Below are 54,520 nucleotides of genomic sequence, written 5' to 3'. Positions count from 1 at the left end.
AGGGTGTAGAGGGTGGCCAGGTCCGGGTCGTGCACGGCCTGGCGGCCCTTGCCGCGCATCTCCTCCTCCTTCGACAGCGGCACGGGCTGCTTGGCGCGGGTCAGCAGCGGCGTCATCCGGCCGGCGGCCAGGTCGTACATGCGCACGCGGTAGCGGTCGGGGTGTTCGGGCGGCAGGTGGTCCAGGACGTACATGACCTGGCCGTCGCTGGAGAAGGCCTCCGGTTCGATGTTGCCGTCGAGCTGGAGCGTCCGGTTGCCGCCGGCGCCGGTCAGGGTGAGGGTGGTACGGCTGCGGGGGCCGGGTTCGGGGCCGAGGGCGACGAGGTGGCCGGAGACGGCCTTGATGCGCCGGCCCGGGGCGCCGGCCAGGTCGCGCTGCTCGAGGAGGTGGCCCGTGGTGGCGTCGTAGGTGCGCAGCCGGTCGTGGTCGATCTGGTAGAGGCGCAGCCAGCGGGGGCCGGGCACCGCGCCGGGGTAGGTGGCCGTCACCGCGCCGGTGGACAGCTCGACCAGGGACAGCCCGGCGGCGGTCTCGGCGAGCAGCCTGCCGCGCGGGGCCGGGGGCGCCGCCTTGGGGGGCGGCTGGGTGGTGGCGCAGGCCGATACGGCGGCCGCCGCGCCGAGCGCCAGGGCTTGGCGTCTGGTGATGGTGCTCACGTCTTCCCTACACCGGTGAGCGGCCGGGGGTTCCCGTTCAGGTGGTGACGCCGAGCTGGGTACGTACCTTGGCCAGGAGATCGTGCGGGAGCGGGGCGTAGCCGTACAGGGACAGGTAGGACTGGCCGGCGTCGCTGGCGGTGTAGTCCAGGAAGGTGCGCACCAGCGGGTCTGAGCTGCGGGAGCAGATGATCTCGTAGGTGACCAGGATGATGGGGTAGGCGTCCTTGTTCTTGGTCAGGTAGTCGAACGTGACGATCAGGTCGCCGTTGTGGCCGGCGATCCGGGCGCCTTCCAGGGCTTTGGTGGCGCTCTGGGGCGAGAGGGCGACGAACTGGCCGGCGGCGTTGCGTATCTTGGCCGTGCGCAGGGCGGCGTCGCCGGCGTAGGCGTACTCCACGTAGCCGATGGAGCCCTCGGTGCGCCCTATGGCCTCGGTGATGCCCGCCGAGCCGGTCACGCCTTGCCCGGTGTCGGCGAACTTCCTGGACGGCTCGTACGGCCAGCGGCCCGCCTCCTTGAGATAGGCGGTGAAGTTGTAGGTCGTGCCCGAGTCGTCGGAGCGGTGGAAGAGCCGGATGCCGGTGCCCGGCAGGTTCGCGCCGCGGTTGTCGGCGGCGATCTGCGCGGCGTCCCATCGGGTGATGCGGCCGCTGAAGATGCCGGTCAGGGTGGTGGGCGAGAGCTTCAGTTCCGGCGTGGACGGCAGGTTGTAGGCCAGGGCGATGGGGCCCACCACCATGGGCAGGTGTATCGCGCGGCTGTGGCAGCGTCTGTCGGCCCGCAGTTGTTCGTCGGGGTGCATCGCGACGTCGGAGCCGGCGAAGGCGGTGGCGCCGGTGATGAAGTCGCGGATGCCGGCGCCGGAGCCGTTGGCGTTGTAGTCCACCCGCAGGTCGGGGTGCAGCCCTTGGAAGTCGGCCCGCCAGGCGTCCATCGCGCCTTTCTGCGCGGTTGAGCCGGAGCCGGAGATCGACGCGGTGATCGGGAGACTCGGGGGCGCTTCGTCGCGGGTCAACAGCGCGGTCCCGGTCAAGCCGGCGGCAGAAGCGGCCAAGGTCAGGGCGACGAACACAGCCGCCCTGATGATCCCTGTCAGCTTTTCCATCTCAACAAAATATGGAATTGTCCCGGCCTGCTAGTTCACCACGCGTCAAACTCATTGCCACAAATCGGTCATTTATCCCAGATTTCGGCAACCGTGCGGATCGAACTGCCAGCGGTCACACGTCCCAGGTGACCGGCAGGCTCTTGACCCCGTAGATGTCGGCGGCCTCCGGGCGCAGGGCGACCTCTTCGGCCGGTACGGCCAGGCGCAGCGTGGGGAAGCGGTTGAGCAGCGCGGGGAAGGCGACCCGCATCTCGACGCGGGCCAGCTGCTGGCCCAGGCACTGGTGGATGCCGTGGCTGAAGGCCAGGTGCCCGCCGTCCTGCCTGCGCAGGTCGAGGGTTTGGGGGTCGGAGAAGCGCTCGGGGTCGCGGTTGGCGGTGTTGAGGGACAGGATGACGGTGGTGCCGGCCGTGATGGTGTGGCCGCCCAGCTCGACGTCCTCCAGCGCGACCCTGGAGAACTGCTTGGCGACGCTCAGATACCGCAGCAGCTCCTCCACGGCCTGTTCGGTGAGAGCGGGGTCGGCGCGCAGCGCGGCGAGCTGCTCCGGGTTCCGCAGCAGGGCGAAGGTGCCCAGGGCCAGCATGTTGGCGGTGGTGTCGAACCCGGCCGACAGCAGGATCAGGGCCATGCCCTGCAGTTCCTCGTCGGTCAGATCGCTGTCGAGCAGGTCGCTGAGCACGTCGTCGGTGGGGTTGGCGCGCTTGGCGGCGACCAGCTCGGCGAGGTAGGTCTGGGTCGCGGTGTAGGCGGCGAACAGCTCCTCGTCGCTGACCTCTCCGCCGAGGAACTTGTCGATGTTCTCCTGGAAGCGGCCCCGGTCCTCGTACGGCACGCCCAGCAGCTCGCAGATGACGATGGCGGGGATGGGCTTGGCGAACGCGGTCACCAGGTCCGCCGTCGGCCCGGCCTTCTCCATCGCGTCCAGGTGCTCGGCGGTGACCTGCTCGACGCGCTCGGTGAGCAACCGCATCCGGCGCACGGTGAACTTGCCCACCAGCGGCTTGCGGTAACGGCTGTGCTGCGGCTCGTCCATGAGCAGGAACTCGCCGGGCGGCGCCGGGGGCACCTGGATGTCGCCGTAGTTGATGGTCGGGTGGTGGCTCATGAGCTCCTTGCGGGAGCTGAACCGTGGGTCGGCCAGCACCGACCGGACCAGGTCGTAGCCGGTGACCAGCCAACCCTGGTGCCCGTCGGGGAAGGGGAAGCGGCTGATCGGGCTCTGCTCGCGGGCCTCGAGGAGCTCCTTGGGCGGGTCGAAGGGACAGCCGGGCCGGCGCTCGGTCGGCATCGCGGTAAGGGTGTGTTCCATGGCGTCCACTCTCGCCGACCGCTCTGATACGAGACCGTCGCCGTGCTGACACGGCCGCTGACACCGCATGTCCGCAAGGACCGGTGAACGGCGCGGGGTCGTGTCAGCGGCCACGTCAGGACGGCGACGGCCCGATATCAGAGCGGTCGGCCAGGTTGGATCTCATGAACGGTTCAGCCATTGTGGCCTCGGGGCTGCGCAAGGCATACCAAGACAAGATCGTGCTCGACGGCATCGAGCTGAATGTCCGGACCGGCACGATCTTCGCCCTGCTCGGGCCCGACGGCGCCGGCAAGACCACGATGGTGAACGTGCTGACCACGCTGCTGACCCCCGACGCCGGGAAGGTGGTCGTCGCCGGGCACGACGTGGCCACGCAGACCAAGGCGGTGCGCGCGGCGATCGGGGTCACCGGGCAGTTCGCCTCGGTGGACGACCTGCTCACCGGCGAGGAGAACCTGCTGATGATGGCCGATCTCCTGCACCTGCCCAAGGCGGAGGGCGAACGCGTCGCCGGCCGGCTGCTGGCGAGGTTCGATCTGGTCGAGGCGGCGGGCAAGCTGGCGGTGTCCTACTCCGGCGGCATGCGCCGCAAGCTGGACCTGGCCATGACGCTGGTCGGCGACCCGCAGATCATCTTCCTGGACGAGCCCACCACGGGACTCGATCCGCGCAGCCGCCGCACCATGTGGGACATCATCCGGGAACTGGCCGCCGAGGGGAGGACCATCTTCCTCACCACCCGGTATCCGGAGGAGGCCGGCCGGCTCGCCGACCGTATCGCCGTGATCGATCAGGGCCGGCTGGTCGCCGAGGGCACCGCCGATGAGCTCAAGCGCCGCATCCCCGGCAGCCATGTCCGGCTGCGGTTCACCGCCCGGCACGAACTCGACGCCGCGGCGCGGGTCCTGCACGAGTCCACCAGGGACGACGAAGAGCTGACCTTGCGTGTTCCCGGTGACGGCGGGGTGCGGTCCTTGCGCGCGCTGATCGATCGGCTCGACGCCCATTGCCTGGAAGTCGAGGAATTGTCGGTGCACACACCGGACCTGGATGACGTCTTCCTCGCCCTTACCGCTCACGCGAACAAGGAGGCCGGCGCGCGATGAACGCCATGCCGGCTTCCCTGGGCTCGTGCGACGTTCACGAAGCGAGCGTGATCTCGGCCAGCTCACGCCAGTCCCGCTGCTGCCCGGCACGGACCGCCTCGGCGAACACCGTTTCGCCGAGGTGATCGCGCGCGTCCGCGGCGATCCTGGCGGCGTCCGGCTGCGAACGGTCCGGCGTGCCGCGCACGCCGTCGCTCGCCCCGAGCAGCCGTACGGCCTGCTCGGGGTCTCCCTGGCGCAGCGCGAGATCCGCGATCCCGATCAGCACCTGGGCGATCGTGGGGGGATGGGTGTGCTCGACGGTCGTGGCCGCGCGCAACGCCTCGGCCCGGTAGGCGCGGGCCTTGCCGAGATCCTCGGTGAGGTAGCCGTACAGATCCATGGTGTGAACACGGATGGAGTCGGCCATGTCCGCCTCGCCCAGCACCGCCCGCACCGTGGCCAGGTGCTCACGCGCCTGGTCCGGCTCGCCGCGCAAGCGCGCCAGCTGCGCCTGCGCGAGCGCCAGCTCGACGAGCGCGTCCGGCCAGACGATCCCATCGGCGATCCGCCGCGCCTCGGCCATGGCGCGGGCGCTGGATCGCTCATCGCCGAGCAGCCAGTACAGCTGAGCCTGCCGCGCCCGAAAGCCGACCACGTCCTCTCTCGCGCCCACCTCCATCAGCGCCAGCGCCGCCTGTTCGTAGTGCTCACACGCGCGGGCGAACTCGCCGCGCATGGCCAGCCGGTCGGCCAGGAAGGTCAGCGCGAGCGAGATCCCCATCCGGTCGCCCAGCGTACGGAACTCGGCAAGGGCGGTCTCGGCGTCGAGGTCCACGCCGGTCTCGTCGCCGCCGAGCGTGAGCCGCAGCCGGCCACGGCTGAGCCTGGCCTGCGCGCGCACCCACGGATCGGCGTCGGCGATGAGCGGCTCGAAGGCGGGCATGAACTCCGCCGGGCCCCGCAGCATCCGCTCATGCAGCTCGACGAACCCCAGCAGCGGGTGACGAGACCCGCTGCGCCGGGCGAAGCGATGCGCCTGCTCGATCCACTCCCGCGCCTGATACTGATCGCCGGTGACCCCGGCGGTCACGAAGATCGTCACATTGAGGTACGCCAGCGCCCGCACCTCATCGGACACCTCCCCCGGCAGCGAGGCCGCCGCGATGCTCAGCTCGGCGCCCTCGGCCCGGTGCCCGCTGAGGTACCAGTACCAGCCCGCGGCCGCCACCAGCCGCATCGCCTCCTGAGCCCATCCCTCGGCGATGGCGCCGCGCAGGGCCGTGACGATGTTGTCGTGCTCGGCCCCGAGCCTGGCCAGCCACTCCACCTGCTCGGCCCGGCGCAGGCGCGGCTCGGCCGTCTCGGCCAGCTCGGTGAAGTACGCCAGGTGCGCCCGGCGCGCCGGCTCGCTCTGCCCGGCTTCGGCCAGCCGCTGCGCCGCGTACTCCCTGATGGTGTTGAGCATCCGGTAGCGCGGCATGCCCTCGCCGTCGGCGAGCAGCAGCGACTTGTCGATCAACGCGGTCAGCACGTCGAACACCTGCTCCCCGGCGGACGTCTCCTCCCCGCAGACCTGTTCGGCCGCCTCCAGGCTCACCCCGCCGGAGAACACCGACAGCCGCCGCAGCACGTCACGTTCGGTCTCGGTCAGCAGGTCCCAGCTCCAGTCCACGACCGCGCGCAGCGTCTTGTGCCGGGCGAGCACTGTACGGCTGCCGCTGGTCAGCAGCCGGAATCGGTCGTCGAGCCGGCGGGCCAGCTGATCGACGGACATGGTGCGCAGCCGGGCCGCGGCCAGTTCGATCGCCAGCGGCATCCCGTCCAGCGCCCGGCAGATGCGCACCATGGCCGCCACGGTGCCGGCGTCGGAGCCGATGTCCTTGCGCACCAGGTCCGCGCGGTCGCGCAGCAGCCGCACCGCGGGCGAGGATCCGGCCTCGGCGAGATCGGCTCCGCCGGCGGGCAGCGCGAGTGGCTCGACCTGCCACAGCACCTCCCCGGTGATGCCGAGCGGTTCCCTGCTGGTGGCCACGATCCGCAGCCTGCGGCACTCCCCCAGCAGCCGGTCGGCGAAAGCCGCGGCCGCCTCGATCACGTGCTCGCAGTTGTCCAGGATGAGCAAGATCGCGCGCTCGCGGACCGCGGCGATGAGCCGGTCCATCGGCTCCCCGCCCCGCGAGCCGCCGAGCAATGCCTGGTCACGCAGGCCGATCGCGGTCAGCGCGGCCTGCGCCAGGTCACCGCCTTCCCCAACGGAGGCCAGTTCGACCAGCCACGCCCCGTCCGGCAGGTCGGCGAGCATCGTCCGCGCGGTCTCGGTGGCCAGCCTCGTCTTGCCGGAGCCACCCGCCCCCGTCAAGGTGACCAGCCGGTGCTTGGCGGCCAGAGCGGCGACCGCGGACACATCATTCTTCTTGCCGACGAAACTCGTCAGCTCGGCGCGCAGGTTCGTCTTGTGGTTGTCCGCCCGCTCGCCCAGCTCGCCACGCAGCAGCGCGGTGTGCAGCGCGGAGAGCTTGGCCGACGGATCGACGCCCAGCTCCTCGGCCAGCCGCTCGCGGGTGCGCTGGTACACCGTCAACGCCTCGCTGCCCCGCCCCGCCTCGGCCAGCGCCCGCATCAAGGCCGCCACGAACCCCTCCCGCAGCGGGTACGCGGCGACCAGCTCGGTCAGCTCCGAGACCAGCTCCGAGCCGCGGCCGAGGCGAATATCGGCATCCACCCGATCGCCGAGCGCGGCGACGTGGAGTTCGTCCAGGCGTGTGACCGCGGCGTCGAAGGCGTCGCTGCCGTGCAGCGCGAGGTCGGCCATGGCCGTGCCGCGCCACAAGGCCAAGGCCGAGCGCAGCAGATCCGCCCGCGCCGCGGGCTCGGCGGCACGGGCCTGGCCGACCAGCTGCTCGAACCTGGATACGTCGACGGCATCAGGAGTCACGGCCAGCCGGTATCCGCCGGAATCGGCCTCGATCACCCCGTCCGGCAACACCCTGCGCAGCCTGGACACCAGCGCCTGCAAGGCGTTCACCTCGTCGGCGGGCGGCTGTTCGCCCCAGATCCAGTCCACCAGCCTCGCACGCGTGACGATCCGGCCAGGTTCGAGGGCGAGCGCGGCCAGCAGTGCGCGCAGCCGAATCCCCGGAACCTCCACCACGGCCCCATCGCGGTTTCGGACCTCGAACGGTCCCAGCAATTCGACTCTCACAGCGGCAATTGTGCCGAACTGTGAGCCCGTCTTGCGCCATGTGTCCGTCTGGGCCTTCCGGCCGCACCCCCTGGACGCCGTCCGGGCCTTCCGGCCGCGCCCCCTAAACGCCGGGCGGGAGGGTGGCGGTGAGCTCGAAGCCGCCGCCCGGGTGGGGGCCCGCCTCGACGCTGCCGCCTGCCTGGCCTAGCCGTTCGGCCAGCCCGCGCAGCCCGCTGCCGCCCTTGGCGGGTTTGTCGGGTTTGTCGGGGGTGCTGCCGCTCTCTGCGGGTCCGTCGGGGCTGCTGTCGCTCGCGGTGGGGTGAGGGCCGTCGGGGCCGTTGTCGCGGATCGTCAGGGTCAGGCCGGTCAGGTCGATCTCGGCCTCGGTGGCGCCGCTGTGCCTGATGATGTTGGTGACGCCCTCGCGTACCACCCAGCCCAGCAGCGCCTCGGCCTGCGCGGCCGGTGGCGGCCCGGTGCGGCGGATGCGGGCGCGCACGCCGGCGGCGGCCAGGGCGTCGCGGGCGCGGGCGAGCTCGTCGGCCAGGCCGCCCGCCCGGTAGCCGGTGACCGCCTCGCGTACCTCGGTCAGTGCCTGCCGGCCGACGGCCTCGATGTCGGCGGCCTGGCGTTCGGCCTGGCCGGGGTCGCGGCGGGCCAGGCGTCGTACGGCCTCGGCCTTGACCACGATGACCGACAGGGTGTGCCCGAGCAGGTCGTGCAGGTCGCGGGAGAAGCGCAGCCGCTCCTCGGCGACGGCCGCCTCGGCCAGGCGTTGCCGGGTCTGGTTCAGCTCGCCGATGACCATGTGCAGGTGCAGGATGACGGCCACGACCAGGCCCGCGCTGAAGGTCCCCCACGAGAAGGCCAGGATCGACTCCAGGTTGCCGCCACCGGCCCACACCACCAGCGCCGTGCCGAAGGGCAGCGCCGCCGTGGCGACCCGCACCGCCCGGCCGCGCAGGGTGATGCCGCACGCCACGCCGAGCAGCGGGAACAGGTAGTACCAGCCGCCGCCCAGCACGATCGACAGCCCGAAGACCACGGCCGCCAGCCCGGTCAGCGCGAGCCGGGCGGGCAGCGTACGGCGCCGGAAGGCCATGATCACTGTCAGCGCGTACAGGGCGGACATGGCGGCCAGGCCCGCCCACGACAGCCAGCCCGGCCGCAGCGAGCCGTCGGCGGTCTCCCAGATCGCGCCCGCGGCCAGCAGGACGAAGGGCAGGAACGCCCCTGTGCCGGGCGCGTCGGGCGCCTCGTCCGGCGTGCCGTCGGGGCTCGGGGGCGGGGTTCGGGCCATCAGGCCAACGTTATCCGCGCCCGAGAGCCGCGACGAGCCGACCGCGCCACTACGGCAAGGGATCAGCCCGCCGCCGACATCGGGTCGAGCCGGGCCAGCCGGTCGGCGTCGGTGATGATGACGACGTCGGCGATCAGGCCGCCGCTGACGGTGAAGGCGACCAGCGAGACCACCCGGTCGCCGACCGTGGCGACGACTCCGGCGGCTCCGTTGACCAGTACCGGATGTCCCACGGAGCCGGCCGGCCGGAACGTGATCGCCTGCTTGGCCGCCACCGCCGCCCCGCGCGCCACCAGCACGGTCCCCGCGGCGCCGCGGTCGGAGCGGACCACGACATCCGGGTCGAGCACCCGCATCAGCGCCTCGAAGTCTCCATCGCGCGCGGCGGCCAGGAAGGCGTCGACGGCCTGGCGCTGACGGCCCAGATCCGGATCGGGCACCGGAGCCGTGCCCCGCACGCGGCGGCGGGCGCGGCTGGCCAGCTGCCTGGCCGCGGCCGGGGTACGCCCTACGATCGGCGCGATCTCCTCGAACGGCACCGCGAACATGTCGTGCAGCACGAACGCCAGCCGCTCGGCCGGCTCGAGCGACTCCAGCACCACCAGCAACGCCAATCCGACCGAGTCGGCCACCACCGCCTCATGCTCGGGATCGACGCCCTCGGCGGGGCTGACGACGGGGTCGGGCAGGCGCTCCTCCAGGGAGTCCTCGCGCCGCCGCTCGCGCGAGCTCAACATGGTCAGGCACACCCGGGCCACGACCGTGGTCAGCCACCCGCCGAGATTGTTCACCTCGCTGGTGTCGCTGCGGCTGAGCCGTATCCACCCCTCCTGTACGGCGTCCTCGGCCTCGCTCAGCGACCCGAGCATCCGGTAGGCCACGGCCCGCAGATGGGAGCGGTGCTCCTCGAACCGGCCGGCCAGAAACTCCGCGTCGCTCGTCGTCCCCATGTTCATCGTCACAATCCTCCGTCAAGGCAAGTCATAGCACTGACCGACCCGACGCCACCGATGTGACAACTCTCGCCGAGCTCACGCCTGGACCAGAGTGATCACCCCCGCGCCCACGAGGGCGAGCGCCCACATACGGTCCAGGTTGAACCAGGCGCGCCGCAGCACCGTGAGCCCGGCCAACCTCGTACACCACCACGGCGATGACGCCCGCCACCACGAACATCGCCAGCGTGTGCAGCGCCGCCACCGCCAGGCCGCCCGACAGGGCGTGACCCTGGTGGCCGGAGGCGTGCAGGCCGGTGAAGACGGGCAGCAGCATCAGACCGGCACCGTGGGCCGAGGACATCAGGAACGACCAGCCGGCCAGCTGCCACAGCGACAGCCGCATCCCCACCCAGCGGAAGTGCCGCCTGGACAGCAGCCGCCACAGGCCGAACCCGACCAGCACCACCCCGCCGCCGATCGACAGCACCCTGCCGGTGACCAGCGAGCCGGTGAGGCCGACGACGATCGCGACCACGGCGACCGAGCCCAGGTGGCCCAGCGCGATGACCGGCAGCGACTGCAGCAGCAGGTCCCTGCTGCGCTCCTGCAGGCCGCGGGCCACGGCGAACAGCCAGCCCATGGCCGGGTTCAGGCCGTGGAAGGCGCCCAGCAGGAGCACGGTGGCGATCGTCACGGGTAGCAGTAGGAGTCGGAGGAGGCGTCGCCGCCCTGCAGGCGTACCTGGTGGGGGCGCAGGCCGCGGAACGCCTCGCCGTGCGGGAAGAAGCCGGTGTCGAAGGTGAAGGACTCGGTGTCGATCTTGGCCATCCAGGCGCCGACGCCCTCGGGGTAGAACTGGTCGTCCCAGGCGCCGTACAGGGAGTTGGTGAGGTAGACGCGGCGGCCGTCGCGGCTGACCTCGACCATCTGCGGGCCGCCCCGCAGCGGCAGCGACGGCTGGGCGGGGTGGGGTGCCTGCCGGGCGATGCCGCCGATCCTGAGCGCGCCCAGTTCGGCGGGGTTGGCCGGGTCCGACACGTCGTACTGCTTGATCTCGCCGGTGCCCCAGCAGGAGACGTACAGGCGCTGGTCGTCGACCGACAGGTCGATGTCGGTGACCAGGGGCGGCACGGCGCCGAAGGGCCGCAGGACGGGCGGCAGCAGGTCGGCGCTCGCGGGCTCGGCGGGGATGGTGATCACCTTGCGGGCCTGCCAGCGGCCGTCCTCGTGGAACCAGAGCCAGACCGAGGCCGACAGGTCCGCGGTGCTGGTGACGACCCCGGCGAAGCCGTAGGTGCGGGTGGGGTCGTGCGCCGGGCGCAGCTCCAGGACCATCTGGTGTTCATCGCCCAGGTCGACCTCCTGGAGGTGCTTGCGCTTGCGCAGGTCCCAGAAGTGCAGCTTGTGGCCGTACTTGCGGCCGAGCAGCAGCTCTCCCACCACGCCGTTCTCGACCATCGACGGGGTGCCCCACTCGGAGGTGATCAGCACGTCATGGTTGATGTGCCACCAGAAGTCGTAGGCGAGGTACTGCGGCCCCCGCTCGACCTCCCAGCGCTCCAGCACCTCGAACGTGGTGTGGTCGAGCAGCGCGATCCCGCCGGGCCCCTCGTTGCCGTCGGCGCCGCCGAGCGCCGACAGGTAGATCCCGCCGGGCCCGCAGTGCACGGTGTGGGGCCGGGAGTAGCCGGCCCGCTTGGCCAGTTCGTCGGCCTCGATGACCTTGACCAGTTCCGGGCTGAGGCGGTCCTTGGTGTCGAAGACGTGGATGCGTGAGGAGCGCAGTCCGGGCACGATGAGGTAGCGGCGTTCGACATGCGGGTGCGGGGCGCTGGGGCACAGGGCGGTGCTGCAGGCGTTCCAGCCGAAGTGGTGCAGCTCGTCGCCGGTGTTGGGCAGGTCGCTCCAGCCCACCACCTGGCCGTAGTGCGGCGAGGCGGTATCGGTGTCGAGTACGGCCAGCGCGTCCGGCCTGGTCGCCGACCGGTCGAAGGCGACGACATAGGCCAGTTTCTCGGCGGGTGCGCCGGCCGCGTCCCTGGGCGAAGGATAGAACGTGGGGTCCGGGGTCCAGAGGCTCATCCCTTCACGTATCCACCAATTCCCTACACGGTCAACAGGGTATTGGGCACGTTTTCGGAATGATCCCGCCAGCTGTCGTACCGATCAGGGCCGATCGCGGGCCGGGCCTCGCCGGCCGTCGAGGGCGATGTCGATGAAGCCGTAACCCTCGCGAAGCGGCAGCGGCCACACTCGGGGCGCCGAGCGGATGCCCCAGAGCGCGACGGCGATGTAGAGGACCTGCTCGGGAATGCGCAGCCACAACGGGGACGCCTCGCCGCCGTTGAACGGCACGTCGGCCAGCGCGGCGTAGATGTTGGCCGGCAGCAGCAGGACGAAGAGCGCGATCAGCCCGATCCCGGCCGACCAGCGTGTCCTGGCGATGATCAGCCCCACCGCGCCCATGAGCTCCAGCACGCCGGTCAGGTAGACCACCGCGTCGGCGAAGGGCACGAAGGGCGGCACCATGCGTACGAGATCCCCGTGGGTGGGCATCACCGTGACGCTTTCCGGGACGAAGTGCGCGCTGGCTGTCATGAAGAGCATGACGGCCAGGGCGTGCGCCGCGCTGACCGGCCATGAGGCGAACCGGCCGACCCCGAAGGCCCCCAGCGCGCGGAAGCCCAGCAGGGCCACCACCAGAACGATGCTCGTCTCCATCACGTCTCCCTGTTGGGTAGTCGCGCTATCTAGTTATTGGATAGCACAACTATCCTATGAAGGGCATGACTGTCAAGCGGCCGGGCGCCTTGAGCGCGGGACCGTTCGCTTTGGCTTAGTTCGGCCAGTCGCCGATGAGCGCCCTTATCTCGTCGGCCACCTCTTGCGCCGACCGGTCGTCCGTGTCGATACGCAGGTCACCCGCTCCGGCGCGGTCGAGCGCCAAGGCCTCGCGTGCCGCCCGTTCGGCGACGCGGCGCAGGGCTTCGGGGTCCAGTCCCTTCAGCTCATCGCCCGGTATCGCCGGCCCGCCTCCCCGGCCGCGCCGCGTGACGCGCTCGGCCAGCGTCGCGGGCCCGGCGTGCAGACGGCACACCGTCAGCGCCGCGCCGGGAAGCAGCTCGGCGTAGGCGCGGACGGTGTCGTCCCGGTCGTCGTGCCCGGAGACGATCAGGCACCTGGCCTCGGCTGCGCGGTATCCGGCCAAGAGGGCCGCGAGGTTGCGCGCCTTGAGGCGATGGCCGTCCGGGTCGTCGTCCGTGGCGGGACGTAACACGCCGATCTGCTTCAGATCCACATAAGCAGCTCGTACGCCGGCCCGGACGATCCGCGAGAAGACCTCATAGCCGACGGTCGACTTCCCCACCGCGGTGGCCCCGGACAACCACAGCACCGGAACCGGGTCAACGGCGAGAGGCGCGGCCGATCGGGAAACGAAGCCGACGGGTGGGCCGGGACGCGGCCAGCCACCGGCTCGCTCGCGGACCATCCGGGCCGCCTCGGGCACGGTCAGCCCGTCGGTATCCAGGCACAGGTCGGCGAAGTCGCTGCCCTCCAGCGACTCCGCCTCGGCGACGGCCTGCGCCACCAGGTCGGGACGCCATCCCCGGCCGAGAAACCGCTCCTTGAGCTCACCGGTGCTCACGCGCAGCCGGCACACGGTGAAGGCGGCGTCCGGGAGACGCTTCGCGTACTCGCCGATCTCCTCAGCGGTGTCGACGAAACCCGACAGGACCACGCACTGTGCCCCCTGCTCCCGGAAGTTGGGCCACATCGCGGCCAGACTCCGGGCCCGGATCCGATGGGTGCCGATCTCCGGCAGGGGGTAGCACAGGCTGATCTGGTCGGCGTCGACGAACGCCGCCCGGACGCCGCCCCGGCTCAGCTGGGCGAACACCTCCCAGCCGAGCGAGGACTTCCCGACACCTGACGGCCCGCACAGCCACAGCAACGGCAGAAGATCGCTTCCCACCCGCGCGACAGTAGTTGGTCGCCCGCGCGATCGGCGATCGCATTTCGCCCTCTACGAGGCCTCTAGGACGGGCATCGCCCGTCAAGGGCGCTGAGGACGGCGTCGATGAACACCGGTGACGCCGGTTCGTCGGCATGCGCCACGCCGGCGAATTCGGCCCGGCACCAGACGCCGGCGATGACGTCGTTGCGCGTCTCGTCGAGCGAGCTCGTCAGCAACGTGTACCTGACCGGATCCGGCGTGGGGTCGCCGCTGTTGAGCTGGGTGATGAAGCTGCTGGTGGGGCACATCTGCCCGCCCTGACCGGCCGGCAGCAGGCAGGCGGGCCAGTAGCCGAGCTGCCCGGTGCCCATCGAGATGTAGCTGAGCGTCTTGGCGGCGCCGCCGAGGGATTTGAGGTAGTAGCGCGCGGACAGCCCTCCCATGCTGTGCCCGACGAGACTGACCTTGCCGCCGCCGTGTTCGCCGCGTGCCTGCTCCACCAGGTCGGCGATGGCCCGGGCGTTGGCGAGGTTCTCCTCGCCGGGCAGGTCGATCGCGTACGTCGGGTAGCCGGCCTGCTCCAGCGCCGTCTGCATCTGGGCGAACTCGGTCGGCGAGCCGTTCCAGCCGTGAACCAGGATGACCGGCTCCCGCTGCGCGCCCTGGGCCGGCGAACCGGGGCAGAGCCCGCCCAGCAGGGCGACCGCGATGATCAGTAAGGACCGGATGCGGTGGGGTCTGGGCGGCATCGTCGCACCTCGCTACTCGTACCGAAGGGGGGTTCACTTACCTAGTGCTCGGTAAGTGAGTTGCGTTAGGTTTAACACCGTGACCCCGAGCAGGCAAGGATCCGGCAGGCAGGAACGCGCTCGCCTGCGGCGGGAGGAGATCATCACGGCGGCCGGCGAGATGTTCGCCCGCGGCGGTTTCCGCGGCACCTCGCTCGCCGACGTCGCGGCCCGGGCCGGCATCACCGAGCCCGGTCTGCTGCACCACTTCGGCAGCAAGGCGGGCCTGCTGCTGGCGGTGATCGAGCGGCGTGACCTGGACAGTGAGGCGTTCGCCCTGGAACTGCTCGGCATGGAGCCCTCCGGGCGGCTTCGGGCGTTGCCGGAGTTCGCGCGCCGTAACAAGCAGCGGGCCGGGCTGGCCAAACTGTTCACGGTATTGGTGGCGGAGAGCCTCGAGCCGGGCTCGCCCGGCCACGAACATTTCGTCGAACGCTACCGCGCGATGCGCGCCATCGTGGCCGACAACATCCGCTCCGCCCAGGCCGACGGCGTCGCCCGCCCGGACATCGACCCGGTGGCCAAGGCCACCGAGATCATCGCGACCCTCGACGGCCTGCAGACCCAGTGGCTGCTCGACCCCGACGCCGTCGACATCGTCGCCACCGTCGAGTCCTACGCCCGCACCCTGGAACACGACCTCGCCTGCGGCCTGCCCCACCTCAGGTGACCTCATAGCGGAAACCGAGCGACGGGAAGGCGGCGCGAGGACATGCGGGTGACGATGACGAGCGTCGCGAAAGGGACCACCCGCGCGAACGAGGACTTCACCGGCGCTGTGCCGACGGCGGCGGTGCTGGTCGACGGGGCCGGCATCCCCGGCGGCGAAGCGACCTGCCGGCACGGCGTTGCCTGGTACGCAGGCCGCCTGGGAGCCAACCTCCTGTCACTCGTAGGGGACCGCGGCCTTCCGGCGCTGCTCGCCGAAGCCGTCGAGCAGGTGACCGACGAGCACCGCCACACCTGCGACGTCGCCAACCCCATCAGCCCGTCGGCGGCCGTGGCCGTCCTGCGCCTGTCCGGCGGCCTGCTCGAGTACCTGGTGCTCGGTGACGCGTTCCTCGTGCTCGACAGAGCTGACGACGCGCCGCTCGTCGTCTCCGATCCCCGGGAGGTGATCATCAGCCGGTCGTACGAGCCCGCGCTCGAGGCCGCCGCCAAGGGCAGCGAGGACTACCACCGCCTCCTGCGGGACCTGCGCGCCAACCGGAACCAGCCGGGCGGCTTCTGGGTGGCCAAGGACGACCCGCGCGCGGCGGACGAGGCGATCACCGGAAGCTGTGCGATCTCCGAGCTGAGCGGCGCCGTCCTGCTCAGCAATGGAGCCGGCCGCATCGTGGACCCCTTCCAGCTCGCCGACTGGCCGGGGGTCATGGCCGTACTGGCGTCGAGCGGGCCCGCCGACATCATCCATCGTGTCCGGCAGGCGGAGACGCGCCACGCGGTGGCGGCGGACGACGCGACGATCACCTACTGCACCGACCTCGGCCAGGCATGAGGGTCACGTGGTCCTCGCCGAGTGCGTCGTCGCCGGCATCGGCACCGCCAGCTGGGTCGACGCCGATGACCAGCACTGTCTGACCTGGGTGGATCAGCAGTGCCGGGGTCGGCACCTGTCCCGGCCGGACGTGCTGACCACCACGACGCTGCCCGCCGTGCGGGCCAGGATCCGGGAGGCCGTCGCGGCGTGGCGGCGGCTGGCGCTCGGAGACTCGCTGGAGGTGACGTACCCGCCGTCGATCAACTGAGCAAGCGCCCAGGCGGCAGCCTTTTCAATGCCTCAAGGTAGGTCAGCACGGTGACGGTGTCGTGGGCTTCGACGGTCAGGGCGAGATGGCCGTCGGGACGTACGAGCACCATGGCCTCGCCGGTGACGCCGTAGCCGTCGGCCGCGTGGCCGTCGGCGTCGGTGAGCGTGCCTGCTTCGGCGATCAGGCACGTACGTAGAGGGCCGGGCCAGGCATCGCGTACGGCGTCGAGCGAGCTTCGGCTGCTCTGGCCGAAGCCCACAAGGGTGAAGTGCGGGCCGCGGAAGATGTCGAAGAGCCGCACGGTGGCCCCCGACTTGCCGTCCCGCTCGAACCGGATCAGCCGGGTGGCGTACTCGACCGTGACGCCCAGGCGGCCCAGCAGGGAGCGCAGGATGGCCTCGGTGCGCCACTGCGGCAGCAGCAGTTGCGGGTGCGGCTCGGCCGGGCTGGTCTGCCAGTACGACGCCGGACGCTGGTCGGTGAAGGTGCCGTCGCGCCCGTAGTGCCGCATGACGACCGGCGTGGCGGCCCGCGCGGCCTCCTGGGCGAGGCCGAGATCGTCGAGGACCTCCACGGTGCGGGGGGTGACGCCTTTGGCGCGCGAGCCGGGAAACGGTCCGGGGGCCTGGTCGATGACGCGTACGGCGACGCCGCGGCGGGCCAGGTCGCAGGCCAGCGTCAGACCGGTCGGCCCGGCCCCGGCGATCAGCACTTGTAAGTCGCTCACCGGGTCGCTCCCGCCGGCTCGGCGACCAGCACCCGTATGCCGCTCACCGGCCTGCTCCCGCCGGCCCCGTGATGCCCTCCAGCAGCAGGTCCACCGCCTGGTCGCGCAGCCGCGCCCGTGCCTGCTCGCCGCTGGTGCCGCCGGCCAGGGCGGTCAGCCGCCCCGGCAGGGTGGGAAGCACCGTCAGCAGGCAGATCGCGGTGACGTAGAACAGCTCGAAGTCGCCGTCGGCCCGGAAGGCCCCCTCCCGCTGCCCGCGCTCGAACACCTCGCGCAGCGGCGCGGGCAGGTCCGCGGGCTCGATCGGCGGCCGGATCTCCCCCTCGCCCAGCCCTTCGTGCAGCAGCAGCGGCACCAGCAGGGGACGTTCGCAGACCAGGTCGAAGTACGCCCGCAACGCGACGCGCGTGGCCGCGACCGGATCCTGGCCGGTCAACCGGTCCAGAACCGGCCGCCACGCCACTCCCATGTCGCTGCTCTGCGCGTCCAGGACCGCCCGGTACAGCCCTTCCTTGCTGCCGAAGTGGTCGTAGATCATCCGCTCGTTGACGCCCGCGCGCTCGACGATCTCGCGAACCCGGGTGCCTTTCAGCCCGTGGCGGGCGAACACCTCGGCTCCGGCGTCGAGCAGCGCCTGTTTGCTCTTCGAAGTCACAAGTAAATGTTTACTGGGATGATCTCGCCGGCGCAAGTGGGTCCGCTCCGCACACGACCAGGTGCCCGTCGATGGTGGTGATGCGATCGCAGGTGGGGTCGTCGGGCAGGGCGTGGCCGAGGTCGCGGCCGGTCCTGATCAGAGGCAGCGCTCGCGATCCCGGGCCGGTACGGGGCGTTCTGTGATCGGCTCGGGCACGAAGTCCCGTGCGTAGGCCTGCCTCTTGATGTGTTTTCCTTCCGTTCCCCAGATCTCGGCCGCCCGGTAATCGGCCCACTTGACGGCCCCGGTCTTCAGATTGACGACGTAGAACTCCTCCCAGTCGCACGGTCCAGGTGGGTAGCCGTGGTCGGGCCAGGTCCGGCTCCGCTCGGCGCGGAGCAGCACGCTGTCGCGACCCAGAGGGCGGACGGCGTTGACGGTCTCCAGGTCGTACGGCAGCGCGAGATCGGCGAACGTGGCCCGGTGGGTGGAGCGCCGGAGATCCACTCTCTTCAGCTGGTAACGCAGGTTTTCCACTTCACCCAGCCGGACAACGCTCACTGCCTCATCGCCCAGCACCACGGGGTGCGTGCCGTCCTCGGCATCACCTTCACGGTGGGCCACGGTGAAGGGAGACCTCCAGCTCTGGCGGACCCGTAGTTCCTTGCCCGTCACCACGATGACGCGACCGCCGCCGGCGCGAGCGTCCAGAAGGTCACGATCGAAGTCTGCGCCGACACGGAGACGCCGCTTCGACGACAGATCGATCAGCTCGCTCCCGCGCTCGGCGTTCCACACGAACAGCAGCTCGCCCTCCCCCTGGAAGACGAGCGCGACGTTCCATGAGTCGTCATCGGGCTGATACACCCCGGTAGGGACCCGTTCGGTCGTCCCGTTGGCGAGGTCTCTGACAACCAGGACACGGTCGAAACGCCTGATATAGGCGAGATGCCGGCCATCGTCACTGATGGCGAGAGGTGAGACCGCCTGCTCGCCGTCCTTGGGCACGAAGCCGAGCGCGTCCTCGATCCGCCACTCCTGGCCGGAACCGCTCCCCACCCGCCAGGGATGGTGCGCGGCCGCGGGTTCCCGGATGACTTCCGGGTCGTACAACACCGCGTAATCGAGGCGCGGCGCCCTTTTGGCCGGTAACTCGGGCAGCCCCGCCGCCGGTCGTACCGTTGGCCGCGGATCCGGATCTCCCTCAGATCCGGTCTGTACGGCGAGCACGACACACAAGCCGCCGAGACAGATCATTGCCAGCCAGAGTACGAGACGCTTCATGCCGAATCCTTGCACAAAGCCCGGACGTCACCTTCTTGATCCATCATGTTCCGGCCTGCGGCAGAAGGCCGATGGCGGCGTCGGCGCGGTCAAGCGCGTTTGGAGCCCGCAGAGGCGATCACCTTCCCGCGCTCGTCAGAATCGCGCTCGCGATGACGGCGAAGAGATGATCGGCGCGGGGCGCGAGCGAGGGTTGATCGTTGAGCCACGCGAGAGCCCCGGCCAGCGCGAACAGGTCGGTGCCGTTGATGTCGGTCCGTGCTAAGCCCGCCGCCTGAGCGCGGGTGAGGAGCCGCGTGCCCGCCGCGCGCATCGTGACGCACGAAGCATGGAGTGCGGACTCGGCGTCTTCGATGGCGGCCACCATCAGCGCCACAACGCCCCGATACTCATGGGTGCAGGCGACGCAGTCGCGTAGCCACGAAACGAGAGCATCCCCGGGCGAGTTCGACGTTTCGAGCTCGACGGCCTGTGCCGCCAGCTCGTCGAAGCTCGCGCGGAGTATGGCCTCGAGCAACGCCTCGCGCGTCGGGAAGTGACGGTACAGCGTGCCGAGCCCGACGCCGGCCCTGCGGGCGACGTCGCGCAGCGACGCGTCGGCGCCTTGCTCGGTCACGACGGCACGCGCGACCGCGAGGAGCTGGTCGTAGTTCTTCCTGGCGTCGGCTCGCATATGCCTCCTGAATTGACAAGCGGAGCAGTGCCCCGCTTATATTTGGAGCACTGCTCCGGAAACGATAACCCATCTGCGGTGAAAGGCGAAGACAATGCCGGCGAACACGATGAAGGCCATCCGGCTGCACGAGCACGGTGGTCCTGAGGTGCTGCGTTACGACGAAGTGCCGATTCCCGAGCCGAAACCGGGTGAGGTGCTCGTTCGCGTGCACGCGGTCGGCGTCAATCCCCCCGACTGGTACGTGCGCGAAGGAATGTCCAACGTGCCTCCGGAGATGAGGCCGAAGCTGAGCTTGCCCATGATTCCGGGGACGGACGTGTCGGGCGTCATAGCGGCCGTCGCCGCGGATGTGGACGGCCTCTCCGTCGGCGATGAAGTCTTCGGTCTGCTTCGCTTTCCCAGTCTCGACGGCAGCGCATATGCCGAGTACGTCGCCGCGCCCGCGTCGGACCTCGCCCGCAAGCCGGCTCGCCTCGATCACGTGCACGCCGCGGGGGCGCCGATGGCAGGGCTCACCGCGTGGCAGTTCCTGATCGAGCTCGGACACGATCACCAGTCGCCCTTCCAAGCGGCGCGGCATCGCCCGATGGCACTGAACGCCGAGACGACGGTGCTCATCAACGGCGCCGCGGGTGGCGTGGGGCATTTCGCGCTGCAGCTCGCCAAGTGGAAACGTGCCCGCGTCATCGCGGTGGCATCGGGCGCGCATGAGTCGTTCCTGCGCGATCTCGGCGCCGACGAGTTCATCGACTACACCAAGAGCCGTCCCGAGGAACTCACGCACGACCTTGATCTCGTGCTCGACAGCGTCGGTGGTCGCGACAGCGGTCGTTTCCTGCGCACGCTCAAGCGCGGCGGCGCGTTGTATCCGGTGTTCCCCGGCGACTTCGATGACGAAGAGGCCGCGAAGCTGGGCGTCATGGTCTCGGCCACCCAGGTCCGCTCGAACGGCGCGCAACTCGCTGAGCTGGGACGCCTGCTCGACGCGGGCACGGTTCGCGTCGCGATCGACAGCACGTTTCCACTCGCGGATGCGCGTGCGGCGCACGAGCGCGCCGCCCGAGGGCATATCCAAGGCAAGATCGTGCTCACAGTCGCCTAGGACCGCTTGTGAGACATCATTGTCTCATAATGGGCCGTTAACATGGTCGAGTGGTGAAATCGGATGCCGGGATGCAGCGGACCAGGTCGGCGATCCTCGACGCCGCCGCCCGGGCGCTGGGCCGGCGCTCAGACGCGGCGATGGCGGAGATCGCCGACGAGGCCGGTGTGGGACGCGCGACGCTGTACCGGCATTTCCCGACGCGGGAGTCGCTGCTGTGCGGTGTGGCCGAGGTCGGGATGGCCGAACTCGTGGAGGCCTTCGCGGCCGCGAACCTCGACGAGCTTCCGGCCGACCGGGCGATCACCAGGATCATCGCCGTGTACCTGCGTAACGGTGCCAAATACGCGGCGGTGATCGGCCAGGCCGACCAGTTCTGCGACCATGACGCCATCGAGCGTACGGTCAGGCCCATCCGCGACGTCATCGCTCGCGGCATGCGCGACAAGGTGCTCCGCGACGACCTGCGCCCTGACGTCGTGCTCGCCATGTTCTCCGCGATCGTGGAACGTACCCTGTGGCTGACCGTCGGCGAGGTCATGACGCCCGAGGAAGCCACCGAGGCGGCCGTGACGATTTTTCTCAACGGCGCACGGAAGCCCGAGTAGGCCATCATCGCCCGCCGTCGCGCCGACGATCCGCTCGTAGGTACGGGCAGCGTCGGCCCGTAGCGGGAACGCGAGGCGCATCTCCATCCGCGCCAGCGGCGCCCCCAGGCAATGGTGCACCCCATGGCCGAAGGCGACAGGGGCGATCACCCGCCGACCCAGCTTCGCCGCTTCGACGTCCACCAGAACCTGACCGTCGCCGGGCTCCGGATCAGGGGCCTCCCCGGCGACCAGCACCGACGGAGCCCCGAACTCGGTCAACCAGATCGCTCGCATAGATCGTCAGGGGTGCGGTGCTAGGTTATAACTCGCACGCGACTCATTATGAGATGTTGATGTCTCATTATGGATGGTCTGGGTACGACCGGCTCAGCGGCTCACCGTGGTCTCCCACTCCATGTGCGACAGCTTCTCGGGATTGCGTACGGCATAGAGCCCGGTGATGAGGCCGCCGTCGATGCGTACCGTCACGACGGTGTCGATCGCGCCGTCGAGCCGGACGATCAGTGCCGGGTGACCGTTGACCTGGGCCGGCTGCAGCAACGCCACAGGGGTGAGGTTGCCCAGCACCTGGGCCACCTGATCGGCCCCCACGACGGGCGCCAGCGCGGCCTGCTTGAGTCCGCCACCATCTGTCAGGAGGACGACGTCCGGCGCGAGGATGTCGAGCAGGCGCTGCAGATCGCCCGTTTCGATCGCCCTCTGAAACGCCTTGATCGCGGCTCGGGTCTCGGTCGGGGAGACAATGTCGCGTGGCCGGCGCGCGGCGACGTGTCCCCGTGCCCGGTGGGCGATCTGGCGGACCGCGGCCGGGCTCTTGCCGACGGCGTCGGCGATCTCGTCGTAGTCCAGATCGAACACCTCGCGCAGCACGAACACCGCCCGCTCGGTCGGCTGAAGCGTCTCCAGCACCAGCAGCATCGCCGTCGAGACGCTGTCGGCCAGTTCGACGTCCTCGGCGACGTCGGGCGCGGTCAGCAGCGGCTCGGGCAGCCAGGGGCCGACGTAGGACTCCTTGCGGCGGCCGAGCGTACGCAGCCGTTTCAGCGCCTGCCGGGTGGTGATCCGGACCAGGTAGGCACGCTGTTCCCGTACCGTGCCGAGGTCGACGCCCGCCCACAGCAACCACGTCTCCTGCAGGACGTCCTCGGCGTCGGCGGCCGAGCCCAGCATCTCGTAGGCGACCGTGAAGAGCAGGTTGCGGTGGGTGAGGAACGCCTCGGTGGCGGGGTCCACGTGGCTGTCACGAACGAGGGGCCCTGCCGCGTCCGTCGGTTTCTCGTTGTGCTCGCTCATCGCTGCTTCCCGCCTGTTCGTTCTCGACCGTGGCGTGCATGAGATCCCGGTAACCCCCGCTTTGTGACACCGACGATCGGTGATGCACGTCACATCACTCCGCTGTCACAAGGATCTGGTCGCCGGGATCTTCTTGTTCGCCAGGACGCCGCGCCAACGATTGACGCGGCACGTACCACCACGAATGAGGACCACATCATGGAACAGCGTATGGATCTGATGGCCAACGAGCTCGGCGCCAAGATCGCCAAGCGCATCTACAACGTCGCTCTGGCGATCCAGCAGTCGCCGCTCCCCCAGGCCATCCAGGACCTGGTGATGCTGCGCGCCAGCCAGATCAACGGCTGCGGTTTCTGCGTCGACTACCACACCAAGGACGCCACGGCCGCCGGGGAGAGCGCGGTCCGGCTCCACCTGGTCGCCGCCTGGCGCGAGTCCACCGTGTTCACCGAGGCCGAGCAGGCCGCGCTGGCGCTCACCGAGGAGGGTACCCGGCTCGCCGACACCCACCACGGCGTGTCCGACGACACCTGGGCCCAGGTGCGCAAGCACTACGACGACGACCAGATCGTCGCGCTGGTCTCCGTGATCGCCATGATCAACGCCAACAACCGGCTCAACGTGATCGTGCGCAACCCGGGGGGCTCCTACCAGCCCGGCATGTTCGACGGCATGGCGAACTGACCGGCAGGCCGATCCCCGCCGGTCCGGGATCCCCCCATCCGGGCCGGCCCCGGCACCTCACCGCCCCCTCCTCCGGGGCGACTATCTCTGAAGGAACGTCATGAGTCTTGAAACCCTTCGCCGTGACTTCGGCGGCGACATCATCGAACCGGGCGCGGCCGAGTACCCATCGGCCAGCCGCTCGATATTGGCTTCCGGCAGCCCGGCCTACGTTCTGCGGCCCAAGAGCGTCGAAGACGTCCAAGCGGGTGTCAGATTCGCCGCCGGCGCGGGGCTTTCGCTGTCCGTACGAGGCGGCGGCCACAGCTTCGCGGGCTTCGGCACCCTGGACGACGGCGTCGTGATCGACCTCGGCAAGCTCGCGAACGTCGAGGTCATCGACAAGGAACGGCACCTCGTACGGATCGGCGGCGGCGCCACCTGGGGTCAGGTCGTGGCCGCCCTGGCCCCGCACGGCCTGGCGATCTCCTCGGGCGACACCAAGGGCGTCGGTGTCGGTGGGCTGACGTTGAGCGGTGGCATCGGCTGGAAGGTCAGGAAGTACGGCCTCGCGCTGGACAACCTGGTCACCGCCGAGGTCGTCACGGCCGGCGGACAGGTCGTACAGGCGAGCGAGGAGGAGAACCCGGAGCTGTTCTGGGCGATTCGCGGTGGTGGCGGCAATTTCGGGATCGTGACCGCCTTCGAGTTCGCGGCCCACCCGACGACGGACATCTTCTACGGCAAGATCAGCTTCCCGGCGTCGGAGGCGGCCACCGTGCTCCGGGGCTGGGCGGACCACCTGCGCACCGCCCCCGAAGAGCTCACCTCCGTCGCGGAGTTCGCCAATCCCTTCGCGGGCGGGCCCGAAGCGCCGGTCGAGATCCGCCTCGCCTTCGACGGCGATGACCCGGATCTCGCGGCACGGGCCATCGACCCGATCCGGCGGCTCGGCACGGTCATCGGCGACGATGTCGCGCTGAGACCGTACGCGGACGCGCTCGTGGACGCCGCCACCCCGCCGCCGGGCATCCAGCTGGTGACCCGAAGCGCGTTCGTCGACCAGGCATCGGTGCCCGATGTCCTTCGGATGCTTGTTGAGGTCGGGGCAGCGCAGGGGTCGCCGTTCATCGCCGTTCGCAGCGTCGGCGGCGCGGTGTCCCGAGTCCCCGACGATGCCACCGCCTACGCGCATCGCCAGGCGGAGTTGATGATCGTGACCACCATCCTGGGGCCGCAGCCGGTCGTCGAGGCCGCGCGTCCCGCTCTGGACGCGGTCTGGGCGAGACTCGCGCCTCACCTCAGCGGCGCCTACGCCAACTTCCTCACTTCTGCCGGCGAGGAGGATGTCGCCGCGATCTATCCGACACGGACCTACGAGCGGCTCGCGGCGGTCAAGCGTCAGTACGACCCCGGCAATCTGTTCGCCCGCAACCACAACGTCCGGCCTCAGTAGGCCCGGCGCCAGACAGCGGCATGCTCTGATCGGCCGCTTTACCGCGCGGGCGTGCCCGTTGCCCTCGTGGGGAACTCTTCGATACCGAGCACCCGCAGCAGCTCCAGCCGTTCGCGGGTCTCGGCGTCCGCCGGGGTGAGCACCAGCAGCTCCTGCCCCTGGTCGGGAGTGACCAGCGTCTCGCAGTCCATCGCCAGGCGGCCCACCCGCGGGTGCAGCATGGTCTTGCGGTCGGCGCGCCGGACCGCCACCTCGTGCTCGGCCCAGAGCCGCCGGAAGTCGGCGCTCGCGGCCCGCAAACGGTCAAGGAGCCCGGCGACCGTGGGGTCGCCGGAGCGGCGGCCGGCGGTCGCGCGCAGGTCGGCCACGAGCTGACGGGAGTGACGCTCCTGCTCCTCGGGCGGGCAAACGGCGCGCGCGGCCGGCTCGGTGAACCAGCGGAATGCGACATAGCGCCGGTCGCCGGAGAAGCCGGTGTGGTCGCCCATCAGCAGGACGTCCGCCCGGTTCTGGGCAAGGACCTCGCCCAGGTCCGACAGCACCAGGGCCGGGGTGTCGCCGAGCAGGTCGAGCATGCGCATCAGGCCGGCGCGAGCCAGGCGGGCCACCCCATCGGCGGGCGGGGGCCGGTGGCCGGCCAGGTGGAACAGGTGGTCGCGCTCGTCGTCGGACAAGCGCAACGCCCGGGCCAGCGCGCCGAGCAGCTGGGTCGAAGGCTGACTGCTGCGGCCCTGCTCGAGACGTACGACATAGTCCACCGACATGCCGGCGAGCATCGCCACCTCTTCCCGGCGCAGCCCGACGGCGCGGCGGCGAGGGCCGTCGGCGAGCCCCACCTCGGCCGGGCGGATCGCCTCCCGGCGGCGGCGCAGGAAGTCGGCGAGCTGGTCACGTTGCATGACCCCATGGTCTCTCACGGCGGCCGAGCCGAGCCAGGGAGCGGCTCTCCCACGATGAACGCTCCGCTCCCGCCCGTCCCGGCCAGGGCCCAAGGTTGGGGACGACATCGAGAACGAGGGAGAACGTGATGCAGATGCGAACCCTGGGCCGCACCGGACCGGCCGTTTCCGCGCTGGGCCTGGGTGCGATGGGCATGTCGGGCGCGTACGGCACGGCCGACCGCACGGAGAGCATCGCCACCGTGCACGCCGCGCTGGACAGCGGCCTCACACTGATCGACACCGGCGACTTCTACGCCATGGGCCACAACGAGTCGCTGCTGGCCGAGGCGCTGCGCGGCCGCGATCGCGACAGCTACGCGCTGAGCGTCAAGTTCGGCATGCTGCGGGGGCCAGGCTCGGAGTTCGGCGGGCATGACTGCCGTCCCGAGGCGGTGAAGAACTTCCTGGCCTACTCGCTGACCCGGCTGGGCACCGACCACATCGACATCTACCGTCCCGCCCGGCTGGACCCGGCGGTACCGATCGAGGAGACGATAGGCGCGATCAAGGAGATGATCGACGCCGGATACGTGCGCCACATCGGGCTCTCAGAGGTCGACGCGGCGACGATCCGCCGGGCGCACGCCGTGCACCCGATCGCCGACCTGCAGATCGAGTACTCGCTGATCTCCCGCGCGGTGGAGGCGGACGTGCTGCCCACACTGCGGGAGCTCGGCATCGGCCTGACCGCGTACGGGGTCCTCGCCCGCGGCCTCATCTCCGGGCACTGGACGGCCGGCCACACCGCCGGCCCCGGCGACAGCCGCGGCTTCAGCCCGCGCTTCTCCAGCGGGAACGTGGAACACAATCTCGTCCTCGTGGAGGCCCTGCGCCGGGTCGCCGAGGCGAAGGGCCGCACCGTCGCCCAGCTGGCCATCGCCTGGGTGGCCGCGCAGGGCGCCGACATCGTGCCGCTGGTCGGCGCTCGTACCCGCGAGCGGCTGGCCGAGGCGCTGCCCGCGATGGAGGTGAACCTCACCGCGGACGACCTCGCCGAGATCGAGAAGGCGGTGCCGCTGGGCGCGGCGCGGGGCGACCGGTATCCGTCCGCGTTCATGTCCTACCTCGGCGTGGGCAACTGAGTCCGACTCTCCGGCTGGGCTACGACCGCTCGTAGGTGATCAGGTCGCCCGGCTGGCAGTCGAGCGCGTCGCACAGGCGCATGAGCGTGGAGAAGCGGATCGCCTTGGCGTGGCCGTTCTTGAGGATCGACAGGTTGACGACGGTGATCTGGACCCGGTGGGACAGCTCGGTGAGCGTCATGCCGCGCTCTTTGAGCACGTCGTCCAGTCGTACGCGGATGGACGGCTCGGCCATCAGATGGTGGCCTCGACCTCTTCGAGGAGGGCGACGCCGCGCCGGACGATCTCCGACACGCCCAGCACCGCCACTCCCGTCACGACCCCGGCCAGCACCTCGCCCACCTCCAGGTGGAACGGGTAGCTCTTGGCCAGCAGCAGCGAGGAAAGGATCGGCTCGGCCACCATGCCGAGCGCGCCCGTGGCGAGCGAGCCGATGATCAGGATCCAGCCGAGGCGGCGCAGGTGGGCGGCGGTGACGGCGGAGAACAGCGCCCTGTCCCCCGACCTGGCCCGGCGTATCGCGCGCACGACGGTGAACAGGGCCAGCAGAGTGGTCGCGACACCCGGTCCCCACAAGAGCAGGTAGAGCAGGCCGACGAGTGGCGCGGCGCCCTGGGGGCCGACGGTCACGTCGGCGCTCGCGCCGGAGATCGTGGTGTCGGGCGCCGCCATGCCCGCGACCGGCACGTCGTAGACGTGCAGCGGGACGCCCACGCCGTTGGGCGTGCCGAAGAAGGCCATCATGAAGGTGAAGGCCAGCAGCGCCAGGGCGCCCAGGCAGCTGATGATCAGCGAGAAGGTCAGCAGGATCTCGAGTCGGTTGAGCCACTTCGTAGACATAACGATAATCGTAAATAACGAAAGTCGTTATGTCTACTTGGTCGCGCCCCTCCAGAGGCGCGCGACCACCAGCGCCGTCCCCGCCGCCGCGGCCGTCACCAGCCAGATCATGAACGTCGGGTAGAGGTAGACCACCTGGATCCAGGAAATGTCGCTGCCTCGGGCGAGCACCCGGAAGACCGGGGCGATGGCCGTACACAGGATGAGCGGGCACAAGTACGGCAGCAGCCGCCATCGCTGCCAGCCCGTCCGGCGGGCGGCCCAGCGCCGGGAGCGGGTGATCCCACGCACCGCCAGCGCGACGGTCGCCAGCGTCAGCAGCGTGAACACAATGTCGGTGGCCAGGAAGGGAGAGGAGGGCGCCTCCGGCCGCCGGCCCTCGATCAGGGCGACCAGGCCGTCCATGAGCGCGGCGCTGTCGGCGAAGGCCATGCCGGTGTTGGCCATGACCGCCACGCCGTAACCGGACCCGGGCATCAGCAGTTGCTGGGCGGTGGAGGTGAACAGGTCGCCGCCGTGGCGTACGACGGGGGTGCCGCCCGCGGTCCGGTCGAGTTCCCAGCCGAGGGCGTAGTCCGGGTTCTGGACCGAGGGCGTGCGCATTTCCTTGACGCTCGCGGGAGACAGGATGCCGCCGTCGCTGTTCTGGGCGATCAGCCAGCGGGCCATGTCGTTGGCGCTGCTGAGCACGCCGCCGGAGCCGTTGCCGAACCCGGGCGGCTCCGGCACGGCGATCGCCTGGCCGAGGAGGTAGAGGTGGCCCCGGGCGCTGCCCGGCAGGTCGCGATCGGTGTCGATCGTGCTGCTGTTGCGCATGCCGAGCGGCGTGAACACGTGCGTCTTGAGGTAGCCCGCGAACGGCTCGCCGCTCACCACCTCGACCAGCCGGGCGGCGACCTGGTAGTTGGTGTTGTGGTAGCTGTAGGCGGTGCCGGGCTTCGAGGCGAGCCGCGCGTCTTTGAGCCGGCGCACCGAGCCCTGGAGCGTGTCGGGCTGGGGCAGGCTCTTCTCGTGGAAGGCCGAGTCGGCCATGCCCGACGTCTGGTTGAGCAGCTGGCGCACTGTGATCTCGGCCGCCCGGGGATCGGCCATCTGGAACTCGGGCAGGTAACCGCGAACCGGCTTGTCGAGCTCGACCCGGCCCTTCTCCACCAGTTGCAGGACGGCCAGCGAGGTGAAGGACTTGCTGAGCGACGCGAGCGCCATGGGGGTGTCGGCGGTCACGGGCTCGCCGGTAGCGGTCCGGCCATAGCCCGCGGCATGGACGACCCGCGTCCCCTTGGTGACCACCACCGCCACGCCCGGCAATCCGGTCGCTTCACGATATTGGGCGATGAACCCGTCGATCGAGGCGGGGGTTGGTGGGGCGGGAAGCGCGGGAAGTACGGCCAGGAAGAGCGCCGCGAGAGTGTTCAGGAGCACCCGTCAACGCTAGGGACCGCGCCCGCCGCGGCACATCGCGGAAACCCTCATCATCCCTTACGGAAAACCGCCATCAGATCCCTCTGACCTCGCCGGCCTGGCCCGGTTCGGCGAAGGCGAGCAGCCCGGCCGCCTCCTCCCGGATCTCCTGGGCCTGCCCCGGCGAGACCGGCGCGAACATCTCGACGCTCACCACCCGCTTGTCCCGTTTCCACACCCCTCGCACGAACCCGTCGACGAGAACCGTCCCGAGCACCTGCCCGTTGACGGTGATGACGCGCTTGCGATGTTCGTCGGAGATGATCCGCGTGCGGTCGGCATGGCTGAGCAGCACGTTGTCGAACGGCGCCAGCAGCCGCACCGGCGCCTCCACCTCCGGGCCCGGCCGGGGCGCGTCCGGCAGGTCGAACAGCCCCTTGTCCAGCTCGACAAGTCGTGGACGCAGCCGTTCGACCACCTCGCGCAGCCCTGTCAACCCCGACCACGCCTGTACGTCGGCCACGGTCGCGGGCCCGAACGCGGCCAGGTAGCGCACGACCAGCTCCTCCAGCGACGGCGAGGGATGCAGCTCGCGGCCCAGCCACGACTCGGCCGTCGCGTACGCGGTCTGCCCGGCCTTGCCCCACACCGCCCTGGGCGGTACCTGGACCAGCGGCGCCAGGAGGCGCATGACCTGCGCCAGGTCGGCGGCGTTCGTGCCGGGGAAGCGCCCGGCCAGCAGGGTTCCGAGCTTGGCCGCGGTGAGGGGTGCGCCGGTCAGCGCCTCGCGGCCCGCCTCGACGACCGCCGCCAGGTCCAGATCCGCCAGCTGCCGGCCGTACGCGCTGTGCAGGTATTTCGTGAGCGGCGGCTGCGTCAGCGGCCGTAACGTCAGGCAGTCGGCGGCGCTGACCAGGTGGACGGTGCCGCGCATGAGCACGATCCGCACCGCCTTACGCCCGGTCAGCAGCCCCGCCAGCTCCTCCGGCCGGAACCCCGCCAGGCGTGACCAGAGCCCGAAGTACGGCGGGAACGGCGCCTGCGCCTGCAGGCCGACCAGGTGCTCCACCGCCTGTATCGCCGGCATCGCGTGCCGCTGGAGCAGGAGTTGCCTGGCCAGCGTGGCCCGGTTGAGCTCCCTGGCAGTGATCATCGGGCCGTCCCGTCCAGCAGGTCCTTGGGCATCAGGCGATCATATGGTGGGCCGGTACTGGATCGATGGTCAGCCCTGCCACGATGAGCCCTGTCGAGGTCGACGCGCCGACCTGCCTGCTACCTACGCGCCGACGTGCTGCTGCCCACGCGCCTGCTGCCCGGCGGGCAGCCGTCAGGTGGGATCGCTGAGGAACTCCCGCAGCACCGGGGCGAGCACCTGCGGATCCACATCGTGCGTCTGACCCTCCAGCGTGCGGTGCCGCCCCTCCGGAAGCGCGGCGGCCAGGCGCCGCGCCATGTCGCGCATCCACGCCGGACCGGCCCCGCCGTCGGCCACCAGGACGGGCACGCCCACCTTGGCCGCCAGCTCGGTGGGCAACGCGCCGCCCGTGGAGCCGTTGCCCATCACGGCCGCGTCGTAGGCGAGGGTGGGCGCCAGCGCCTCCAGCGCGGGCCACATCGGCGCGCCCCGCATCCGGCCGATCAGCTCCGCCGGCAGCCCCACCGTGGTCATGAACAGCGCGACCGCCTCCCCACGCCGCCCCGCGCTCAGCAGCTCGGTCAGCTCGGCCTCGTAGGCACGGGCCCGCGCCGGCCGGTCCGCCTCGTCGGGACTGTAGGGCGGCTCGAACAGCGCCAGCCTGGTGATCGCCACCCCCTGGGCGGCCGCCCGCAGCGCCAGCGCCGCCCCCGAGGACATGCCGTACACCGCCGCGGCCCCACCGGCCTCGGCGATGACCGCCGCCAGGTCCTCCACCTCGCGGTCGACCTGGTACGGCGCCGTGTCGCCACTGTCTCCCCGCCTGCGCCGGTCATAGGTGAAAACGGTGAAGTACGGCGCCAGCAGCGCGGCCAGCGGCGCACCCGTCGAGCGGTCGCAGAGCGCGCCGGTCACATAGACAAACGCCGGGCCACTGCCCGACCGGTCGTACGCGATGCGAGTGCCGTCGGCTGAGAGCACGGTGTGCATGAGACTCCTTCTTTCCCTTGCCGGTCATCTCGCCTCACCGACGAACGGGACAAGCCGGAACCGACACCCGCCCTCCCTCAGCTGACCTCGGCCAGCCGTCCGGCCAGGTAGCGGCGTTCGGAGTCGTTGGCGGCCAGGTCGAGCGCCTGCCGGTAGGCGTCGGCCGCCTCGCCGTCGCGTCCCAGACGTCGCAGCAGGTCGGCGCGCGTCGCCGGCAGCAGGTGGTAGCCGTCCAGCTCGCCCGACTCCGCCAAGCCGTCCACCAGCGCCAGCCCGGCCAGGGGGCCATCGGCCATGCCCACGGCCACCGCCCGGTTCAGGCGTACCACCGGGGAGGGGACAAGTAGGGCGAGCCGGTCGTACAGGGCGACGATCTGCGCCCAGTCGGTGTCGGCGGCCTTGGCCGCGGTGGCGTGGCAGGCCGCGATGGCCGCCTGCACCTGGTACGCGCCGGGACGGCCCTCGAGCAGCGCCCGCTCCAGGATCTCGGCGCCCTCCGCGATCTCGCCGGTGTCCCAGCGGCCGCGGTCCTGGTGCTCGAGGGTCACCAGCACACCGGCGGCGTCCACCCGGGTGGCCCGCCGGGCGTCGTGCAGCAGCATCAGCGCCAGCAGCCCGCGTATTTCCGGCTCCCCGGGCATCAGCCGCGCCAGCACCCTGGCCAGGCGGATGGCCTCGCCGCACAGATTGCGCCGCACCAGATCGGCGCCCGCGCTGGCCGAATATCCCTCGTTGAACAGCAGGTACACCACGCCCAGCACAGCCGTCGTGCGCTCGGGCAGCAGGTGAGTGGGCGGCACCCGGTAGGGAATGCCCGCGTTGCGGATCTTCGACTTGGCCCTGACCAGGCGCCTGGACATCGTCTGCTCCGTGACCAGGAACGCCCGCGCGATCTCGGCCGTCGTCAGCCCCGCCAGCGTACGCAGGGTCAGCGCCACCTGCGCCTCCAGGGCGAGCGCGGGATGGCAGCAGGTGAACATCAACCGCAGCCGGTCATCACCTACCCCGCTCTCGTCGCCATTCCCCTCACCATCCCGGGCGTCGAGCAGGGCCAGCTGCCGCAGCTTCTCGGCCCCCACGGCGTCGCGGCGCAGCCGGTCGAGCGCGCGGTTGCGGGCCGTCGTGGTCAGCCACGCGCCCGGCCGCCGCGGCACTCCGTCGCGCGGCCACCGTTCGAGCGCCGCGGCGAAGGCGTCCTGCGCGCACTCCTCGGCCAGGTCCCAGTCGCCGGTCATCCGGATGAGCGTGGCGACGACCTGCCCCCACTCCTGGCGGAACGCGGTCGCGACCGCCGCGGTGACCTGGTCCGTCACGGTCGCCAGAATGGCCTGGTCGCGATCTGTGCCTGTCACGGTTGCCAGACCGGCCGGATCTCGATCTGTCCGACGCGCGCCCACGGATGGGCGGCGGCCAGCTCGATGGCCTCGTCGAGGTCGGCGCAGTCGATCACGCTGAACCCGCCGATCTGGTCCTTCGTCTCGGCGAACGGCCCGTCGGTCAGCAGGACCTCCTCACGGCGTACGCGCAACGTCGTCGCGTCACTGCTGGGCCGCAGCCCCATCGCACCCCGCAGGATCCCGCGGCGCTCCATGTCCTCGGTCCAGCCGCCGCAGCCGACCATGTCCGGATCCTGCCCGGCGACCGTCTCGTCGGACACGTCGCTGCACAACATCAACACGTAACGCACCGGTCCTCCTCGGGATGGTGGGATGGCGGGATTCCGGCCCATCTCAGTCTGCCAGGGTCGCCCCTGTGGGCAGCGCGGAGAAGCGGCTGTCGGGTGGTTCTGTAGGGTCAAGCATCGATCTGGAGCATGAAGGGACCCACTTCCGATGAGCGACTCGCCCCGTACCCTGCATCAGCGCAAGCAGGACACCCTCGACCGGCTCGCCCAGGACGTCGACGCCTGGGTGGCCACGGCCGATGGCGAAGGCGGGACGCCCTACATGGTGCCGCTGTCCTTCCTCTGGGACGGCGCCACCCTGCTCATCTCCACCCCGGCCGCCAGCCCCACCAGCCGTAACCTTCAGGCCACCGGCAAGGTCCGTCTGGGCATCGGCCCGACCCGCGATGTGGTCCTCATCGAGGGAAGCGTCCAGACGGTCCCGGCCGGCGAGCTCTCCGACCAGCTCGGTGACGCCTTCGCCGCCAAGACCGGCTTCGACCCGCGCCGGCTCAGCAGCCCCTACCTCTATTTCCGGATCCAGCCCCAGCGGCTGCAGGCCTGGCGCGAGGCCGACGAGCTGGAGGGCCGCGACCTCATGCGTGACGGACACTGGCTCGGCTGACGCGCCGCCTGGGCCTGGAACCAGTGGCTAACGTCCCGGGCCGGGCAGGACGCGTTCGACCACGTCGGTGACCAGGTCGTGGATCTGGCTCTCGGGAAAGACGTCGGGCAGCGTGAGCCGTTCGAGGATCAGCCAGTTCAGGGCCAGGTAGAGCAGGACCACGGTGGTCGCGTCGCCGGGCAGGCCGGACTCCGTGTGGGCGGTGATGTTGGCGTCGACGTCGGCGCGGATGCGTTCGGTGAGCAGGCGGCGCAGCTCGGGGCGGCGAGTGGCCTCCAGGCGGAGTTCGAGCAGGGCCAGGTAGCCGGAGCGGAACTGGCTGATCCGGTCCACCAGGTCGTGCATGAGCTCGGTGACCCGGTCGCGGTCGCGCGGTCCCTCCAGCGCGGCGGCCACCATCGTGGCCTCGGGCTCCAGCCGTTCGTAGAAGCGGTGACCGACCTGGGTGAGCAGGTCATCGCGGTTGTCGAAGTAGTTGGAGGCCGTGCCGTTGGGTACCCGCGCCTCGACGTCGACGGCACGGAAGGTCAGCCCGCGCGCCCCTTCGCGGGCCAGTACCTCGATGGCGGCGTCAAGGAGCGCCGCCCGTCGTGCCGGGTTCTGCCGCATGCGTATCTCCTGGATCGGAATTCAAACCACTCCGATCATAGTACTAAGCTGGAGATACGTGAATTTCGTTCACCTGAATTCGAGAACGGTACCCAGATATAACGAGGACCGTGACTCGCATGCATTCGCCCACCACGCCGCCCGGCTGGTTCATCGCCCGGCTTCATCTCGGGGACGAGCGGGGGGTCGCGGCGGCCGCCGCCGTCGTCAACGCCGCTCTCGGCCACGGCGTGCTCACCGTCGACCGGCTCCTGCGGCACATGCGCGATGACGAGAGGGTGCAGTTCCTGGCGGCCTTCCCGCAGGGGTCGATGACGCCGGTGGGAGCGGCCCTGGCCCAGGTGATCGACGATGAGGAATATCGCGCGTTCATCGCCCCGATGCCACAAGGGATCCTCTCCGCCGCGCCGCCGTCCGCCGACGGCCGCCGGGTCGGCATCCTGAGCACCATGGCCGTGGTGCCGTCGGTGCGCCGTCGTGGCCTCGGCACCGCCCTCGCCCTCCAGCGCACGGCCTGGCTGAGGGAGCGGTGCACCGAGGCGTACGCGATGGTGTGGCTACGCGACCGGCCCGGGCGCGCCGACGGGGTGTTGAAGGCGGCCGGCTGGGAGCCGGTGACCACCGTCCGCCGATACTGGGAACAGGCCTCGGTGGTGGGCGACTGCCACTGCCACCGGTGCGGCTCGCCCTGCCGCTGCGACGGCCTGCTGATGCGCCTGCCCCCCGCGCCGACCGGCATCTCTGAGCCGACCGGCACTCCCGAGTGGGCCTCCTGGCCCCCTGGGGCTACCGGCCACCGGTGAAAGGCGGCTCGCCTTCCTTGAGCGGACGGAAGCGCAGCGCCGACCAGACCTCGTCCACGGCCACCTGCCCGTTCGGCCGCAGGTCGTACTCGGCGACGATGGGCCAGAGCGTGTCGCGGTTGATGTCGGCCTTGTTGCCCTTCGGGTAGGCCACCCACAGGGCCGCGGGCCGAGCCAGTCGATCGCGGTGCTCGTCGAGGAGCCGGCGGACCGCGGCGGCGTCGGCGGCGAACAGCACCGCCACGCCCGCCTCGCCCAGGTCGTCGACGTGCCGCGCGCCCTCGGGCAGCGGCTCGACGAGCGGGCGGTGCTCGTCGTCGGAGATCCAGACGGCGGTCCGCGGCTTGACGAGCAGCTTGTCGGCGACGGTCTTGGTAGCCATGTCACGCCCTGCCGTAGGTGAGGGAGAGGACGCCGGTGCTGAGCGTCCGGGAGTCGGCCAGCTGGAGCGGGAGCTGCCCGGTGCCCTCCTCGAACAGGCGCTTGCCGGAGCCGACCACGATCGGGTGGACCAGCAGGCGCAGCTCGTCGAGCAGGCCGTCGGCCAGCAGCGACCGGACCAGGGCTGCGCTGCCGGTGATGCCGATGTCCTTGCCGGGCCGCTCCTTGAGCTCGGTCAGACCGGCCACGACGTCACCCTTGATGATCGTCGTGTTCTGCCACTCGGCGGTGTCGAGGGTGTTGGTCACGACGTATTTGGGCGTGTTGTTCATGCGGTCGGCGAACGGGTTGTCGGCCGGGTCCTGGTGCGGCCAGTGGGCGGCGAACTCCTGATAGGTCTGCCGTCCCAGGAGCATGGCGTCGGACTGCTCCATCTGCGAGCCGACGATCTCCCCCATCTCATCGTTGAAGTAGGGGAAATGCCACTTCTCCGGGGACTCCACGACGCCGTCCAGGGAGATGAACAGGCCCGCCACGATCTTTCTCATCGCTGTGCTCCTTGTCCGAGGTGTCCTCAGCCTCCCACCGAAAAATATAATTGTCAAGAATCCTGCAATGGTCGGCAGGCGTTTATTCGATGGAGGCGCTTTCTTGCCGCTTGTACAGTGATCCACAGCTGTCAGGGGGAGGGATCATGCGCGCGCACTATCCGCGCACTCCTCATTTGCCCTGGTCGCCTGGGGTGACGCCGGACGACGTTCGCGTGGGAGACCTGTCCGGGCTGCGCGGGCGCGAGGTCGTGGTCACGGAGAAGCTCGACGGCGAGAACACCACCCTCTATACGGACGGGATGCACGCCCGGTCGCTGGACTCGGCCCACCATCCCTCCCGGGCGTGGGTCAAGGCCCTGCAAGGGCGGATCGGTGGCCGGATCCCGGCGGGCCGGCGGGTGTGCGGGGAGAACATGTACGCCCGGCACTCCATCGCCTACCAGGAGCTGGACAGCTGGTTCTACGGCTTCTCGGTCTGGGACGACGACCGCTGCCTGGACTGGGACCGCACGGTCGCCTTCCTGCGCGGCCTGGGGATTCCGGTCCCGCCGGTGCTGTGGCGCGGCGCCTTCGACGAGCGGGCGCTGCGGGGGCTGCGGCTGAACCCGGAGCGGCAGGAGGGCTACGTGGTGCGGGCCGTCGAAGGATTCGGGCGGGCGGAGTTCGCGGGGCGGGTGGCCAAGTGGGTGCGCCGGGGGCACGTCCAGACCGGTACGCACTGGATGCACGCGACCGTCGTACCCAACACCCTTGGCCCGGGTGCGGCCCTGTGGTCGGTGCGCTCGGGCGCGGACTGCGAGGTGGGCGCGCTGCTGGCCGCGGTGGACCTCGCCCCAGCCGAAGCAGGGCACATCGCCCCGGAGGCGGTGGCCGAGGTGTCGGCTCGGCTGGACGCGATCGGCCGGTCCGGGGACGCCCGGCTGGCGGGCGTGCTGGCCACGGTGCTGCACTCCGTACCGCGGGCCCGGTTGGCGGCCCGGCTGGCCAGGCCGCTGGGCATGCGGCTGGCACGGCGGGTCGCGGATCTGACCGGGCTGCACGGCACGCTGGGCCGGCCGTACCCGGACGAGGAGCGGCGGGCCGGGCTGGGACGCATGGCGTTGGCCGCCGATCTGGGGGTGCTGCACGCCGTGGCGGCGGCGCGCGTGGACGATGAGGCCGACCATGAACGTGAGCAGGTCGAATGGTCGGCCCTGTACGCCGAGGACGCCGGGCTGCTCGGGCCCGATCCGCTGGAGCCGTTGCGGGCCGGTCTGCGCGAGGCGTTGGCCGGCCTCGGCGGGGAGGCGGCCGAGCGCTGCTGGGCGGAGGCGCGCGACGCCTGGGCCAGGGGAAAGGTCACCACGGTTGAGGAGGCCGTGGCGGCGACCTGGCGGTGGCGGTCGGGGCGGTTCCCCCGGCTGGTACATCTGGTCGGACCGTCAGGCAGCGGTAAGAGCACGTTCGCGGCCGGTCTGACGAAGACAGCCGGGTTGCGGGAGGTCGACGAGGCCGCGTACCTGTCGCTGGACGATCTGCGTGCCGCCAGAGGCTCGCGGGCGAACCAGCGGGCCAACCGGGAAGTGCTCGGCGAGGGGCTGGACCGCCTCGATGCCGCCCTGGCGGCCGGTGGCACCGTGATATGGGACGCCACCTCGCTCAATCAGCACCAGCGTTCCCTGGTCCACGCCGTGGCGCGCCGCCGCGCCGCGCTGACGACGCACGTGGTCGCGCTGGTGGAGGCGGACGAACTGCACCGGCGCAACGCCCGCCGCGCCCATCCGGTGCCGCCGCACGTGCTGGACGATCAGGTGCGCCGGTACGTCCCGCCGTATCCAGGTCAGGCCCATCACACCTGGTACGTCGGAGCGTCCGGGACCGTCGACGACGTGGACGGCGCCTTGGAAGGGGAAGAGGCGTGATGCGTACCAGCGAGGAGATCTACCACTGGGTCCGCTGGGACCGCCGCTTCGACCCCTCGCGTTTCGTGCTCGGCGTCGGCCAGCGGGACGCCGCCCCCAAGCGCATCCCGCTGCCCACTTTCGTACCCGGCGGCGACGTCCCGTGGCACCGGGTGCTGTTCGTCGAGGCGGACGGCGAGCTGATCTGGGACCGCGCCACCGGACTGGACCGGATCGACACCTGCGACGCGGGCCGGGTACGCGCCCCGCGCCGCCTGCGCGCGCCCGTCTTCAGCGCCAGAACCCCGCACACCTGGGACTCGGCCGCCGGCTGGCGGCCCGGCTCGGGGCAGGAAGCGGCGCGGGCGTCCACAGGTGCGGCCGTGCGCGTCCTGACCTGGAACACCCTGTGGGACCGCTACGACAGCGACCGCATCGACACCGCGCGGCGCCGTCCCCTGCTGCTGGCGGCGCTGGAAGCGGCCGACGCCGACGTCATCGCGCTGCAGGAAGTCGAGCCCGCGCTGCTGTCGCTCCTGCTGGCCGCCCCGTGGGTGCGGGCCCGCTACACCGTCGGCACCGACCCGGGCGGCGAGGACGTCGCCGACAGCGGGCTGCTGCTGCTCAGCCGGCTGCCCGTACGGGAGGCGGCCTGGCACCGGCTCGGCCCGCACAAGGCGGTCGCCGCCCTCGCGACCGAGACGGCCGCCGGCCCGCTCGTCGTCGCCACCACCCATCTGACCAGCGACCACACCGCCGACGGCGCGGCGCGGCGGCGGGCCGAGCTCGCCCGGATCGCCGAAGGGCTGGCCGGCGTAGAGGGTGACCTGGTCCTGATGGGCGATTTCAACGACGGCACGGACGTTTCCGCGTCGGCGCTGGGGCTGCGCGACGCCTGGAGGGAGGCGTACGGGTCCGGCGACGACACGCCCACCTTCGACCCGCGCGCCAACCCGCTGGCGGCGCTGTCCTCGCTGTCGGGGCGGGCCGCCCGGCTGGACCGCGTGCTGGTGCGCGGCCGCTCCCGGACCGTCGCGGCCGTCCTGCGCGGAGACAGCCCCGATCCCGGTGGGCTGTACGTCTCCGACCACTACGGGGTGGAGGCCGTCCTTGACGTCACGGGCAGCGCGCCCGCCGGGGTGCTGGACATGGCGCCGACCGCGCGTACGGCGGTGGCCTGGATTCCGCCGGAAGAGCTGTGGGCACCCATCCAGGCGGTGCGCCGGACGCACGATCCGCAGGTGCACCGGTGGCCGCCGCACGTCAACCTGCTCTTCGGGTTCGTACCGGAGCCGGCCTTCGACGCGGCGGCGCCGCTGCTGGCCGAGGCGGCCGCTGAGGTCCAGCCGTTCGCGGTACGGCTGGAGGGGATCCGCTCCTTCCGGCACCGCCAGGACGCGACCGTCTGGCTCGACCCGGCCGCCGCCGACCCCGCCCCATGGGCCCGCCTGCGCCAGGTCCTCCACCAGCGCTTCCCCCGCTGCGTGGGCCGCGCGGAGGGCTTCACACCGCACCTGACCCTGGGCCGCGTGAACGCGCCCGACCATGCGGGCATCCGGCTCGACGCGATGACCGCCCGCGTCGGGGCCGTCGTGCTGCTGTCGCGGCGCGGGGACGAACCCATGCGCCCGCGCGCGGTGATCACCCTGGGTACGGGCGAATTCCGCTGGCTGCCCGAACCCACCGTCCCCGAGCGCACTGCCGCCGCGCCCGCGCTGGTACCCGAACCCACCTCGCCCGAGCCTGCTGCTGCCGCGCCCCAACTCGTACCCGAGCCCACCTCCGCCCCGTCCGCGCTCGACCCCGAGCCTGTTCCGGACCTGGACGGCCTGGCCGATCGCGTCACTCGCCGACTGGCGGAGGCGCTGCGCTCCGGGATCGTCCACGTCGCGGGCTCCCGACGTATGGGCTGCGCGCTCCCCGCAGCCGACTTGGACCTGGTGGCGGCACTCCCCGACGGGGAAGAGCCCGGCCTGGACGTGGCGGCGCGGGTGCGGGCGGCGCTGCCTGAGGCCGTCCGGCTGCGGCAGGTGGTCGGCGCACGGGTGCCGGGCCTGCGCCTGCGAGTGTCCGGCCTGGACGTCGACCTGATCGTGGTGGCAACCGGCCAGCTCCCTCCGGCGCAGCTGGTGTCCCGCCGCGCCGAACTGGGTGAGGCGGCGGCCATCGCCCTGAGCGCCGTCAGCGACGCGGACGCGATCCGCGCCGCGGTGGGCGCCGCGCACGAGCGTTTCGCCCGCCTCGCCCGCCGGGTGAAGGCGTGGGCTCGGGCGAAGGGCCTGGACGCGGCCCCGTTCGGTGGCTTGCCCGGTCTGGCTTGGACGGTGCTGGCCGCCCGCACCGTCCTCGATGTCGCGGACGGATCCGACACCGACCTCCTACGTCATTTCTTCAGCACGTGGGCCGCCTGGGACTGGCACGAACCGGTCACCCTCACCCCCGCCGCCAACCCACCGACCCCCACCACGATGACGGTGATGACGCCCAGCGCTCCCGTACGCAACTGCGCCCGCCACGTCACCTCCGGCGGCCTGGACCTGCTCACCCGGGAGCTCTACCAGGCATGGGAGCTCACAGAGAGCGGCCGGTTCACGGAGTTGCCCGCCCCACCGCCCCTTCACCGCCGTCACGCGGCCTGGGCGGTGCTGACCGTACGCTCCGAGGAGCTCGACGCGGCGCTCGGCCGCGTCAGAGGGCGCATGCTGGAGTTGCTGACCTGCCTGGAAGAGGCCGGGGTGCCGGACGTACACGCCTGGCCGCGCCCGTTCGAGCGCGGCCCCCGACAGGCCCGCTACGCGATCGGCCTGGGTCACACGCCTCCGCAGGCCACCCAGCTCGGCGAGATCACCGGCCGATGGGCCAGGCACATGTCCGGCGTCACGGTCGAACGGGCCGAGGGCGGCGCCGTACCGACCCTGAGCTAGAGGCCCGCATCTGCCCCCATGCGGGCCTCGACACTCGCGTCAGGCCGGGACGTCCCCCAGGCGGTCGGCCCAGCCCATCCGCTCCAGCGCCACCCGCAGGAGCGGCTGCCCCTTCTCCACGACCTCGTACTGCAGCAGCTCGGCGGTGTCCTCATTGATGATCATCCGGAACTCCACCCCGTCGTCCCCCGCCGTCGACAGGGCGACCCCGGTACGCCCCACCGCGTCGGTGACCCGGCCCCGCGAGGTGATGCCGTCCTGGCCGGCCAGCACCTTGAACAGGGCGGAGCGGGTGCCGGGCGTGATCGGCGCGGTCATCAGGTCCACGCCCGTCTGCCACAGGTAGACGCCTCTGTCGAGCCGGGCGCTGTTGGGGCTCTGCTTGAACAGGGTGTCCAGGCGGCGCCGCAACGCGTTCTCGTCGGTGGGCAGCCGCGCGATGTTCTGGATCGTCAGAGTCGGGTTGTCGATCGACAGGATCCGCTCGCTGCTGTCGTCGCGAGTGGTGGGCCGCTTCTCCGTCAGGGCGGGTGAGCCGGCGGCCTTCCAGTCGGCCTCGTCCTGCGGGGAGCCGAAGGTGACGCTCACGTCCGGGTCTCGTACGAAGCGGCTGGCCGCGCCCGGCTTCATCGCGCGCCAGGTGTCCTGTGTGTCGGTGGTGAACGCCAGGTACGGAAGCTCGGACTGCTTGAGCTCAGTGATCTTCCCGGTGATCTCCTTGCGCAGGGCGGCGAGCTCGCCCGGCTTGTCCTTGAGCTCTTTCTCCTTCCGCTGCTGCTCGGCCAGCAGGGCCTTGACCTGGGTCAGGTAATCGCCCGGCACGACGTGCACCTTCGCGAAGGTGCGCTCGCGGAGGTACCAGTAGCGGCCGGACGTGGCCGGCTCACGCACCGCGGTCGCGGCCGCCGCGAGCAGGAACGTGCGGGCGTCCACCGGTTTGTCCGCGATCGCGGTCCGCGCGGTGCGCGGCAGGGTGGGAGACGTGGTGGCGGTCGGGGGCGCGGTGCTTGAGCCGGTCACGACGATCACGGCCGCCGCGGCCACTCCGGCCGCGGCCGTGCCCGCGACCAGCAGGAACGGGGCCCGGATCCGGCGCCGGGACGGGCGCGCGGAGCGGGGCGTCCGGAAGGCGGCGGCCAGGTCGGCCGCGCGGCGCCGCCGGTGGGCCTCTTCTGTCATCTCGTCCAGCTCCATCGGCTTGAGCTGGGCGAACAAGCGGTCGGTCATATCATTCTCCGATCAGGTCTCTGGGTGCTCTTGGAACCGGCCACCGGCCGTACGGGTCGCAGAGGTCGTACGGCCTTGCGGGCGCGTGCCGCCCGGCTCCAGGCGCAGCGCGGTGGCGAGCCGTTTGCGCGCGCGATGGAGCCGCACGTTGTACGTCCGGACCGAACAGCCCATGACCGCGGCCGCCTGCTCGGGCGGCAGGCCGTACCAGGTGGCGAACACCATCGCCTCCACGTCCTGCTCCGGCAGGGCCGACAGCGCGGCCAGCGCGCTCTCCCTGTCGATGACGTGGTCGGCCACGTCCCAGCCGACATGGTCGCGCGAGGTGGTCAGCGCCGTGATCCGGTCGACCAGAGCCTGCCGGCGGTGGCGTGAGTCGCGCTGCTTGGCCAGCAGGTTGCGCGCCACGCCGAGCAGCCACGGCAGCGGCGGCTCGGGCAGGTCGTCCAGCCGCCGCCAGGCGACGAGGAACGTCTCACTGGAGACGTCCTCGGCCGCATCACGCTCGGCGCGCAGCAGCGCGTAGCCGAGCACGCTCCGGTAGTGCCGGTCGTAGAGGTCGGTGAATCGTTCTTGAGGATCGTCCACACCCAGTAGTCCCTCCGGCCGCTCCCGGATTACCGCACCCCACCCGAAATCTCGTCACCCACCCGCTTTGCGGGCCCAGAACAAGGCGTGCCCGCTGTCTCCTTCAGGGACGAACGCCTCCGAGGTGACCTCCAGCCCAGCCGCCCGCAGCCAGGTCCGGTAGGTGGCCGCGTCCGCGTGACTCCACCACATCGTCGTGGCGCCGCCGAGCCAGCCGTCCTCGGTACCGGTCCAGGACTCCCAGCCGGTGGTGACCAGGAACCGGCCCGAGGGCCGCAGCCAGGCGGCGACGCGCCCGATGAGCGCGGGCTGGTGCTCCAACGGCATGTGGATGAGGGCGTACAGGCACACGACCGCGTCGAAGGAGGCGTCCGGCAGGTCGAGGGCCGTGGCGTCGCCCCGGACGAAGGTGGCGGCGGGCACGAGACGCCGGGCCCGCTCGATCTGGACGTCACTGAGGTCGACGCCCGTCACGTCGTGCCCGGCCGCGGCCAGCGAGCGGGCGACGGGAACCCCGCAGCCGCAGCCGAGATCCAGCACGCGGGCCCGTGGCGGCAGCCGGGAATGGAGCTCTTCGAGCCACGGCGCGTACTGGCCGTCGTCGTCCTCGTCGCCCCGGTAGCGGTAGGACAGCGCGTCGTAGCCGCGCCGGACCAGATCGGTTTCCTCGCTCATGCGGGTCAGGCTATGAGTGGATCACATGCCAGGGGTGGAGAACGGCCGGCCGTCGCAGCGGCGCCTGGTCGTCTCGCAGGTAGGCGGTGGCGGCGGCGCTCGCCTCCCGGCCGGAGGACTGACCCACCTGGTACTTCGGAGCTACGCCAAGGGTGCACTCCCCAGAGGGAAGCCGACCACAAGGGGCGATCCGTAGCTTCGCCGCCATGTCATCCTCCCAGCTCATCCAGCGGATCGAGGCGTCGACACCGGCCGGCCGCGACCGGGGTGTCGACGCGCTGCGCGCCCTGGCGATCCTCGGGGTGGTGCTCGGCCACTGGCTGGTGACCGCCGTGGTCGTCGGCGACGGAACGGTGCGCGCCGCCAGCCCGCTCAAGCACCTGCCCGAGCTCACCCCCGTCTCCTGGGTGCTCCAGACGCTGGCGGTGTTCTTCCTGGTGGGTGGGCAGGTGGGGGCGAAGGGTTACACGAGCGCCCGCGCTCGCGGCATGACGTACGGGCGGTGGCTCGGCGGGCGGATGGCCCGGCTGTTCCGGCCGGTCGTGGCCGTGCTGGTGGTGTGGGCCGTGGTCGCGGGCGCGCTGCTGGCCTCCGGGGTCGCCCTGGACACCGTGCGCGTGCTGGTCAAGCTGGTGCTGTCGCCGATGTGGTTCCTGCTGGTGTTCGCGGTGCTGACAGCGCTGACCCCGCTGGCGGCCCGGCTGCGTCCGCTGTGGCCGCTCGCCGCCGTCCTGCTCGTCGACCTGATCCTGTACTGCCTGGACGGGCCGGCCTGGCTCGGCTGGGTCAACGTGGTGGCCGGGTGGCTGGTGCCGTACTGCCTCGGCGCGGCCTGGGCCCGCGGCGACCTAAGCGGCCGTGGGATGGGCTGGGCGCTGCTGCTCGGCGGCGCGGCCACCGCGGCCGGGCTCGTCCTGTGGGCGGGGTATCCGGCCGCCATGGTCGGAGTGCCCGGCGCCCCGGTCTCCAACCTCGACCCGCCCTCCCTCGCGGCCGTCTGCTTCGGTCTGGCCCAGTGCGGGGCGGCCCTGCTGCTGCTCGGCCCGCTACGGCGGGCGTTGCGCCGCCCGGCCGCCTGGGCGGCGGTGGCGCTGGTGAACCAGTCGGCGATGACGATCTTCCTGTGGCACCAGACCGCGCTGATCACGGTCACCGTGGCCGGGCTGTTCGTGAGCGACGCGCTGCCCGGTCTGCACACTGCCCCTGACGGCTTCGGCTGGGTGCTCGCCCGGCTGGGCTGGCTGCCGGTGTTCGGGGCGGCGTTGCTGGTGTGCTGGGCCGTGGCCCGTACCTACGAGCAGAGGTGACGCGGTCACACGGGTACGGGCTGCCGCAGCCCGGGGGCCAACGTCAGGGTGACCGCGACCGAGGCCGCCGCCATCACCGTTATCGCCGTCGCGGGCGAGGTCAGCTGCGCGACGGCACCCGCGAGCGCGGCGGCCACGCCCTGCATGGTGACCATCCCCGAGGAGTGCAGCCCCAGGGCGTGCCCGCTCAGCTCCTCCGGGGTCAGTGCCATCAGGCGCTCCTGGAGCAGCAGGCTCGCCGAGTACCCCGCCGAGGCGAGCACGATGGCCGCCACCGCGACGGGCAGCGCCGGGCGCAGGACGAAAATCAGGTACGGCAGGGCGAGCAGCAGGCACAGCGGCACCCGGAGCCGCTCCCTCCACAGCGGCGGCACGAACCGGCCGGCCACGACGTCGCCGGCCAGCATGCCGAGCGCGGCACACGCGAACAGGAGTCCCGCCTGCTCAGGCGCGTACGGCACGAAAAGAGACTCGCAGCCGACGATCAACCCGTTGGGCACCCACATGGCGAGGTAGACGTAGCGGCGCGGCTTGGCCGACCACAGCCGGGCGTTGTCCCGCCAGGTGTCGGTGATCGACGGCCGTCCGGCGGCCCGCGGCGGCCGGCGGCTGAGGCCGAAGCGGGCCACGGCCGCCGCGGTGAGGTACAGGGCCGCGCCGGTCAGGAGCGCGCCGCGCGGTGACAGGACGGCCACGAGCACGCCGCCCAGCGCGTACCCGCAGATCTGCACGGCGCCGTCGGACATGTTGAACATCGAGCGGCCGAGCAGGTACCCCTCCCGCGTGAGGATCTCGTTGAGCAGCCCGTAGCGCACTCCCCCGCCCAGCGAGGCGATCAACCCCTGCCCCAGCAGCAGCGCGAAGACGGCCCACACCGCCAGCCCCGGAACGGCCTGCGCGGCGGTGACCAGGCCGAAGACCAGCGCCAGACCCGTCAGCGCGGCCCGCGGCGGTAACCGGTCGGCCGCCGACAGCAACGTGGCCGCCCCGATCACCTGAACCAGGGCCGGGCCGAACATGGCCAGAGCCGACAGCAGCGGCGACCCGGTCGCCGAGTAGATCAGCGTTCCCAGGGCCAGCCCGCTCACCGTGTGGCCGGCCCCCTGCGCGGCGGCGGTCAGGAACAGCGGCGTGAACTCGGGCGTCCGGAAAAGATCGCGATAGGTGCGCATGGCGGAAAGTGTCGGGGGCTCCCCCGGCGAGGCGTTAATGTTTCGCAGGGGGGCGAAACCATGGGCTGGTGGCAGGTCAACGCGGACACGCTGGCGGGCAGCCGGTTCGTCGTCTCACCCCTGGCCGAGGCCACCGCGAGCCTGAAGACCCTGGAGCGGGGCACGGCCGCGCATCCGGGCGAGCGCGCGTGGCTCGACGCCCACCTGCCCGCCTACCGCGCCCGGCAGGCCCGCGACCCGATCGCCGCGCTGCTCATCCAGGCCGCCCTGGGCCGCAACTGGAACGCCGACTTCCTCACCCCCACCCCCTCCGACGACGCCGAGCCCGTCTTCGAACAGGAGCTCGCGCGCATCCGCGACACACCGCCCGAGGCCGCCCGCGCGGACCTGACCGTGTCGCTCGGCGGTCCCCTGCCCGCCCGGCTCCACCGCGCCGACCTGCCGCGACGCACCGCCGACGTGCTGGAGTGGGTGTGGAGGCAAACGGTGCTCCCCTACTGGCCGCGCCGCCGGCGGATCATCGAGGCCGACGTCATCGCCCGCACCGCGCGGCTGAGCCAGGGCGGCTGGGCGGCGACCCTCGACGACATGCGCCCCGGGATGCGCTGGCTCGGCGAGAGCCGGCTGCAGATCAGCACCTACGACTACCCGCCGCGCGAGCTGTCCGGGGCGCGGCTGATGTTCGTCCCCGTCACCCCGAGCCAGACCTGGGTCTCGTGGGACACGGCGCACCGGCACGCCGTGGTGTACCCGTGTTCCGGGGCGCTGGCCGAAGCCGGTGGCGCGCCGGTGCCCGAGGCGCTGGGCAGGCTGCTCGGGCCCGCGCGGGCCAATGTCCTGATGCTGCTCGACACCCCGAAGAGCACGACCCAGCTCGTCGCGCTGACCGGTCAGGGCCTGGGCTCGGTGGGCCGTCATCTCAAGGTCCTGCTCGACTCGCGGCTGGTCCGGCGCCGGCGGGCCGGACGGTCGGTGTTCTATGACCGTACGGACACCGGGCAGGCGCTGGTGAGCGCGCAGTCAGGCGGCTGAGTCGTTTGCCGTTGTGGCAAGGTGGATTTCATGGACGATGACGGGCCGGCCCTGGACGATGTTCTGCATGCCGTCGGGCCGCGGCTGCGGACCCTGCGCCAGCAGCGCGGAGCCACCCTGACCGAGCTGTCGGACTCGACCGGCATCTCGATCAGCACGTTGTCGCGGCTGGAGTCCGGGCAGCGCCGGCCGACCCTGGAGCTGCTGCTGCCCTTGGCGCGCGCCCATCAGGTGACACTGGACGAGCTCGTCGACGCGCCGCCCACCGGGGACCCGCGCGTGCAGCTGCGCTCGTTCCAGCGCTTCGGCTCCACCTTCATCCCGCTCACCCGCCGGCCCGGCGGGCTTCAGGCGTTCAAGCAGGTCATGCCGCCGAACTGGCCCGGCACCGAGCCCGATCCCCGCGTACACGAGGGCTATGAGTGGCTCTACGTCCTGGCCGGGCGGCTGCGCCTGGTCCTCGGCGAGCACGACGTGATCCTGACGCCCGGCGAGGTGGCCGAGTTCGACACGCGTATCCCGCACTGGTTCGGCAACGCCGGCCCCGAGCCGGTCGAGCTGCTGTCCCTCTTCGGCCCGCAGGGCGAACGCCTCCACGTCCGCGCCCAGCCCACCGGGAAGTGAACGGTCTGCGTCATGTGCTCGCGGCGCGCTGCTTCGCCGCGAGCGTCTTGCGCCAGTGCTCGGCCAGCTGAACCATGTCCTCACTCGTGTGCTTGAGGAACTGGCCCACATACTCTGACCGGGAGCCGGCGGGTGTGGTGGCGCCCAGGATCTCGGCTCCCTCCAGGGCGGTGTTGGCCAGCGTGAGGTTTCTCTGCGCGCTCATCAGGAACGCCTGGTACCAGACGTCGTCGTCGATGATGTAGCGCTCACGCCGCCGCCGGGCGTCGCGCTCGCGCCTGATCAGCCCCTGCTCCTCGAGGTAAGCGACGGCCATGGAGACCGACGCCGGGCTGACCCGTAGCCGCTGGACCAGCTCGGCGGCGGTGAGGCTGCCGCTGTCGGTGATGTACAGGCAGCTCAGCACTCTGGCGATCATTCGCGGGAGTCCCTGCTGGACCAGCAGCGCCGTGACGCGTTCGGTGAAGTCGTGCACCGCTTTGGGGTCGCGTCCGTATGCGGCGGTGGCGGCGGGCGCGGCCGGCGCCGAGGGGGTCCGGCGACGGCGCGCGCGCCCTTCGGTCGCCTGATGCGCCTGATCGGCCCGGTAGCCGCCCGACCCGCCGTTGCGCATGACCTCCCGCGTGATGGTCGACGTCGGCCGGCCGAGGCTCCTGGCGATCTCGGCGTAGGTGAGCCCATCGGCCAGTCCCGCGGCGATCTGCCGGCGGTCCTGGTTGGTCAGCCTGCCTCCTGGCATCTGTCTTCGCCTCCTGCGGCTCGATCCGGTGGACATTATTGCGTTCGCCTCCACTCCATTGCAACTTAGTAGTTGCATTCAGGCGCAGATCCATTGCAACTCTTGTCGCCTTTCACCAGTAAGAACGCCAAAATGCCCGATGGAACACATTGACATTTATATGAATGCAACGTAGCTTTTGGCGAGTTCTGAAGGCGTACTATCGCGACTTGAAGGAGTAAAGATGACCGACCTGGCAGGGCTTCCCATGGCGCGCCCCGCAGGCTGTCCCTTCGACCCGCCCGAGGCGCTGACGCGGCGGCAGCCGCTGAGCCGGCTGGCCTTCCCCGACGGGCACATCGGCTGGCTGGTCACGGGCCACTCCCTGGTCCGCGCGGTGCTGGCCGACCCCCGCTTCAGCTCACGGCACGAGCTCATGCGCTCCCCGATGCCCGAAGCGGGCACCATGGACCAGCCCCCGGCCGCGCCGCCTGGGATGTTCATCGGGATGGACCCGCCCGAGCACACCCGCTACCGCGGCCTGCTCACCGCGAAGTTCACCGTCCGCCGGATGCGCCTGCTCACCGAGCGCGTCGAGCAGATCACCGCCGAGCTCCTGGACGCCATGGAGCAACAAGGCCCGCCGGTGGACCTGGTGACGGCGTACGCGCAACCCATCCCCGCGCTGATGATCTGCGAGCTGCTCGGCGTCCCCTCTGCCGGTCGCGAGTCCTTCCAGCGTCACGCGGCGACGGTGAACGACAACGACACCACGCTGGAAGAGCGCTACGGCGCCTTCGCCGCGCTGCAGGAGACCCTGCGCGAGCTCGTACTCGCCAAGCGCGCCGAACCCACCGACGACCTGCTCAGCGACCTGACCACCGGCGACCTCACCGATGAGGAGCTCACCAACATCGGGGCGCTGCTGCTGGGCGCCGGTCTCGACACCACCGCCAACATGCTCGCCCTGGGCACCTTCGCCCTGCTGTCCCACCCCGGCCAGCTCGCCGCCCTGCGCGCCGACCCGGGCATCACCGACCAGGCCGTCGAGGAACTGTTGCGCTACCTGAGCATCGTCCACAGCGGGATGCGGACGGCGCTGGAAGACGTCGAGCTGGACGGTCACCTGATCAAGGCGGGTGACACGATCGTCGTCTCGGCTCTGGCCGCCAACCGCGACCCGGCGAAGTTCGCCGACCCCGACCTCCTCGACCTGCGCCGGGACGCCGCCGGGCACACCTCCTTCGGCCACGGCGTCCACCAGTGCCTCGGTCAGCAACTGGCCCGCGTCGAGATGCGGGTCGCCTTCCCCGCGCTGGTCACCCGCTTCCCGACGCTGCGCCTGGCCATCCCGCCGGAGGACGTGCCGCTGCGCGACCACTCTGATGTGTACGGCGTGCACCGGCTACCGGTCACCTGGGACGAGGCCTGACCGATGGAAAAGATCTTCTCGCTCACCCGCACGGCCCGCGTGATCGCCGGCATGGCGACAGTAGCGGCGAGCATCATGGCGGCCCCCGAGGCGTCCTCAGCGGCCATCGCCCCCGGCCATGCCGAGGTCCAGCGTGCGCTCGACCGGGCCGTGACCGAAGGCAGTCTTCCCGGCATCCTCGCCGAGGTCCGTGACGGCCACCGGTCCTGGTTCGGCTCGGCGGGGGTGGCCGATACCCGAACCGGTCGAAAGCGCCTGCCGCAGGAGCGGTTCCGCATCGGAAGCGCCAGCAAGGCGTTCACGGCGACGGTGATCCTGCAACTCTCGGCCGAACACAGGCTGAGCCTCGACGACACGGTCGAGAAGTGGCTGCCCGGGGTGGTGAAAGGCAACGGCAACGACGGCGGCGAGATCACCATCAGACAGCTGCTCAACCACTCCAGCGGGATCTTCAACTACGGCAATGACGAGGAAGCGTTCGCCAAATTCGTGGGTCCGGAGTTCTTCAAGCACCGCTACGAGAAGTACCGTCCGGAACAACTCGTGGAGATCGCCATGTCCCATCCGCCCTACTTCGGGCCTGGCCAGGGCTTCGGGTACTCCAACACCAACTACATCCTCGCCGGGATGATCATTGAACGGGTGACCGGCCGGACGCTCGCCGGCGAGATCTCGCGGCGGATCGTCCGCCCGCTGGCTCTGACCGGGACGTACTTGCCGGGCGACGACACGGTGATCCGCGGGCCACACGCGCGGCACTACTCGACGCTGTTCGTCACCGGCCCCGACGCCAAGGTCTACGACGTGACCGAGATGAACGCGTCCACGGGCTGGGCGGCCGGCGGCATGGTGTCGACGGTCGGGGATCTCGACCGGTTCGTCAGCGCGCTGCTGCGCGGCCGGCTTCTCGCGCCCGCCGAGCAGCGGGAGATGTTCACCACCGTCTCGACAGGGAGCGGATGGATCCCCAACACGACGTATGGGCTCGGCGTCTTCTCGCAGAAGCTGTCGTGCGGCGTGACGGTGTGGGGTGCCGCGGGCGCCATCAGCGGCTCGTATTCGTACGCGATGGGCAGCCGCGACGGCAAGCGCATGGTGGCGAGCAACGTGAACGGCGACTGGAACAATCCGATCGGCACACTCACCGACGTGCTTCAGTCGGAGTTCTGCCCAGCCGATCCGGCCTGAGCGGCTTCGCGAGGCGTTGACGTCCTGAGCGAGGTGGCGCCCAAGGGCCAGGTACAGGTGGACGAGCACCTCGTGGCGCTTCGGCTTCGCCATCGACGACACCGCGCTGCGGCCGCCCGAGCCGGACAGCATCGAGGCCGCCTTCGCCCCCAACCTCACCCTGCACACCGACCAGGGCATGACCAGCGTCGCCAACCTCCTGCACCCTGCCCGGCCGATCCTGCTCGACCTCGCCGACCGCCCCGAACTCCGCGAAACCGCCCAGGACTGGCGGCAACGCGTCGACATCCACACCGCCAAGACCGATCAGAGACCCGCCGATGTCCTGCTGATCCGGCCGGACGCCCACATCGCCTGGGCCGCGACCCTCGACGAACCCGCCGGCGACGCCGTTCCCGCGCTGCGCGAAGCACTATACGGCTGGTTCGGCACACCCTGAATTCGGCGGCGCCGCCGCCCTTGGGCTGCCCTCTATCGGGGTGCGTGGTCGCCGGTGGCGATGAGGGCGGACAAGGCGGTGGTGAGGGTGGCGGTGTCGAGGGGCTGGTCGTGGATGAGAGCGTGGAGGAGGACGCCGTCGATGAAGGCGGCGATGGCCTGGGCGGTGGCATGACCGGTGCGGGGGGCGAGCAGGTCGGTCAGGCCGTCGAACCATAGGCGGGCGGCGGGCCGGAGTTCGGGCCGGTGGCTGGCGGCCAGATACAGCTCGTCTTGGATGCGGTGGCGCTGGGGCGCGGCGAGGTAGGCGGTGGTGAGCTCGGCCAGGGCGGCGGCCAGATCGGTGGCCTCCCGCAGGTCACCGGCCATCTCCTCCAGGCCCTGGCGAGAAAGGGCGGCGATGTGTTCCAGAGCCGCTTGGACGAGGTCGGCCAAGTCGGTGAAGTAGTAGGTGGTAGAGCCCAGGGGGACCTCGGCGGCCGCGGCGACCTTGCGATGGGTGAGGCCGCTGACGCCTTCCCCGGCGATGAGTCCGGCGGCGGCCTCGACGATGGCGCGACGCCGGCCGGATGGATCGCGGCGGCTCGACGTGCCGCTCCCGGTTTCGCTCAATGCGCCCCTCCCAGGTTCAGCGTGACCACTCCGGCGATCACCAGCGCGACTCCGAGCACCTTGGTCGCCGAGATCGGCTCACCCAGGAGCAGTACGCCGATCATCACGATCAGCGCCGTGCCCAGCCCGGCCCACACCGCGTAGGCCACTCCGATCTGCAGCCCTCGCGCGATCCCCTGCGCCAGGGCCACGAACGACACCGCATAGCCGGCCAGGCAGGCCACCGTCGGCCACAGCCGGGTGAACCCTTCCGTGCTCTTCAGCAGGCTGGTGGCCACCACCTCCGCCGCGATCGCCAACGCCAGGAACGCGTACATCACCATGATCAGATACCTTTCGTGTACGTTTGTACATGTACAAACGTACACGAAGCTCGGCGGCGGCCTTCCCTCAGGGCAAGGCAGGAGAAGGGCTGCCGGAAGGAGATCGTCATCAGGGAGATCGGCGTTGTGCGTCGAGGCGGGCTCTGCCCAGCTCGCAGAACTGGGCGCCCTCATACGCCTGAGAGCGGCGATAACCGTAGGGCAGGCCCCGGGCTCGGCCAAGACGTTGGGAGGGTTGTTGGGATAGGTCAGAATGCCTGATGTGATTGTGGACAAAGCGATCTACTGCAACGGCGTGCGCGAGACCATCAGCGGCGACATCAGCGATGCTTTTGGTGACGCCCGAGCCAGAGGCGACTGCTTCTTGTGGATCGGCCTGCACGAGCCCACCCAGGAGGAGTTCGACCTCATCACCCGCGAGGTGAAGCTGCATCCGCTGGCCGTGGAAGACGCCATCCACGCCCACCAGCGGCCCAAACTCGAACGCTATGACGACACCCTGTTCGTGGTGCTCAAGCCGCTGCTGTACGTGGAGGAGAGCTCTGACATCGAGGTCGGCGAGATCAACCTGTTCCTGGGGAGCGACTTCGTCATCAGCGTCCGCCACGGCAAGGCCAACCCGCTGGCCGGGGTGCGTCGGCGCATCGAATCCGATCCCGAACTGCTGGCCGCCGGACCCTCCGGGGTGCTCTACGCGATCTGCGACCAGGTCGTGGACACCTACTCACAGATCTCCCACGAGATAGAACACGACCTCATCGTCCTGGAGCGACGTGTCTTCAGCGGCGAGCAGGCCGATGTCACCGAGGACATCTACTCCCTCAAGCGCGAGGTGCTGGAGTTCCGCACCGCCCAAGATCCGCTGGTGCCGGTGCTGGAGGAGATCGTCAAAGGCCGGGTGGAGTTGTGCACCGCCGTCCGCGACCAATTCCGTGATGTCCTGGACCACCTGCTCCGCGTGGACGCCCAGGTCGACGAGCACAATGAACTGCTCACCAGCGCCCTGAGCGCGCATCTGGCCCTGGTGAGCCGGGAGCAGAGCGCGGCGGCCATTCAGCAGAACATCGACATGCGCAAGATCTCCTCGTGGGCGGCCCTCATCGCCGTCCCGACCATGATCGCCGGGATCTACGGCATGAACTTCGACCACATGCCCGAGCTGCACTGGCTGCTCGGCTACCCGCTCAGCCTGAGCCTCATGGTCATCGCCACGTTCATCGTCCACCGGTTGCTGCGCAAGAGCGGGTGGCTGTGAAACCCGCCAGCTTCTCGCTGGGCCGGCTCCTCACGCCGCGGTTCTCGCCTGGATCGTCTTGCAGACCATCATCGTCTTGCTCGACCCCTGCGGCTCCGGTCCCGTGCCCTGAGCAGGGCGCCCAGCCGGCGCGACGGGCGAGGTCTCCGCGGCCTGGCATCGCCTGTCGGCATAGAGGTGAGGGGTTGGCGACCAGGTCGCAGCGATGCCCGTCATCCCCGAGGTGCGGGCCCGCCCAACGGCGCGAGCGGGCCCGCATCCACGGCGAGAAACGCATCCTAGGCAGGGCGGTCGATCGGCAGGCCGAAGGAGGGGAACAGGTCTGCCCGGTGGAATGCGAGCACTGAGGAGACTCCCGCCTTGGTCAGCGTCAGCACCTGCAAGTAGCGCGCATGAAAGCCACCGTCGCGACCGCGGGCGTACAGGGCGAACGCGGGCTGGCCGTTCGCCGATGTCTCCACCATGATCCGCAGCCCCTCGCCAGGAGCCACTTTCGCCGCAAGCAGGCGCAGTACGTTCTCGCGGCCGTTGAACCAGGTGGGGATCGGGGGCATCTCCCACCTGATGTCCTGAGTCAGGAGGCCTTCCAGAGCGACCAGATCCGCCTGCTCGAAGGCTTTGGCGTACTGGTCGAGCAGAGCACGGCGCCCGGGCTCATCTGGCTCGCTGAACTGGTCTTCGGCGGGTGTGATCTTGGCGAGCTCCGCACGTGCGCGCTGCAGCGAGCTGTTGACCGCCGCAGTTGTCGTGTCGAGCAGCGCGGCCACCTCCGACGCCTGCCAGGCAAGGACATCACGGAGAATCAGGACTGCGCGCTGTCGCGGCGGGAGGTGCTGCAACGCGGCGACCATCGCCAGCCTCAGGCTCTGCCGAGTCCCGACGACCAGAGCCGGGTCAGTGCTCAGCAGGTGATCCGGGAACGGCTCGAGCCAGCTCGTCTCCAGCGCCGGCGCGTCCACATCGTCCGGATCGGTGCCGGGAGCACCCAGCGCTGAGGGCACCAGGCGGCGACTGCTGTGCCGCAAGGCGTTCAGGCAGAGCCGTGTGGCGATCCTGTAGAGCCACGTCTTGACCGACGAGCGCTGCTCGAACTCCGCGAATCCCTTCCAGGCGCGCAGGTATGTCTCCTGTAGTACGTCCTCTGCGTCGTGCAGCGAGCCGAGCATCCGGTAGCAGTGCGCGACCAGCTCACTTCGGTATTGCGCGAACTCGTCCTCCAGGTTCACACCGGCTCCTCGACTGGCTCCGGCCGAGCGCTCGGAGCGCCGGGTTCTACGCTACGTCGCACCCAGCGCTGCTCGACGGTCGTCCGACTCTTGCAGCTCACGAGAGGTCCTCCAGAAAGTCGCTGTCACAAGTACTGACAACGGCGAAGGCCCCGGCTCATCGCGGCGATTAGTTGTCGGCGCCCGTGTTGTCCACACCAGTGACAGCGAACCAATCGAGGAGAGCCTGATGAGCTCAGCAGTGATCCGCTACCAGACCAAGCCGGAATCGGCCGAGGAAAACCAGCGACTGATCGAGAACGTCTTCGCCGAACTGGCCACCGCGGCGCCGGCCGGGCTG

55 protein-coding genes and 1 pseudogene (2 of these 56 running past the window's edge) are annotated in these 54,520 nt (G+C 70.9%); 21 read left to right on the top strand and 35 right to left on the bottom strand.

Annotated features, from left to right (window positions below; genetic code table 11):
• The 3 genes from ACGFJ2_RS55160 to ACGFJ2_RS55150 all read right to left on the bottom strand — a co-directional run.
• Positions 1–659 carry the 5' portion of a hypothetical protein gene (locus ACGFJ2_RS55160; RefSeq protein WP_393482772.1) on the bottom strand. Its footprint begins 556 nt before the window's first position, so 659 of the gene's 1,215 nt are visible here — the first part of the coding sequence; the start codon lies at positions 657–659; the stop codon falls past the left edge of the window.
• A gap of 37 nt (positions 660–696) precedes the next feature.
• Complete coding sequence (pstS, locus tag ACGFJ2_RS55155; protein WP_393482769.1) at positions 697–1,767, bottom strand: phosphate ABC transporter substrate-binding protein PstS; 1,071 nt, start codon at positions 1,765–1,767, stop codon at positions 697–699.
• A 115-nt stretch (positions 1,768–1,882) separates the two neighbouring features.
• On the bottom strand, positions 1,883–3,082 hold the full coding sequence (locus ACGFJ2_RS55150; protein ID WP_393482766.1) for a cytochrome P450: 1,200 nt from the start codon (positions 3,080–3,082) through the stop codon (positions 1,883–1,885).
• A gap of 164 nt (positions 3,083–3,246) precedes the next feature.
• On the opposite strand from ACGFJ2_RS55150, the gene ACGFJ2_RS55145 reads away from it, so the two are divergent.
• Complete coding sequence (locus ACGFJ2_RS55145; protein ID WP_393482763.1) at positions 3,247–4,191, top strand: ATP-binding cassette domain-containing protein; 945 nt, start codon at positions 3,247–3,249, stop codon at positions 4,189–4,191.
• Positions 4,192–4,225: 34 nt separating this feature from the next.
• Here the strand turns inward: ACGFJ2_RS55145 and ACGFJ2_RS55140 are convergent, their stop codons facing one another.
• From ACGFJ2_RS55140 to ACGFJ2_RS55105, 8 genes are all read right to left on the bottom strand, one after another.
• A complete protein-coding gene (locus tag ACGFJ2_RS55140; RefSeq protein WP_393482760.1) occupies positions 4,226–7,375 on the bottom strand; it encodes a BTAD domain-containing putative transcriptional regulator in 3,150 nt (1,049 codons plus the stop codon).
• 103 nt (positions 7,376–7,478) lie between these two features.
• The gene (locus tag ACGFJ2_RS55135) at positions 7,479–8,657 is read right to left on the bottom strand and encodes a sensor histidine kinase (protein ID WP_393482757.1); all 1,179 of its coding nucleotides are present in this window, start codon (positions 8,655–8,657) and stop codon (positions 7,479–7,481) included.
• 62 nt (positions 8,658–8,719) lie between these two features.
• Positions 8,720–9,613: a sigma-70 family RNA polymerase sigma factor gene (locus ACGFJ2_RS55130; RefSeq protein ID WP_393482754.1), complete on the bottom strand. Its 894-nt coding sequence runs from the start codon at positions 9,611–9,613 to the stop codon at positions 8,720–8,722.
• Between the two features lie 25 nt (positions 9,614–9,638).
• Entirely contained in the window at positions 9,639–10,289 is a 651-nt protein-coding gene (locus ACGFJ2_RS55125; RefSeq protein WP_393482751.1) for a hypothetical protein, read from the bottom strand.
• Complete coding sequence (locus ACGFJ2_RS55120) at positions 10,286–11,677, bottom strand: selenium-binding protein SBP56-related protein (protein ID WP_393482748.1); 1,392 nt, start codon at positions 11,675–11,677, stop codon at positions 10,286–10,288. Before ACGFJ2_RS55120 ends, ACGFJ2_RS55125 begins: the two co-directional genes overlap by 4 nt.
• Before the next feature lie 84 nt (positions 11,678–11,761).
• Positions 11,762–12,316 carry a hypothetical protein gene (locus tag ACGFJ2_RS55115; protein WP_393482746.1) on the bottom strand — a complete coding sequence of 185 codons (555 nt, stop codon included), beginning with the start codon at positions 12,314–12,316 and terminating at the stop codon, positions 11,762–11,764.
• A gap of 115 nt (positions 12,317–12,431) precedes the next feature.
• Positions 12,432–13,568, bottom strand: a complete 1,137-nt coding sequence (locus tag ACGFJ2_RS55110) for a hypothetical protein (RefSeq protein ID WP_393482744.1) — start codon at positions 13,566–13,568, stop codon at positions 12,432–12,434.
• 62 nt (positions 13,569–13,630) lie between these two features.
• A complete protein-coding gene (locus ACGFJ2_RS55105) occupies positions 13,631–14,299 on the bottom strand; it encodes an esterase/lipase family protein (protein WP_393482741.1) in 669 nt (222 codons plus the stop codon).
• Positions 14,300–14,378: 79 nt separating this feature from the next.
• Here ACGFJ2_RS55105 and ACGFJ2_RS55100 point away from each other — a divergent pair, with 79 nt between their 5' ends.
• Genes ACGFJ2_RS55100 through ACGFJ2_RS55090 form a run of 3 tightly spaced genes read left to right on the top strand, consistent with a single transcriptional unit; the run spans position 14,379 to position 16,086 of the window.
• On the top strand, positions 14,379–15,008 hold the full coding sequence (locus ACGFJ2_RS55100; protein WP_358201976.1) for a TetR/AcrR family transcriptional regulator: 630 nt from the start codon (positions 14,379–14,381) through the stop codon (positions 15,006–15,008).
• A 48-nt stretch (positions 15,009–15,056) separates the two neighbouring features.
• Positions 15,057–15,836 carry an integrase gene (locus ACGFJ2_RS55095; protein WP_393482738.1) on the top strand — a complete coding sequence of 260 codons (780 nt, stop codon included), beginning with the start codon at positions 15,057–15,059 and terminating at the stop codon, positions 15,834–15,836.
• 7 nt (positions 15,837–15,843) lie between these two features.
• Positions 15,844–16,086 carry a hypothetical protein gene (locus tag ACGFJ2_RS55090; RefSeq protein ID WP_393482735.1) on the top strand — a complete coding sequence of 81 codons (243 nt, stop codon included), beginning with the start codon at positions 15,844–15,846 and terminating at the stop codon, positions 16,084–16,086.
• Here the strand turns inward: ACGFJ2_RS55090 and ACGFJ2_RS55085 are convergent.
• The 4 genes from ACGFJ2_RS55085 to ACGFJ2_RS55070 all read right to left on the bottom strand — a co-directional run bounded on the left by ACGFJ2_RS55085 (position 16,079) and on the right by ACGFJ2_RS55070 (position 19,410).
• Positions 16,079–16,816 (bottom strand): FAD-dependent monooxygenase, encoded by a 738-nt coding sequence (locus tag ACGFJ2_RS55085; RefSeq protein ID WP_393482732.1) that lies wholly within the window; start codon positions 16,814–16,816, stop codon positions 16,079–16,081. The two genes, ACGFJ2_RS55090 and ACGFJ2_RS55085, sit on opposite strands and share 8 nt — an antisense overlap.
• A 43-nt stretch (positions 16,817–16,859) precedes the next feature.
• Entirely contained in the window at positions 16,860–17,471 is a 612-nt protein-coding gene (locus ACGFJ2_RS55080; RefSeq protein WP_393482729.1) for a TetR/AcrR family transcriptional regulator, read from the bottom strand.
• 138 nt (positions 17,472–17,609) lie between these two features.
• Positions 17,610–18,737, bottom strand: coding sequence for a hypothetical protein (locus ACGFJ2_RS55075; protein ID WP_393482726.1), 1,128 nt, complete (start codon positions 18,735–18,737; stop codon positions 17,610–17,612).
• A gap of 118 nt (positions 18,738–18,855) precedes the next feature.
• Entirely contained in the window at positions 18,856–19,410 is a 555-nt protein-coding gene (locus ACGFJ2_RS55070; protein WP_393482723.1) for a TetR/AcrR family transcriptional regulator, read from the bottom strand.
• Positions 19,411–19,504: 94 nt separating this feature from the next.
• Between ACGFJ2_RS55070 and ACGFJ2_RS55065 the strand changes: the two genes are divergently transcribed.
• Both ACGFJ2_RS55065 and ACGFJ2_RS55060 read left to right on the top strand, forming a co-directional pair.
• On the top strand, positions 19,505–20,515 hold the full coding sequence (locus ACGFJ2_RS55065; protein WP_393482720.1) for an NADP-dependent oxidoreductase: 1,011 nt from the start codon (positions 19,505–19,507) through the stop codon (positions 20,513–20,515).
• Between the two features lie 50 nt (positions 20,516–20,565).
• Positions 20,566–21,123 carry a TetR/AcrR family transcriptional regulator gene (locus ACGFJ2_RS55060; protein ID WP_393482717.1) on the top strand — a complete coding sequence of 186 codons (558 nt, stop codon included), beginning with the start codon at positions 20,566–20,568 and terminating at the stop codon, positions 21,121–21,123.
• Positions 21,124–21,492: 369 nt separating this feature from the next.
• On the opposite strand, the gene ACGFJ2_RS55055 is transcribed toward ACGFJ2_RS55060, so the two are convergent.
• A complete protein-coding gene (locus tag ACGFJ2_RS55055; protein WP_393482714.1) occupies positions 21,493–22,419 on the bottom strand; it encodes an RNA polymerase sigma-70 factor in 927 nt (308 codons plus the stop codon).
• Between the two features lie 198 nt (positions 22,420–22,617).
• On the opposite strand from ACGFJ2_RS55055, the gene ACGFJ2_RS55050 reads away from it, so the two are divergent.
• Both ACGFJ2_RS55050 and ACGFJ2_RS55045 read left to right on the top strand, forming a co-directional pair.
• On the top strand, positions 22,618–23,103 hold the full coding sequence (locus tag ACGFJ2_RS55050) for a carboxymuconolactone decarboxylase family protein (protein ID WP_393482711.1): 486 nt from the start codon (positions 22,618–22,620) through the stop codon (positions 23,101–23,103).
• Positions 23,104–23,203: 100 nt separating this feature from the next.
• On the top strand, positions 23,204–24,538 hold the full coding sequence (locus ACGFJ2_RS55045; protein ID WP_393482709.1) for an FAD-binding oxidoreductase: 1,335 nt from the start codon (positions 23,204–23,206) through the stop codon (positions 24,536–24,538).
• Positions 24,539–24,576: 38 nt separating this feature from the next.
• On the opposite strand, the gene ACGFJ2_RS55040 is transcribed toward ACGFJ2_RS55045, so the two are convergent.
• Entirely contained in the window at positions 24,577–25,437 is an 861-nt protein-coding gene (locus ACGFJ2_RS55040; RefSeq protein WP_393482706.1) for a helix-turn-helix transcriptional regulator, read from the bottom strand.
• Between the two features lie 128 nt (positions 25,438–25,565).
• Here ACGFJ2_RS55040 and ACGFJ2_RS55035 point away from each other — a divergent pair, with 128 nt between their 5' ends.
• The gene (locus ACGFJ2_RS55035) at positions 25,566–26,561 is read left to right on the top strand and encodes an aldo/keto reductase (RefSeq protein ID WP_393482703.1); all 996 of its coding nucleotides are present in this window, start codon (positions 25,566–25,568) and stop codon (positions 26,559–26,561) included.
• Between the two features lie 19 nt (positions 26,562–26,580).
• Here ACGFJ2_RS55035 and ACGFJ2_RS55030 read toward each other — a convergent pair whose 3' ends face one another.
• From ACGFJ2_RS55030 to ACGFJ2_RS55000, 7 genes are all read right to left on the bottom strand, one after another.
• Positions 26,581–26,796 carry a helix-turn-helix transcriptional regulator gene (locus ACGFJ2_RS55030; RefSeq protein WP_357956926.1) on the bottom strand — a complete coding sequence of 72 codons (216 nt, stop codon included), beginning with the start codon at positions 26,794–26,796 and terminating at the stop codon, positions 26,581–26,583.
• On the bottom strand, positions 26,796–27,401 hold the full coding sequence (locus ACGFJ2_RS55025) for a DUF2975 domain-containing protein (protein WP_393482700.1): 606 nt from the start codon (positions 27,399–27,401) through the stop codon (positions 26,796–26,798). Before ACGFJ2_RS55025 ends, ACGFJ2_RS55030 begins: the two co-directional genes overlap by 1 nt.
• 33 nt (positions 27,402–27,434) lie before the next feature.
• Positions 27,435–28,823 carry a serine hydrolase domain-containing protein gene (locus tag ACGFJ2_RS55020; RefSeq protein WP_358201928.1) on the bottom strand — a complete coding sequence of 463 codons (1,389 nt, stop codon included), beginning with the start codon at positions 28,821–28,823 and terminating at the stop codon, positions 27,435–27,437.
• Between the two features lie 73 nt (positions 28,824–28,896).
• On the bottom strand, positions 28,897–29,955 hold the full coding sequence (locus tag ACGFJ2_RS55015) for a winged helix DNA-binding domain-containing protein (protein ID WP_393482697.1): 1,059 nt from the start codon (positions 29,953–29,955) through the stop codon (positions 28,897–28,899).
• 174 nt (positions 29,956–30,129) lie between these two features.
• Positions 30,130–30,927, bottom strand: coding sequence for an alpha/beta fold hydrolase (locus ACGFJ2_RS55010; RefSeq protein ID WP_393482694.1), 798 nt, complete (start codon positions 30,925–30,927; stop codon positions 30,130–30,132).
• Between the two features lie 77 nt (positions 30,928–31,004).
• Positions 31,005–32,279 (bottom strand): RNA polymerase sigma factor, encoded by a 1,275-nt coding sequence (locus ACGFJ2_RS55005; RefSeq protein WP_393482691.1) that lies wholly within the window; start codon positions 32,277–32,279, stop codon positions 31,005–31,007.
• Positions 32,276–32,614, bottom strand: a complete 339-nt coding sequence (locus ACGFJ2_RS55000) for a YciI family protein (RefSeq protein ID WP_357956939.1) — start codon at positions 32,612–32,614, stop codon at positions 32,276–32,278. Before ACGFJ2_RS55000 ends, ACGFJ2_RS55005 begins: the two co-directional genes overlap by 4 nt.
• Before the next feature lie 145 nt (positions 32,615–32,759).
• Between ACGFJ2_RS55000 and ACGFJ2_RS54995 the strand changes: the two genes are divergently transcribed.
• Entirely contained in the window at positions 32,760–33,215 is a 456-nt protein-coding gene (locus ACGFJ2_RS54995) for a pyridoxamine 5'-phosphate oxidase family protein (protein WP_393482688.1), read from the top strand.
• Positions 33,216–33,242: 27 nt separating this feature from the next.
• Here the strand turns inward: ACGFJ2_RS54995 and ACGFJ2_RS54990 are convergent, their stop codons facing one another.
• The gene (locus ACGFJ2_RS54990) at positions 33,243–33,824 is read right to left on the bottom strand and encodes a TetR family transcriptional regulator (protein WP_358201907.1); all 582 of its coding nucleotides are present in this window, start codon (positions 33,822–33,824) and stop codon (positions 33,243–33,245) included.
• Positions 33,825–33,943: 119 nt separating this feature from the next.
• On the opposite strand from ACGFJ2_RS54990, the gene ACGFJ2_RS54985 reads away from it, so the two are divergent.
• Positions 33,944–34,627 (top strand): GNAT family N-acetyltransferase, encoded by a 684-nt coding sequence (locus ACGFJ2_RS54985; RefSeq protein WP_393482838.1) that lies wholly within the window; start codon positions 33,944–33,946, stop codon positions 34,625–34,627.
• Here the strand turns inward: ACGFJ2_RS54985 and ACGFJ2_RS54980 are convergent.
• Together ACGFJ2_RS54980 and ACGFJ2_RS54975 are read right to left on the bottom strand one after the other, a co-directional pair.
• Positions 34,611–35,009: a hypothetical protein gene (locus ACGFJ2_RS54980; RefSeq protein ID WP_357956945.1), complete on the bottom strand. Its 399-nt coding sequence runs from the start codon at positions 35,007–35,009 to the stop codon at positions 34,611–34,613. The two genes, ACGFJ2_RS54985 and ACGFJ2_RS54980, sit on opposite strands and share 17 nt — an antisense overlap.
• Before the next feature lies 1 nt (position 35,010).
• Positions 35,011–35,556, bottom strand: a complete 546-nt coding sequence (locus ACGFJ2_RS54975) for a dihydrofolate reductase family protein (RefSeq protein WP_393482684.1) — start codon at positions 35,554–35,556, stop codon at positions 35,011–35,013.
• Positions 35,557–35,702: 146 nt separating this feature from the next.
• Between ACGFJ2_RS54975 and ACGFJ2_RS54970 the strand changes: the two genes are divergently transcribed.
• Both ACGFJ2_RS54970 and ACGFJ2_RS54965 read left to right on the top strand, forming a co-directional pair.
• Positions 35,703–37,460, top strand: a complete 1,758-nt coding sequence (locus tag ACGFJ2_RS54970) for an RNA ligase family protein (protein WP_393482681.1) — start codon at positions 35,703–35,705, stop codon at positions 37,458–37,460.
• Positions 37,460–40,363, top strand: coding sequence for a poly(A) polymerase (locus ACGFJ2_RS54965; protein ID WP_393482835.1), 2,904 nt, complete (start codon positions 37,460–37,462; stop codon positions 40,361–40,363). Before ACGFJ2_RS54970 ends, ACGFJ2_RS54965 begins: the two co-directional genes overlap by 1 nt.
• A 39-nt stretch (positions 40,364–40,402) precedes the next feature.
• Here the strand turns inward: ACGFJ2_RS54965 and ACGFJ2_RS54960 are convergent, their stop codons facing one another.
• Genes ACGFJ2_RS54960 through ACGFJ2_RS54950 form a run of 3 tightly spaced genes read right to left on the bottom strand, consistent with a single transcriptional unit; the run spans position 40,403 to position 42,853 of the window.
• Positions 40,403–41,590 (bottom strand): CU044_5270 family protein, encoded by a 1,188-nt coding sequence (locus ACGFJ2_RS54960; RefSeq protein ID WP_393482678.1) that lies wholly within the window; start codon positions 41,588–41,590, stop codon positions 40,403–40,405.
• A gap of 12 nt (positions 41,591–41,602) precedes the next feature.
• Positions 41,603–42,178, bottom strand: a complete 576-nt coding sequence (locus ACGFJ2_RS54955) for a sigma-70 family RNA polymerase sigma factor (RefSeq protein ID WP_357956953.1) — start codon at positions 42,176–42,178, stop codon at positions 41,603–41,605.
• Positions 42,179–42,232: 54 nt separating this feature from the next.
• The gene (locus tag ACGFJ2_RS54950; protein WP_393482676.1) at positions 42,233–42,853 is read right to left on the bottom strand and encodes a class I SAM-dependent methyltransferase; all 621 of its coding nucleotides are present in this window, start codon (positions 42,851–42,853) and stop codon (positions 42,233–42,235) included.
• Positions 42,854–43,059: 206 nt separating this feature from the next.
• On the opposite strand from ACGFJ2_RS54950, the gene ACGFJ2_RS54945 reads away from it, so the two are divergent.
• Complete coding sequence (locus ACGFJ2_RS54945) at positions 43,060–44,160, top strand: acyltransferase (RefSeq protein ID WP_393482673.1); 1,101 nt, start codon at positions 43,060–43,062, stop codon at positions 44,158–44,160.
• Between the two features lie 5 nt (positions 44,161–44,165).
• On the opposite strand, the gene ACGFJ2_RS54940 is transcribed toward ACGFJ2_RS54945, so the two are convergent.
• Complete coding sequence (locus tag ACGFJ2_RS54940; RefSeq protein ID WP_393482670.1) at positions 44,166–45,332, bottom strand: MFS transporter; 1,167 nt, start codon at positions 45,330–45,332, stop codon at positions 44,166–44,168.
• A 60-nt stretch (positions 45,333–45,392) separates the two neighbouring features.
• Between ACGFJ2_RS54940 and ACGFJ2_RS54935 the strand changes: the two genes are divergently transcribed.
• On the top strand, positions 45,393–46,364 hold the full coding sequence (locus tag ACGFJ2_RS54935) for a transcriptional regulator (RefSeq protein ID WP_393482667.1): 972 nt from the start codon (positions 45,393–45,395) through the stop codon (positions 46,362–46,364).
• A 30-nt stretch (positions 46,365–46,394) separates the two neighbouring features.
• Positions 46,395–46,988 carry a helix-turn-helix transcriptional regulator gene (locus ACGFJ2_RS54930; RefSeq protein ID WP_357956963.1) on the top strand — a complete coding sequence of 198 codons (594 nt, stop codon included), beginning with the start codon at positions 46,395–46,397 and terminating at the stop codon, positions 46,986–46,988.
• A 10-nt stretch (positions 46,989–46,998) separates the two neighbouring features.
• Here the strand turns inward: ACGFJ2_RS54930 and ACGFJ2_RS54925 are convergent, their stop codons facing one another.
• The gene (locus ACGFJ2_RS54925; protein ID WP_357956965.1) at positions 46,999–47,727 is read right to left on the bottom strand and encodes a MarR family transcriptional regulator; all 729 of its coding nucleotides are present in this window, start codon (positions 47,725–47,727) and stop codon (positions 46,999–47,001) included.
• Positions 47,728–47,950: 223 nt separating this feature from the next.
• Between ACGFJ2_RS54925 and ACGFJ2_RS54920 the strand changes: the two genes are divergently transcribed.
• From ACGFJ2_RS54920 to ACGFJ2_RS54910, 3 genes are all read left to right on the top strand, one after another.
• Complete coding sequence (locus tag ACGFJ2_RS54920; RefSeq protein ID WP_393482662.1) at positions 47,951–49,138, top strand: cytochrome P450; 1,188 nt, start codon at positions 47,951–47,953, stop codon at positions 49,136–49,138.
• A gap of 3 nt (positions 49,139–49,141) precedes the next feature.
• Positions 49,142–50,326, top strand: coding sequence for a serine hydrolase domain-containing protein (locus ACGFJ2_RS54915; RefSeq protein WP_393482659.1), 1,185 nt, complete (start codon positions 49,142–49,144; stop codon positions 50,324–50,326).
• A gap of 91 nt (positions 50,327–50,417) precedes the next feature.
• Positions 50,418–50,765, top strand: coding sequence for a hypothetical protein (locus tag ACGFJ2_RS54910; protein WP_393482832.1), 348 nt, complete (start codon positions 50,418–50,420; stop codon positions 50,763–50,765).
• A gap of 32 nt (positions 50,766–50,797) precedes the next feature.
• Here the strand turns inward: ACGFJ2_RS54910 and ACGFJ2_RS54905 are convergent, their stop codons facing one another.
• Both ACGFJ2_RS54905 and ACGFJ2_RS54900 read right to left on the bottom strand, forming a co-directional pair.
• Complete coding sequence (locus tag ACGFJ2_RS54905) at positions 50,798–51,376, bottom strand: TetR family transcriptional regulator (protein ID WP_357956971.1); 579 nt, start codon at positions 51,374–51,376, stop codon at positions 50,798–50,800.
• On the bottom strand, positions 51,373–51,699 hold the full coding sequence (locus ACGFJ2_RS54900) for a multidrug efflux SMR transporter (protein WP_357956973.1): 327 nt from the start codon (positions 51,697–51,699) through the stop codon (positions 51,373–51,375). Before ACGFJ2_RS54900 ends, ACGFJ2_RS54905 begins: the two co-directional genes overlap by 4 nt.
• A 262-nt stretch (positions 51,700–51,961) precedes the next feature.
• On the opposite strand from ACGFJ2_RS54900, the gene ACGFJ2_RS54895 reads away from it, so the two are divergent.
• A complete protein-coding gene (locus ACGFJ2_RS54895) occupies positions 51,962–52,954 on the top strand; it encodes a magnesium and cobalt transport protein CorA (protein ID WP_358201850.1) in 993 nt (330 codons plus the stop codon).
• A 278-nt stretch (positions 52,955–53,232) separates the two neighbouring features.
• On the opposite strand, the pseudogene ACGFJ2_RS54890 reads toward ACGFJ2_RS54895, so the two are convergent.
• Positions 53,233–54,201 (bottom strand): annotated as a pseudogene (locus tag ACGFJ2_RS54890) (sigma-70 family RNA polymerase sigma factor); the annotation flags it as partial.
• Between the two features lie 208 nt (positions 54,202–54,409).
• Between ACGFJ2_RS54890 and ACGFJ2_RS54885 the strand changes: the two are divergent.
• A protein-coding gene (locus tag ACGFJ2_RS54885) for a hypothetical protein (protein ID WP_357956976.1) crosses the window boundary here: on the top strand, positions 54,410–54,520 show its 5' end (the start). Its footprint extends 204 nt past the window's final position; the window shows 111 of its 315 coding nt (coding positions 1–111); it begins with the start codon at positions 54,410–54,412; the stop codon falls past the right edge of the window.

It is taken from the genome of Nonomuraea sp. NPDC049028, from assembly GCF_043197735.1.
In the GTDB taxonomy this organism is placed as follows: Bacteria; Actinomycetota; Actinomycetes; order Streptosporangiales; family Streptosporangiaceae; genus Nonomuraea.
This window is presented reverse-complemented; position numbering and strand designations above follow the sequence as displayed.

Excerpts from the sequence above, each read along its gene's own strand:
- ACGFJ2_RS54925 (WP_357956965.1), bottom strand. The coding sequence starts at position 47,727 with ATGCCAGGAGGCAGGCTGACCAACCAGGACCGCCGGCAGATCGCCGCG.
- ACGFJ2_RS55150 (WP_393482766.1), bottom strand. The coding sequence starts at position 3,082 with ATGGAACACACCCTTACCGCGATGCCGACCGAGCGCCGGCCCGGCTGT.
- ACGFJ2_RS55105 (WP_393482741.1), bottom strand. The coding sequence starts at position 14,299 with ATGCCGCCCAGACCCCACCGCATCCGGTCCTTACTGATCATCGCGGTC.
- ACGFJ2_RS54945 (WP_393482673.1), top strand. The coding sequence starts at position 43,060 with ATGTCATCCTCCCAGCTCATCCAGCGGATCGAGGCGTCGACACCGGCC.
- ACGFJ2_RS54980 (WP_357956945.1), bottom strand. The coding sequence starts at position 35,009 with ATGGCTACCAAGACCGTCGCCGACAAGCTGCTCGTCAAGCCGCGGACC.
- ACGFJ2_RS54990 (WP_358201907.1), bottom strand. The coding sequence starts at position 33,824 with ATGCGGCAGAACCCGGCACGACGGGCGGCGCTCCTTGACGCCGCCATC.
- ACGFJ2_RS55070 (WP_393482723.1), bottom strand. The coding sequence starts at position 19,410 with ATGCGAGCCGACGCCAGGAAGAACTACGACCAGCTCCTCGCGGTCGCG.
- ACGFJ2_RS54985 (WP_393482838.1), top strand. The coding sequence starts at position 33,944 with ATGCATTCGCCCACCACGCCGCCCGGCTGGTTCATCGCCCGGCTTCAT.
- ACGFJ2_RS54995 (WP_393482688.1), top strand. The coding sequence starts at position 32,760 with ATGAGCGACTCGCCCCGTACCCTGCATCAGCGCAAGCAGGACACCCTC.
- ACGFJ2_RS55135 (WP_393482757.1), bottom strand. The coding sequence starts at position 8,657 with ATGGCCCGAACCCCGCCCCCGAGCCCCGACGGCACGCCGGACGAGGCG.
- ACGFJ2_RS55030 (WP_357956926.1), bottom strand. The coding sequence starts at position 26,796 with ATGGCCGAGCCGTCCATCCGCGTACGACTGGACGACGTGCTCAAAGAG.
- ACGFJ2_RS55025 (WP_393482700.1), bottom strand. The coding sequence starts at position 27,401 with ATGTCTACGAAGTGGCTCAACCGACTCGAGATCCTGCTGACCTTCTCG.
- ACGFJ2_RS55115 (WP_393482746.1), bottom strand. The coding sequence starts at position 12,316 with ATGGAGACGAGCATCGTTCTGGTGGTGGCCCTGCTGGGCTTCCGCGCG.
- ACGFJ2_RS55010 (WP_393482694.1), bottom strand. The coding sequence starts at position 30,927 with ATGCACACCGTGCTCTCAGCCGACGGCACTCGCATCGCGTACGACCGG.
- ACGFJ2_RS54930 (WP_357956963.1), top strand. The coding sequence starts at position 46,395 with ATGGACGATGACGGGCCGGCCCTGGACGATGTTCTGCATGCCGTCGGG.
- ACGFJ2_RS54900 (WP_357956973.1), bottom strand. The coding sequence starts at position 51,699 with ATGGTGATGTACGCGTTCCTGGCGTTGGCGATCGCGGCGGAGGTGGTG.
- ACGFJ2_RS55075 (WP_393482726.1), bottom strand. The coding sequence starts at position 18,737 with ATGAAGCGTCTCGTACTCTGGCTGGCAATGATCTGTCTCGGCGGCTTG.
- ACGFJ2_RS55065 (WP_393482720.1), top strand. The coding sequence starts at position 19,505 with ATGCCGGCGAACACGATGAAGGCCATCCGGCTGCACGAGCACGGTGGT.
- ACGFJ2_RS54950 (WP_393482676.1), bottom strand. The coding sequence starts at position 42,853 with ATGAGCGAGGAAACCGATCTGGTCCGGCGCGGCTACGACGCGCTGTCC.
- ACGFJ2_RS54970 (WP_393482681.1), top strand. The coding sequence starts at position 35,703 with ATGCGCGCGCACTATCCGCGCACTCCTCATTTGCCCTGGTCGCCTGGG.
- ACGFJ2_RS54940 (WP_393482670.1), bottom strand. The coding sequence starts at position 45,332 with ATGCGCACCTATCGCGATCTTTTCCGGACGCCCGAGTTCACGCCGCTG.
- ACGFJ2_RS54935 (WP_393482667.1), top strand. The coding sequence starts at position 45,393 with ATGGGCTGGTGGCAGGTCAACGCGGACACGCTGGCGGGCAGCCGGTTC.
- ACGFJ2_RS54975 (WP_393482684.1), bottom strand. The coding sequence starts at position 35,556 with ATGAGAAAGATCGTGGCGGGCCTGTTCATCTCCCTGGACGGCGTCGTG.
- pstS (WP_393482769.1), bottom strand. The coding sequence starts at position 1,767 with ATGGAAAAGCTGACAGGGATCATCAGGGCGGCTGTGTTCGTCGCCCTG.
- ACGFJ2_RS55040 (WP_393482706.1), bottom strand. The coding sequence starts at position 25,437 with ATGCAACGTGACCAGCTCGCCGACTTCCTGCGCCGCCGCCGGGAGGCG.
- ACGFJ2_RS54965 (WP_393482835.1), top strand. The coding sequence starts at position 37,460 with ATGCGTACCAGCGAGGAGATCTACCACTGGGTCCGCTGGGACCGCCGC.
- ACGFJ2_RS55015 (WP_393482697.1), bottom strand. The coding sequence starts at position 29,955 with ATGATCACTGCCAGGGAGCTCAACCGGGCCACGCTGGCCAGGCAACTC.
- ACGFJ2_RS55050 (WP_393482711.1), top strand. The coding sequence starts at position 22,618 with ATGGAACAGCGTATGGATCTGATGGCCAACGAGCTCGGCGCCAAGATC.
- ACGFJ2_RS55045 (WP_393482709.1), top strand. The coding sequence starts at position 23,204 with ATGAGTCTTGAAACCCTTCGCCGTGACTTCGGCGGCGACATCATCGAA.
- ACGFJ2_RS55130 (WP_393482754.1), bottom strand. The coding sequence starts at position 9,613 with ATGAACATGGGGACGACGAGCGACGCGGAGTTTCTGGCCGGCCGGTTC.
- ACGFJ2_RS54960 (WP_393482678.1), bottom strand. The coding sequence starts at position 41,590 with ATGACCGACCGCTTGTTCGCCCAGCTCAAGCCGATGGAGCTGGACGAG.
- ACGFJ2_RS55120 (WP_393482748.1), bottom strand. The coding sequence starts at position 11,677 with ATGAGCCTCTGGACCCCGGACCCCACGTTCTATCCTTCGCCCAGGGAC.
- ACGFJ2_RS54920 (WP_393482662.1), top strand. The coding sequence starts at position 47,951 with ATGACCGACCTGGCAGGGCTTCCCATGGCGCGCCCCGCAGGCTGTCCC.
- ACGFJ2_RS55145 (WP_393482763.1), top strand. The coding sequence starts at position 3,247 with ATGAACGGTTCAGCCATTGTGGCCTCGGGGCTGCGCAAGGCATACCAA.
- ACGFJ2_RS54915 (WP_393482659.1), top strand. The coding sequence starts at position 49,142 with ATGGAAAAGATCTTCTCGCTCACCCGCACGGCCCGCGTGATCGCCGGC.
- ACGFJ2_RS55035 (WP_393482703.1), top strand. The coding sequence starts at position 25,566 with ATGCAGATGCGAACCCTGGGCCGCACCGGACCGGCCGTTTCCGCGCTG.
- ACGFJ2_RS55055 (WP_393482714.1), bottom strand. The coding sequence starts at position 22,419 with ATGAGCGAGCACAACGAGAAACCGACGGACGCGGCAGGGCCCCTCGTT.